Annotated in this window: 48 protein-coding genes, 1 tRNA gene and 1 riboswitch (1 of these 50 cut by a window edge); of the genes, 29 read left to right on the forward strand and 20 right to left on the reverse strand. The window is 62.6% G+C overall.

Annotation, left to right across the window (positions count from 1 at the left end; genetic code table 11):
- Nucleotides 1–180: 180 nt before the first annotated feature.
- Nucleotides 181–924 carry a lipoyl(octanoyl) transferase LipB gene (gene lipB / locus AC0L25_RS02510; RefSeq protein WP_473594059.1) on the reverse strand — a complete coding sequence of 248 codons (744 nt, stop codon included), beginning with the start codon at nucleotides 922–924 and terminating at the stop codon, nucleotides 181–183.
- Nucleotides 925–1,103: 179 nt separating this feature from the next.
- On the opposite strand from lipB, the gene AC0L25_RS02515 reads away from it, so the two are divergent.
- A tRNA-Leu gene (locus AC0L25_RS02515) sits at nucleotides 1,104–1,188 on the forward strand.
- Nucleotides 1,189–1,479: 291 nt separating this feature from the next.
- Here the strand turns inward: AC0L25_RS02515 and AC0L25_RS02520 are convergent.
- Nucleotides 1,480–2,409 (reverse strand): dihydrodipicolinate synthase family protein, encoded by a 930-nt coding sequence (locus AC0L25_RS02520; protein ID WP_473594060.1) that lies wholly within the window; start codon nucleotides 2,407–2,409, stop codon nucleotides 1,480–1,482.
- A gap of 320 nt (nucleotides 2,410–2,729) precedes the next feature.
- On the opposite strand from AC0L25_RS02520, the gene AC0L25_RS02525 reads away from it, so the two are divergent.
- Both AC0L25_RS02525 and AC0L25_RS02530 read left to right on the forward strand, forming a co-directional pair.
- A complete protein-coding gene (locus AC0L25_RS02525) occupies nucleotides 2,730–3,587 on the forward strand; it encodes a phosphatase PAP2 family protein (protein WP_473594061.1) in 858 nt (285 codons plus the stop codon).
- Nucleotides 3,588–3,820: 233 nt separating this feature from the next.
- Complete coding sequence (locus AC0L25_RS02530) at nucleotides 3,821–5,542, forward strand: GH32 C-terminal domain-containing protein (protein ID WP_473594062.1); 1,722 nt, start codon at nucleotides 3,821–3,823, stop codon at nucleotides 5,540–5,542.
- 22 nt (nucleotides 5,543–5,564) lie between these two features.
- On the opposite strand, the gene AC0L25_RS02535 is transcribed toward AC0L25_RS02530, so the two are convergent.
- Both AC0L25_RS02535 and AC0L25_RS02540 read right to left on the reverse strand, forming a co-directional pair.
- The gene (locus AC0L25_RS02535; RefSeq protein ID WP_473594063.1) at nucleotides 5,565–6,335 is read right to left on the reverse strand and encodes an HAD-IIB family hydrolase; all 771 of its coding nucleotides are present in this window, start codon (nucleotides 6,333–6,335) and stop codon (nucleotides 5,565–5,567) included.
- Nucleotides 6,317–7,654 (reverse strand): glycosyltransferase, encoded by a 1,338-nt coding sequence (locus tag AC0L25_RS02540; protein WP_473594064.1) that lies wholly within the window; start codon nucleotides 7,652–7,654, stop codon nucleotides 6,317–6,319. Before AC0L25_RS02540 ends, AC0L25_RS02535 begins: the two co-directional genes overlap by 19 nt.
- 551 nt (nucleotides 7,655–8,205) lie before the next feature.
- On the opposite strand from AC0L25_RS02540, the gene mgtE reads away from it, so the two are divergent.
- Together mgtE and AC0L25_RS02550 are read left to right on the forward strand one after the other, a co-directional pair.
- A complete protein-coding gene (gene mgtE / locus AC0L25_RS02545) occupies nucleotides 8,206–9,624 on the forward strand; it encodes a magnesium transporter (RefSeq protein ID WP_473594065.1) in 1,419 nt (472 codons plus the stop codon).
- A gap of 138 nt (nucleotides 9,625–9,762) precedes the next feature.
- Complete coding sequence (locus AC0L25_RS02550) at nucleotides 9,763–10,149, forward strand: MerR family transcriptional regulator (RefSeq protein WP_254021982.1); 387 nt, start codon at nucleotides 9,763–9,765, stop codon at nucleotides 10,147–10,149.
- A 154-nt stretch (nucleotides 10,150–10,303) separates the two neighbouring features.
- On the opposite strand, the gene AC0L25_RS02555 is transcribed toward AC0L25_RS02550, so the two are convergent.
- From AC0L25_RS02555 to AC0L25_RS02565, 3 genes are all read right to left on the reverse strand, one after another.
- Nucleotides 10,304–10,795 carry a methyltransferase family protein gene (locus tag AC0L25_RS02555; protein WP_473594066.1) on the reverse strand — a complete coding sequence of 164 codons (492 nt, stop codon included), beginning with the start codon at nucleotides 10,793–10,795 and terminating at the stop codon, nucleotides 10,304–10,306.
- Nucleotides 10,792–11,784: an acetyltransferase domain-containing protein gene (locus AC0L25_RS02560; RefSeq protein WP_473594067.1), complete on the reverse strand. Its 993-nt coding sequence runs from the start codon at nucleotides 11,782–11,784 to the stop codon at nucleotides 10,792–10,794. The genes AC0L25_RS02555 and AC0L25_RS02560 overlap by 4 nt, the downstream gene beginning before the upstream one ends.
- An 83-nt stretch (nucleotides 11,785–11,867) precedes the next feature.
- Nucleotides 11,868–13,049 carry an aromatic ring-hydroxylating oxygenase subunit alpha gene (locus tag AC0L25_RS02565; RefSeq protein ID WP_473594068.1) on the reverse strand — a complete coding sequence of 394 codons (1,182 nt, stop codon included), beginning with the start codon at nucleotides 13,047–13,049 and terminating at the stop codon, nucleotides 11,868–11,870.
- Nucleotides 13,050–13,189: 140 nt separating this feature from the next.
- Nucleotides 13,190–13,385, forward strand: a riboswitch (cobalamin riboswitch).
- Nucleotides 13,386–13,422: 37 nt separating this feature from the next.
- On the opposite strand from AC0L25_RS02565, the gene AC0L25_RS02570 reads away from it, so the two are divergent.
- From AC0L25_RS02570 to cobO, 4 genes are read left to right on the forward strand one after another with little or no spacing between them, the layout of a single operon-like run.
- Nucleotides 13,423–13,602, forward strand: coding sequence for a CbtB domain-containing protein (locus tag AC0L25_RS02570; protein ID WP_095494621.1), 180 nt, complete (start codon nucleotides 13,423–13,425; stop codon nucleotides 13,600–13,602).
- A 15-nt stretch (nucleotides 13,603–13,617) separates the two neighbouring features.
- Nucleotides 13,618–14,394, forward strand: a complete 777-nt coding sequence (locus AC0L25_RS02575; RefSeq protein WP_473594069.1) for a CbtA family protein — start codon at nucleotides 13,618–13,620, stop codon at nucleotides 14,392–14,394.
- Nucleotides 14,395–14,416: 22 nt separating this feature from the next.
- Nucleotides 14,417–14,914: a bifunctional adenosylcobinamide kinase/adenosylcobinamide-phosphate guanylyltransferase gene (cobU, locus tag AC0L25_RS02580; protein WP_473594122.1), complete on the forward strand. Its 498-nt coding sequence runs from the start codon at nucleotides 14,417–14,419 to the stop codon at nucleotides 14,912–14,914.
- Between the two features lies 1 nt (nucleotide 14,915).
- The gene (gene cobO, locus AC0L25_RS02585) at nucleotides 14,916–15,533 is read left to right on the forward strand and encodes a cob(I)yrinic acid a,c-diamide adenosyltransferase (RefSeq protein WP_473594070.1); all 618 of its coding nucleotides are present in this window, start codon (nucleotides 14,916–14,918) and stop codon (nucleotides 15,531–15,533) included.
- A 144-nt stretch (nucleotides 15,534–15,677) separates the two neighbouring features.
- Here cobO and AC0L25_RS02590 read toward each other — a convergent pair whose 3' ends face one another.
- Nucleotides 15,678–16,910: an IS4 family transposase gene (locus tag AC0L25_RS02590; protein WP_473594071.1), complete on the reverse strand. Its 1,233-nt coding sequence runs from the start codon at nucleotides 16,908–16,910 to the stop codon at nucleotides 15,678–15,680.
- Nucleotides 16,911–17,402: 492 nt separating this feature from the next.
- A complete protein-coding gene (gene cbiB, locus AC0L25_RS02595) occupies nucleotides 17,403–18,371 on the reverse strand; it encodes an adenosylcobinamide-phosphate synthase CbiB (protein ID WP_473594072.1) in 969 nt (322 codons plus the stop codon).
- Here cbiB and cobD point away from each other — a divergent pair.
- Both cobD and AC0L25_RS02605 read left to right on the forward strand, forming a co-directional pair.
- Nucleotides 18,370–19,410, forward strand: coding sequence for a threonine-phosphate decarboxylase CobD (gene cobD, locus AC0L25_RS02600; RefSeq protein ID WP_473594073.1), 1,041 nt, complete (start codon nucleotides 18,370–18,372; stop codon nucleotides 19,408–19,410). The two genes, cbiB and cobD, sit on opposite strands and share 2 nt — an antisense overlap.
- Nucleotides 19,411–19,525: 115 nt before the next feature.
- Nucleotides 19,526–20,035: a tyrosine phosphatase family protein gene (locus AC0L25_RS02605; protein WP_473594074.1), complete on the forward strand. Its 510-nt coding sequence runs from the start codon at nucleotides 19,526–19,528 to the stop codon at nucleotides 20,033–20,035.
- A 56-nt stretch (nucleotides 20,036–20,091) separates the two neighbouring features.
- Here the strand turns inward: AC0L25_RS02605 and AC0L25_RS02610 are convergent, their stop codons facing one another.
- Complete coding sequence (locus AC0L25_RS02610) at nucleotides 20,092–20,895, reverse strand: creatininase family protein (protein ID WP_473594075.1); 804 nt, start codon at nucleotides 20,893–20,895, stop codon at nucleotides 20,092–20,094.
- A gap of 213 nt (nucleotides 20,896–21,108) precedes the next feature.
- A complete protein-coding gene (locus tag AC0L25_RS02615) occupies nucleotides 21,109–21,492 on the reverse strand; it encodes a RidA family protein (RefSeq protein ID WP_473594076.1) in 384 nt (127 codons plus the stop codon).
- Nucleotides 21,493–21,846: 354 nt separating this feature from the next.
- Between AC0L25_RS02615 and AC0L25_RS02620 the strand changes: the two genes are divergently transcribed.
- The 7 genes from AC0L25_RS02620 to AC0L25_RS02650 all read left to right on the forward strand — a co-directional run bounded on the left by AC0L25_RS02620 (nucleotide 21,847) and on the right by AC0L25_RS02650 (nucleotide 28,582).
- Complete coding sequence (locus AC0L25_RS02620) at nucleotides 21,847–22,851, forward strand: ABC transporter substrate-binding protein (RefSeq protein ID WP_473594077.1); 1,005 nt, start codon at nucleotides 21,847–21,849, stop codon at nucleotides 22,849–22,851.
- 9 nt (nucleotides 22,852–22,860) lie between these two features.
- On the forward strand, nucleotides 22,861–23,691 hold the full coding sequence (locus tag AC0L25_RS02625) for an ABC transporter ATP-binding protein (RefSeq protein ID WP_473594078.1): 831 nt from the start codon (nucleotides 22,861–22,863) through the stop codon (nucleotides 23,689–23,691).
- Nucleotides 23,678–24,529 carry an ABC transporter permease gene (locus AC0L25_RS02630; protein WP_473594079.1) on the forward strand — a complete coding sequence of 284 codons (852 nt, stop codon included), beginning with the start codon at nucleotides 23,678–23,680 and terminating at the stop codon, nucleotides 24,527–24,529. Before AC0L25_RS02625 ends, AC0L25_RS02630 begins: the two co-directional genes overlap by 14 nt.
- Before the next feature lie 186 nt (nucleotides 24,530–24,715).
- Nucleotides 24,716–26,017 carry a cytosine deaminase gene (locus AC0L25_RS02635; RefSeq protein ID WP_473594080.1) on the forward strand — a complete coding sequence of 434 codons (1,302 nt, stop codon included), beginning with the start codon at nucleotides 24,716–24,718 and terminating at the stop codon, nucleotides 26,015–26,017.
- On the forward strand, nucleotides 26,014–27,414 hold the full coding sequence (locus tag AC0L25_RS02640; protein ID WP_473594081.1) for an FAD-binding oxidoreductase: 1,401 nt from the start codon (nucleotides 26,014–26,016) through the stop codon (nucleotides 27,412–27,414). Before AC0L25_RS02635 ends, AC0L25_RS02640 begins: the two co-directional genes overlap by 4 nt.
- Nucleotides 27,414–27,995 carry an NAD(P)H-dependent oxidoreductase gene (locus AC0L25_RS02645; RefSeq protein WP_473594082.1) on the forward strand — a complete coding sequence of 194 codons (582 nt, stop codon included), beginning with the start codon at nucleotides 27,414–27,416 and terminating at the stop codon, nucleotides 27,993–27,995. Before AC0L25_RS02640 ends, AC0L25_RS02645 begins: the two co-directional genes overlap by 1 nt.
- Complete coding sequence (locus tag AC0L25_RS02650; RefSeq protein WP_473594083.1) at nucleotides 27,995–28,582, forward strand: NAD(P)H-dependent oxidoreductase; 588 nt, start codon at nucleotides 27,995–27,997, stop codon at nucleotides 28,580–28,582. The genes AC0L25_RS02645 and AC0L25_RS02650 overlap by 1 nt, the downstream gene beginning before the upstream one ends.
- A gap of 1 nt (nucleotide 28,583) precedes the next feature.
- Here AC0L25_RS02650 and AC0L25_RS02655 read toward each other — a convergent pair whose 3' ends face one another.
- The 5 genes from AC0L25_RS02655 to AC0L25_RS02675 are packed head-to-tail and all read right to left on the reverse strand — an operon-like array spanning nucleotide 28,584 to nucleotide 36,180.
- Entirely contained in the window at nucleotides 28,584–31,043 is a 2,460-nt protein-coding gene (locus AC0L25_RS02655; protein ID WP_473594084.1) for a GcvT family protein, read from the reverse strand.
- Entirely contained in the window at nucleotides 31,040–32,221 is a 1,182-nt protein-coding gene (locus AC0L25_RS02660; protein WP_473594085.1) for a pyridoxal phosphate-dependent aminotransferase, read from the reverse strand. Before AC0L25_RS02660 ends, AC0L25_RS02655 begins: the two co-directional genes overlap by 4 nt.
- The gene (locus tag AC0L25_RS02665) at nucleotides 32,221–33,120 is read right to left on the reverse strand and encodes a homocysteine S-methyltransferase family protein (RefSeq protein ID WP_473594086.1); all 900 of its coding nucleotides are present in this window, start codon (nucleotides 33,118–33,120) and stop codon (nucleotides 32,221–32,223) included. The genes AC0L25_RS02660 and AC0L25_RS02665 overlap by 1 nt, the downstream gene beginning before the upstream one ends.
- Entirely contained in the window at nucleotides 33,117–35,570 is a 2,454-nt protein-coding gene (locus tag AC0L25_RS02670; RefSeq protein WP_473594087.1) for a GcvT family protein, read from the reverse strand. Before AC0L25_RS02670 ends, AC0L25_RS02665 begins: the two co-directional genes overlap by 4 nt.
- A 16-nt stretch (nucleotides 35,571–35,586) precedes the next feature.
- Entirely contained in the window at nucleotides 35,587–36,180 is a 594-nt protein-coding gene (locus AC0L25_RS02675; protein ID WP_473594088.1) for a helix-turn-helix domain-containing protein, read from the reverse strand.
- A 283-nt stretch (nucleotides 36,181–36,463) separates the two neighbouring features.
- Between AC0L25_RS02675 and AC0L25_RS02680 the strand changes: the two genes are divergently transcribed.
- Nucleotides 36,464–37,168, forward strand: a complete 705-nt coding sequence (locus tag AC0L25_RS02680) for a nitroreductase (protein ID WP_473594089.1) — start codon at nucleotides 36,464–36,466, stop codon at nucleotides 37,166–37,168.
- Nucleotides 37,169–37,190: 22 nt separating this feature from the next.
- On the opposite strand, the gene AC0L25_RS02685 is transcribed toward AC0L25_RS02680, so the two are convergent.
- The 4 genes from AC0L25_RS02685 to AC0L25_RS02700 all read right to left on the reverse strand — a co-directional run bounded on the left by AC0L25_RS02685 (nucleotide 37,191) and on the right by AC0L25_RS02700 (nucleotide 42,435).
- On the reverse strand, nucleotides 37,191–37,793 hold the full coding sequence (locus AC0L25_RS02685; protein WP_473594090.1) for a sarcosine oxidase subunit gamma: 603 nt from the start codon (nucleotides 37,791–37,793) through the stop codon (nucleotides 37,191–37,193).
- A complete protein-coding gene (locus tag AC0L25_RS02690) occupies nucleotides 37,786–40,794 on the reverse strand; it encodes a sarcosine oxidase subunit alpha (RefSeq protein ID WP_473594091.1) in 3,009 nt (1,002 codons plus the stop codon). Before AC0L25_RS02690 ends, AC0L25_RS02685 begins: the two co-directional genes overlap by 8 nt.
- Nucleotides 40,791–41,087, reverse strand: coding sequence for a sarcosine oxidase subunit delta (locus tag AC0L25_RS02695; RefSeq protein WP_473594092.1), 297 nt, complete (start codon nucleotides 41,085–41,087; stop codon nucleotides 40,791–40,793). The genes AC0L25_RS02690 and AC0L25_RS02695 overlap by 4 nt, the downstream gene beginning before the upstream one ends.
- Before the next feature lie 88 nt (nucleotides 41,088–41,175).
- Nucleotides 41,176–42,435, reverse strand: coding sequence for a sarcosine oxidase subunit beta (locus tag AC0L25_RS02700; protein ID WP_473594093.1), 1,260 nt, complete (start codon nucleotides 42,433–42,435; stop codon nucleotides 41,176–41,178).
- Nucleotides 42,436–42,653: 218 nt separating this feature from the next.
- On the opposite strand from AC0L25_RS02700, the gene AC0L25_RS02705 reads away from it, so the two are divergent.
- From AC0L25_RS02705 to AC0L25_RS02750, 10 genes are all read left to right on the forward strand, one after another.
- Nucleotides 42,654–45,143, forward strand: a complete 2,490-nt coding sequence (locus AC0L25_RS02705) for a mechanosensitive ion channel domain-containing protein (protein WP_473594094.1) — start codon at nucleotides 42,654–42,656, stop codon at nucleotides 45,141–45,143.
- A 165-nt stretch (nucleotides 45,144–45,308) separates the two neighbouring features.
- A complete protein-coding gene (locus tag AC0L25_RS02710; protein WP_023798910.1) occupies nucleotides 45,309–45,572 on the forward strand; it encodes a hypothetical protein in 264 nt (87 codons plus the stop codon).
- Nucleotides 45,573–45,836: 264 nt separating this feature from the next.
- Nucleotides 45,837–47,270 carry a UbiA family prenyltransferase gene (locus tag AC0L25_RS02715; protein ID WP_473594095.1) on the forward strand — a complete coding sequence of 478 codons (1,434 nt, stop codon included), beginning with the start codon at nucleotides 45,837–45,839 and terminating at the stop codon, nucleotides 47,268–47,270.
- Nucleotides 47,271–47,272: 2 nt separating this feature from the next.
- The gene (locus AC0L25_RS02720) at nucleotides 47,273–48,625 is read left to right on the forward strand and encodes an FAD-binding oxidoreductase (protein WP_473594096.1); all 1,353 of its coding nucleotides are present in this window, start codon (nucleotides 47,273–47,275) and stop codon (nucleotides 48,623–48,625) included.
- A gap of 120 nt (nucleotides 48,626–48,745) precedes the next feature.
- Nucleotides 48,746–49,195 carry an EamA family transporter gene (locus tag AC0L25_RS02725; protein ID WP_473594097.1) on the forward strand — a complete coding sequence of 150 codons (450 nt, stop codon included), beginning with the start codon at nucleotides 48,746–48,748 and terminating at the stop codon, nucleotides 49,193–49,195.
- Complete coding sequence (locus tag AC0L25_RS02730) at nucleotides 49,192–50,199, forward strand: NAD-dependent epimerase/dehydratase family protein (protein WP_473594098.1); 1,008 nt, start codon at nucleotides 49,192–49,194, stop codon at nucleotides 50,197–50,199. The genes AC0L25_RS02725 and AC0L25_RS02730 overlap by 4 nt, the downstream gene beginning before the upstream one ends.
- A gap of 23 nt (nucleotides 50,200–50,222) precedes the next feature.
- Nucleotides 50,223–51,695 carry an aspartate aminotransferase family protein gene (locus AC0L25_RS02735; protein WP_473594099.1) on the forward strand — a complete coding sequence of 491 codons (1,473 nt, stop codon included), beginning with the start codon at nucleotides 50,223–50,225 and terminating at the stop codon, nucleotides 51,693–51,695.
- Nucleotides 51,696–51,716: 21 nt separating this feature from the next.
- Nucleotides 51,717–52,946, forward strand: coding sequence for a hypothetical protein (locus AC0L25_RS02740; RefSeq protein ID WP_473594100.1), 1,230 nt, complete (start codon nucleotides 51,717–51,719; stop codon nucleotides 52,944–52,946).
- A gap of 235 nt (nucleotides 52,947–53,181) precedes the next feature.
- Complete coding sequence (locus AC0L25_RS02745) at nucleotides 53,182–55,743, forward strand: GcvT family protein (protein ID WP_473594101.1); 2,562 nt, start codon at nucleotides 53,182–53,184, stop codon at nucleotides 55,741–55,743.
- A gap of 228 nt (nucleotides 55,744–55,971) precedes the next feature.
- Nucleotides 55,972–56,766: the 5' portion of a DUF1194 domain-containing protein gene (locus AC0L25_RS02750; RefSeq protein WP_473594102.1), read on the forward strand. It continues 54 nt past the right edge of the window; only the first 795 of its 849 coding nucleotides appear in the window; the start codon lies at nucleotides 55,972–55,974; its stop codon lies beyond the right edge, outside the window.

Consider the following 56,766-nt stretch of genomic DNA (forward strand, 5'->3'; position numbering starts at 1 on the left):
CGAACATACTGACAACAGGAGAGCGTTATGACCGGTCTTGTTCAGGATGTCGTGTCACTGGTGTGCATGAGCACGTTTCTCATTTCCATGGCGATCTGGATCGGCGCGATGTGAGGCAGCGCGCCTCACTCTTCAAGGGTGGAGGGGCAGCCTCGGAGCTCGGTGGTTCGGCGCCGCTTGTCAGCCAGCCCTGCGAGCCGTTTCGACAAGCAGAGGCGCCGCGGGTCCGAAGATGTCTTCGAAGGCGGATTTCAGCGCGAGATCGAGGTCGGCCATCCCCAGGGGAAGGCCGAGGTCGACGAGGCTGGTGACGCCGTGATCATGTACACCGCACGGCACGATGCCGCTGAAGTGGCTGAGATCCGGCTCGACATTGATGGCGATGCCGTGAAAGCTCACCCAACGCCTTAGCCTGATGCCGATAGCGGCGATCTTGTCCTCGGCCGGCGATCCGTCGGGCAGGGCGGGGCGATCCGGCCGAACCACCCAGACGCCGACGCGGTCCTCGCGCCGTTCGCCGCGCACGTTGAAGGCGGCGAGCGTGCCGATGATCCATTGTTCGAGCGCCGCGACGAAGGCGCGGACATCCTCGCGCCGCCGCTTCAGGTCGAGCATCACATAAGCGACGCGCTGGCCTGGCCCATGATAGGTGTATTCGCCGCCGCGCCCGGCCGCGAACACCGGGAAACGGTCCGGCTCGATCAGGTCCTCGATGCGGGCGCTGGTGCCGGCGGTGTAGAGCGGCGGGTGCTCGACCAGCCAGACCATCTCGCCGGCGGCGCCGCTTCGGATCGCTTCGGCACGCGCCTCCATCACGGCAAGCGCATCCGGATAGGCGGTGAGGCCGGGTTCGATCCGCCATTCGACCGGCGCCGAACCGGGCAGGGGCAGGAACGACGTGGCGATCTGGCTGCGTTCTGTCATGGCGTGTCTCGTGTCGCCTCACATATGGCGGCAATCGGCTGAAACGTCCAGTTGCGAGCGCGTTCCAACCTTTGCAGGGTTATGGCGAATGCCGGGCAATTATTGCGCGACGCGCCCTTGTTTCACCGGAAACGATTTGCTACACGCCGCGAGCCGGTTCGTTCCGGCTCCTACCACGTGCGGTCGTGGCGGAATTGGTAGACGCGCAGCGTTGAGGTCGCTGTGGGGCAACCCGTGGAAGTTCGAGTCTTCTCGACCGCACCAGCTTTATCCAATAAGCTGTTATTTTTATTGTGCGATTTTCTGTTTCCCTGCAGTTCTTCCCAAGACTGTTTATGCAACTGAAACACTGCGCGAATCCGCGGATGGTTTGGGCGCGGGATGCCGCGCCCCAACCGCGTGGTTTGACCGGTAATCACATGCCAGCTGCTTCAAAGGCCGAACCGTGCCGCGAAGCGGACCATTGGGAACCCTCGGCAAAAACGCGCTTTTCACGCAAGCGCTCGCGCGGCTCTCTATTGATGTGATTGCGCGGCAAATAGCCCGCTGGTTGCGTTATCCTGAGGCTTGTTTGCGGACACGGTTTTCCAGCCGCGAAAGCAAATAGTCGATCTCTTGTCTGGCCGCCACCGACAACGCACCGCCCGGTTTGCGCTGGGCGTCGGACGCGATGGCACCGCGCTTCATCATCACATATTTGCGTACCGCAAGTCCTACTCCTGGTTGCTGCTCATAGCGCAGATAGGGCAGGTGGGCGTCGAAAAGATCGTGCGCCTTGTCGCGCTCGCCGGCGGTAGACAGTTTCACCACGTCGACCAGCATATCGGGGAAGGCATAGCCGGTCATCGCGCCGTCGGCGCCGCGCTCCATCTCGAAGTCGAGGAAGAGGCCGCCATTACCGGTGAGGATGGACAGCGGCCGCAGCGAGCCGTCCTTCTGGAAGCCGCGCAGCGCGCTGATCTTCTCCAGGCCCGGCCAGTCCTCGTGCTTGAGCATGAAGCAGGCCGGGTTGTCGGTGACGATGCGCCGGATGACGGCCGGCGTCATGACGACCGAGAGGGTCAGCGGATAATCCTGAAGGACGAAAGGAACATCCTCGCCGATCGCTTCGGATGCGTTGCGGAAATAGGTGACGATCTGGTCGTCGGTGCGCAGCGCCGGCGGCGGCGCGATCATCACGCCCTGCGCGCCAACCTCCATCGAGGCGCGCGCAAGGCTGCGCATGGCGGCGAAGCCAGGGGCAGAGACGCCGACGATGACCGGCAGCCTGGTGCGCGCCACGATACGTTTGACGATCTCGAGCGATTCGGCGGCGTCGAGCTTCGGGGCCTCACCCATGATGCCGAGGATTGTCATCCCATCGACGCCGCAGCGCTCGTAGAAATCGACCATCGAATCAAGTGATTCCAAGTCGATCTTGCCATCGACCTCGAACGGTGTCGGGGCAATGGTGTAGACACCTTTGGTGTCAGGACCGATGGCCATGAGATCCTCCTAAATTCAGCTTTCAGTCATTACGCAGAACCGACGGTCCGATCCACCCGGCAGTGGGTCCGGACGGGCGGGGCGCGCGAAGTAACTGCATGGTAAGCTTGCTTCGCTATCACATTGATAATGCCACCGATGGCGTATTTGCATCTTGGTAAATTAGTATGTCATTAACTATAGGGGTAAGGGACTACAGTCCATCGACAAGATGGTCGTTGCGCGTTGCCTTGTTTATGGGAACTTACGTGGCAGGCGCGTCTGCACTAAGTCCGCAGTCTTTCTTTCACCTAATCCTGGTTTATGCCCAGAAGTTCACCGTGGGTATTCCGATCTTGTTTATGGGCGGTGTCTGTTCTGCCGCGCTTATTTACGGCCGAGGAGAGCCAACTCGCTACGCCATAGATTTGGTTCGAGCGCGCTGGCGTGGCTGTTTGCTGGTGCTGCTGTTCTTCTTCGCCAGCTTGACCGCGTACTCTACCTACAAGATGGCCATCCCGTCCGTCGTTCCATTCTATGCGGACAACTGGTTAGCCGATCTGGATGAATGGCTGCACCGGACTGCGCCATGGGAACTCACGCACAGGCTCGACAGCAATACGTGGTCGATCGTCGTCTTCAACAGCTATGAGGTGATTTGGTTTTTCCAATGGTTCGGCACCATGCTTTTCGTGTCTCTCTGGTCGGACAAGATTGGCCGCATCCGCTACCTCTGGGCAGCAGCGCTGACGTTGTCCATCCTCGGCACCATCTTGGCCTCGGCGCTGGCGTCGGTCGGGCCGATCTATTACCACCAGTTTGTTGGCGAGGACCGCTTCAGCGGACTCAACGCCGCCCTGGACGGTCTCGACTATAGCCACATGGTGCGCGAGCCCGCTGCATATCTTCTGACGGCTTACCAGAGCGGCCGGCCAGACCTTGGCGGCGGCATCTCGGCCATGCCAAGCATGCACGTCGCCTTTGCCACACTGAATGCGTATCTGCTTTCTTCGCTAAATCGCTGGCTCGGTGTTCTCGGTTGGGCCTTCGCAGCGTTGATAATGTACGGTTCGGTATATACCGGATGGCACTATGCCGTTGACGGCTACGTCTCCATCATCGTGGTGTCGGTGATCTGGTGGGTGACCGGACGCCAGCCAGCGCAAATTGAGACACAGTTTGCGATACGCCAACCATAGAAGGTTAGGTATGCGACGCCTGACAATGTCGGCCACGGGCAACAGCGCTGGTTAATTTATTGGCCGCGCCAGCAATTGCAGACACCCCACAGCGAGAAGATCTTGGCCGATTCCGGGGACGGCTTTGCTAAAGTGAAGATCCAGCTTTAATCTTCTGCAACGCATTTCCAGGTCGAAAACCGGGTTTGATACTCTATCTGTCCGGGAACGCCGCACGGAACGGAGCCATCTTCATGAGTGACAGCCAGGTCAAGGTAAGGATTGCCGGAGGGGACACCATTCGAAGCCTGCATGCCGACCTGCCAGTCAACGCCACGTTTCATATCTGGCTTAAAGCGACCAAGCCGGACGTTCCGGGATCGCTGTCTTTTTCCAATGTGCGTGGCAAGTTCGGCGAAGTGAGCGTTACGAACGCCGAAGAGTATGAATTCAGAATTTTTCACGTCTTCGGCGGCGGCAGTGTCGAACTCGACTACGACACCGATCAAACCTCGGTATCGGTTGCCTACTGGTTCGCATTGGCCGACGTGCTGGAGACAGGCATTACAGTTCTCCACACCAATCCCGGAAATGCGCCACCGAACATCCCTGACAGCTATCATTTTCGCCCGCCGTTCGGCTGGATGAACGATCCAAACGGATTCGGTCGCTTTGGAGGTCGCCCACATCTCTTTTACCAGCATTATTCCCATGGACTTCGGTGGAATACGATGCATTGGGGCCACGCCGTATCTTCCGACTATTTGCGGTGGCGTCACATGCCCATCTTCCTGTTCCCGTCGGAAGATATTACCGCAAGGCCCGACAAACGGGGCGGTGCGTATTCCGGCTCAGCCATCCCGCTTGCCGATGGCCCGGGCATTCGCGTCTTTTTTACCGAGCAGGTACAGGACCGTATCCCGGAACAGCAGATTCAACTCACTGCCACTTCCAGCGACCTCATCACGGCGGGAAATGCCGACGTCATCCTGCCCTACCGCCCGCTTGACGAGGGATTGACCACCGATTTTCGCGACCCATACGTCTTCAAGGGACCGGATGGCCGTTGGAAAATGCTGCTGGGCAGCCAGAGCGATGAGGGCGGCGTTGTCCTGCTCTATGAAACGCATGACCATACGGCCGCCACCGGCTGGACATATATCGGCAAGCTTCTGGTCGAAAAACACTATCGGACGACAGCGATCGAATGTCCCTGTCTGCTGCCGCTCGACGGGCCGGCGACCGATCCCGCGACGCGCTGGGTTCTAATTCTCGGGCTGATGAACAGTGAGGACCGGTCCACCCGGCGCAAGAACCTGACAATGGCCATTGTTGGCTGGTTCGATGGTCAAACCTTTGCCAAGGAATTCGAACAGGAACTGGACTTCGGGACAGATAACTACGCCTTCCAGGCCTTCGTCGACGGTGATGCCATCGTCGGTATAGGATGGCTTGCCAACTGGGCCGATACCGGACCGGCGATCGATTTCCCCACAGCCATGACGTTGCCTCGCAACATCCATCTGTCTGCAGGCGAGTTGCATACCCCGCCCATCGGAGCAGCCGAGAGCCTGCGGAGCCATATTCTGGACCGGACACGCCTCGCAGCCGGAGAGCAGGTAAGCTTTATCAACGGCGCCGTCGAAATCCTGTTCGAGTTGGAAAAGCCGGGTGCCCATTTCCGCCTGAACCTGCAACATCCAACTGTCCGCCTCGAGGTCGTCGTCGACGACGAGGGACTTGCCATTCGTCATGAAGACGGCGGCGCGGCGGTATCTCCTCACTATATCGCCAAGGGAGCCCGTCCAAAACGGCTGCGGATATTCCTTGACTATGGATCCATCGAGATTTTCGCGGATCGCGGTCGTTGGGCTGGCACGAAGCGGATCAGCGGTTTTGAGCCGGTACAATCGGCACGTCTCATCGCCGAAGCGGGTGCTGTTCTACACGCGACGGTATGGGCGCTCAAACCGTGACAAGGAGATCAATATTTCCGGCTCAGGATCGGGCGTCCGCAAACACCGACCAATGAGCGAGGCCTTCGATGACGCCAAGGGCGAACTGTTTCTTCGCGCTGTAAATCAGCGGGTTGTCCCGCGCCATGTCAAGCAGTTCGGGAAGGGCATTGGCAACGACAATCCCACGCGCACCCGGCAGGTCGAACATACTGCGATCGTTGTTGGTATCGCCGGCGACCACCACCTCATCCACGCCGAGGCCGAGTTCATTGCAGAGCCAGGCCAGCGCCTGCCCCTTGTCTGCTGAACGCGGCAGGATGTCGAGATCGCGCCCACTCGAATAAATCATCGTCACCGACAGGCCGGCCTCGGCCAGAGCGCGCTCGATGCTGGCAAGGGCTTCCGGACTTGCATCGTGCAGGTACCAACTCGATTTGAAGGCGTGTTGATAGCCGTCGGGTTGGCGGACGGTGTCTTCCAGCGATCCGAGCACCGCATCGACCTTTTCAAGCGACCAGCCTTCCGAAAACCTCTCGGTAAAGTGCCCGAGACGAGAGGTGTGCCGCGGGCCGGCGAGCATCGTACCGACACCGCCGATCACGTAGTCCGGCGCCGGCAGGCCGACTTCGTCGACGAAGTTCAAAATGTCGTCGGCCAGACGACCGCTGTTGTAGACGAGAACCGGGCGGTGCTCGGGGTCGAGTGCTTCCCATTTGGAACGAAAGCGTGACGTCGCCGGCGGATCGCCTGCCAGGGTCCCGTCGAGATCGCTCGATAAAAGCGCGATTGGTTTCAATCGCCGTCGTTCCACGGCTCGTCCCAGTCATGGTCGTCGACCGCCTTCAGCACCGGACGTCCTTCGACAAGGCTGACAAGCTGCTGCGCGATGCCTGTCCAGGTGAACAGGCTGCGCGCCTTGTGCGCACCCATGCGACCCAGTCGCCCGTAGAGGCGCTGGTGCTTCATAGGCTTGACGATCGTGATGCCAAGATCTTCCTTGTCGAACGGATCACCGAACAGCGCGTGCCGGCCATAGCTGATCCCGCGATAGAGGCCGCCATGGATCGTAACCACGGTCGGCGTCCCGCAGGCCATTGCCTCGATCGCGGTCATGCCGAACGGCTCGTAGCGGCTCGACAGGACGAACATGTCCGCCGCCCGATAGGTGTCGGCCAGATCCTCGTCGGCGACATAGCCTGAGAAGACGACACGATCCTGCAAGCCGAGCTGTTCAACCTGTTCCTTGAGCTGGTTCAGGATCTTCTGCTCCTGCTCGTCCATGTTCTCGCCGCCGACAGCAAGTCTCAGGACCGCATCCGGCACTCGCGGCGCCACCACGGAAAATGCATCGATCAGCAGGTCGTAGCCCTTGTTGGTGGCGAGCCGGCCGAGCGCCAGGATCGTTCGCCCTTCGAAGCCGAGCCGATGGCGGATCAACCGGCGAGACGCCTCGCTGACGGGGAAGAACCGGTTGTCGTCGTAACCGGGCGGGATCATGTGCACGCGGTCGCGCTCGAGACTGTAGTCCTCGACCAGCATGTCCACCTGCGGCGGCGTTGTTGCAATCACCATGGCGCAGCTTCGATAGATGATCGTCTCGTGCTTGATGCGCTCGGTGAAATTGAACTCGGCCTCGAATGTATCGGCTTTATCAGGATAGTCCGTCTTCATCTGGCGCTGCTTCCATATGCCGAGCGAATGCGGCGTATGGATGTGCGGGATATTGAGCGCTTCCGACAGTCGCTGCCCCGCCACGCCAGCATCCCAGTAGTGACTGTTGATAAAGTCGTAGGAGAGGTTTTCCCGTCGAATCAGGCGCAGCGCGTTCTCACACCACTCGAGAAGGTGGCGGTGGAGGTATTCCTTCGGAATAAAATCGGGTCCGCCACAGGCGACACGCAGGACACGAACCCCGTCTGCCACCTCATCGGCAGGAGGCTGGTCTTCAAATCGCCGCGTCCAGATATCGACGGCATAACCCAACTGGGCCAGCTTTTTGGCAAGTTCCAGGACGTAGACCACCTGTCCGCCGGTGTCGGCCGCGCCGAGTGGTGGGTTGGCTGCTACGTAGCCGTGGGTTGAAACGAGTGCAATTCGAGGTATCGCCGCATCCGAGTTGACGTCCGGCATCTGTATCCTTCTCTACGATTCTACACGCCCGCAGTCGAAAGCGTGCGCCAATTCACAACTATAAGGATTCCACCACCCATCCGCAAATGCGAGCACGCGCTCAGGTCAAGGCAATTGACGTGGTGGTAAGGCAAACCGGTTCTGTCGCATATTTCGGTCACCGAGTTGCCCGGAATCGACGTTCGATGGTTATTCGAGGATTTACGGGGTCCAACGGCCGCCATTTCGATCAGTCTGTCATCCCTTGCGCCCGTTGATGTCTGGCCTCGGGGCTGAGCCTACGTGTCCTTGAGGAGAGGGCCGAGTGCGGCATCAACGTCTGTCCGGCGATCGGGTTGCACCAGCCTTCGCTCCGCGGCGCGGAACGGCGCATTTCGTTTGATATTCCCGCGCGTTGCGTCATAGAGCGGCGGACTCTCAGGTCTAGACGTGCCGCCACCCTATCTTTGTGTTTAGGCATCGGATTTTGCCAAAACCGGTTTCCACTTTTGGGCTCGATGCTCTAGACCTGACAGGCACCTTTTCCGGAATTCTGATGGCGGGAGGCGCTGGTGGAAGGCCAGGACGAACAGACGACCGGCGCCAGGGCCGCTGAGGACAGCCACGCCGACATCTATGGCGAGGACGGCGCCATTCTGTCGTCGTTCCTTGCCGCGATCGGGGCAGCGATCGCCGATCGCGACACGCTGACGCTGAAGCGTGAAGTGGACGACCTGCACCAATCGGAACTCGGCGACCTGCTCGAGGCGCTTCATCCCGAACAGCGCCGCGCGCTGGTCGAATTGTTGGGCGCCGACTTCGACTTTTCCGCGCTGACCGAGGTCGACGAGGCGATCCGCCGCGACATCGTCGACAGTCTGCCCAACGCGCAGATTGCCCAGGGCGTGCAGGACCTCGATTCCGACGACGCGGTCTACATTCTCGAGGATCTCGAAAAGGAAGATCAGGACGAGATCCTGTCGCAACTGCCGTTCACCGAGCGGATCAGGCTGCGCCGCTCGCTCGACTATCCCGAAGAGACCGCCGGCCGTCGCATGCAGACGGAGTTCGTCGCGGTGCCGCCGTTCTGGACGATCGGCCAGACCATCGACTACATGCGCGAGGACCAGAACCTTCCCGACCGCTTCAGCCAGATTTTCGTCATCGATCCAAGCTTCAAGCTGCTCGGCGCCATCGATCTCGACCAGATCCTGCGCACGAAGCGCTCGATCAAGGTCGAAGAGGTCATGCATGAGACCAGGCACGCCATTCCGGCCACGATGGACCAGGAAGAGGCGGCGCGCGAATTCGAACAATACGACCTTCTCTCCGCCGCTGTCGTCGACGAGAACGAGCGGCTGGTCGGCGTGCTGACCATCGACGACGTGGTCGACGTCATCCAGCAGGAAGCAGAGGAGGATCTGCTGCGCATGGGCGGTGTCGGCGACGAAGAACTGTCCGACAGCATCCTTTCGACCTCGCGCTCGCGCGTTCCGTGGCTGCTCGTCAATCTTTTGACGGCGTTCCTGGCGGCCTCGGTGATCGGCCTGTTCGACCGCACGATCGAGCACATCGTGGCGCTGGCTGTGCTGATGCCGATCGTCGCCGGCATGGGCGGCAATGCCGGCTCGCAGACCATGACGGTCACGGTGCGGGCGCTGGCGACGAGGGACCTCGACATCTACAATGCCGGCCGCATCATCCGTCGCGAGATGGGGGTGGGCTCCATCAACGGCATCATCTTCGCCATCCTGATCGGCATCGTCGCGGCGGCCTGGTTCCGCGATCCCAACCTGGGCGGCATCATCGCAGCGGCGATGATCATCAACATGTTCGTGGCCGCACTTGCCGGCATCCTGATCCCGCTGCTGCTCCACCGGTTGAAGATCGACCCGGCCGTGGCTTCGGCGGTTTTCGTCACGACGGTCACCGACGTCGTCGGCTTCTTTGCCTTTCTCGGCCTCGCCACATGGTGGTTCGGCGTGCACTGAGCGACACCCTCTCAATTGACTTTTACGTAAATGCCATGCGAGATTTTGGAACTGCCTATCGGCCGATTCTGAGACGCGTCTGGGCGATTGCGAGGCCGCATGGTTGGAACTCGCAGCGTGGCCGGACATGGAGTGATGATGCGGGAATATTATTCGATCACTGAACTGACCCGCGAATTCGATGTTTCGACGCGGACGCTGCGCTTCTACGAGGACGAGGGGCTGGTGCAGCCGGTACGTCGCGGTCGTACGCGGCTGTTTCGCCCGTCGGACCGGCATCTCATCCGCCAGATCATGCGCGGCAAGAGGCTCGGCTTTTCGATCAACGAAATCCGCGAAATCATCCAGATGTACAAGGAGCCACCCGGGGAGATCGGTCAGCTCAATCTGATGATCAAGCGCATCGAGGAAAAGCGCGAGGATCTGCGCCAGAAGCGCCGCGACCTCGAAGAGACCTTGGCCGAGCTCGACCAGGCCGAAGAATCCTGTGTCGAGCGGCTGGTGGAGCTCGGCGTCAACACCTGAACGGCCTTTTGATAGTTCTACTCTGGCGGCCAGCTATCGTGGTTTTCTGCGCTTCCGGTGCTCACGTACTCAAATGTACGCTCCGCTCCGGTTCTCGAAAAACACACTATCTGACTCGCCAGAGCGAATTCTGAAAAAGGCCTTGCCGCACGCCTCAAATCCAGCGCCGCACCCTTTTCGCGTAATCCCGGTATTTCTTGCCGAATTTCGCCGTCAGAACTCTTTCCTCGCCCTCGATCGCCATTTTCTGCGTTGCGAAGGCGGCGATGATCGCCAGCGGCAGGAACCATACGATCCCCGAGATAAGGGCCACGCCGATCAGCAACAGCGTGTTGGCCAGATATATCGGGTTGCGGCTGACGGCGAAGGGACCTGATGTGACCAGATGGTCCGGCACGGCGTTTGGGTGGAGCGTCGTCTTTGCCCGGATCATGGTGCGGATCGCCGTGAACCAGAGCGCGACGACGCCGAACAATGCCACCCAGCCGGCCGCGAACAGGATGTCGCCGAGAAGGCCGCCGATCCATGGCAGCGGATAGAGCAAGCCAAGCGCGATGCTGACGGCAATGGCCGCGACATAGATCAGCGGCGGCCACGGTATAACCCCCGGTTTCGGCTGCCCCGGTTTCAGTTGATGGTCGGTCATTGTGCTCCTCCCTCCATCAATGTGCTGTCGGCTTTGGCAGTGCAGGCGCCGGCGAGCTCGTCGAGATGCGCCTTCCATTCCGCAGCCTGGTCGTTGCGGTAGAGCCGATCAAGCGTGGCCTCGCCCTCGAGTGTATCGAGCATGCACACACAATAGCTGGAGCAGAACTCCGTGTCGCGCGATTGCTCGCACGCTGTCTGGCATTCTTTCAGGAAGGTGGCCTGCCTGGTCTCGACCGGTGCCGGCACCACTTGCGAAAGCAGCCAGACCGAGCCGATCAGCACCGGCTGGTGGATTAGGTAGAAGGCGAGGCTGTGCCGGCCGATAAAGACCAGGGGATTGGTCCAGCGGCCGGGCGTCAGGCCCGCCAGCCGGGTCAGCATGCCGGAGGCGAAGGCGAGTTTTCCCGCCGCGATGCCTGTAAGCACGGCGCCGAACCATGGAAACAGCGGGACATAATCGTTGGAGCGTGGATTGGTTGCCGACAGGCCGACCCACCACAGGGCCGGATGGTCGAAGATCTCGGACCTGAGGTAGAGCGGCGCGGTGATGACGAAAGCCGCGACAACAAGCGTCAGCAGCGCCGGCAGCCGCAGAAAAGCCAGGCCGAGCAGGCTGGCGAGCGCGATCTCGTGCAGGATACCGAAGAAGATAAAACTGTCCGGCGTGGCAAACCTTGTGGCAGCCGATATGGCGAGCGCCGCCCCGGCGACCATGGCGAAGCGTTTCCAGAAGCCGTTCCAGCGGATCAGTTTGCCATGGGCGAGGAACAGGCTGACGCCGACCAGGAACAGGAAGGTCGAAGCGATACAGCGCGCGTAGAATTTCCACCAGCCGAAGGCGGTCAGGCCGGGATCGGTGTAGCCGAAGAATTCGAGATCCCAGGTGAAATGGTAGCTCGACATGGCAAGCAAAGCGATGCCGCGGGCGACGTCGATGGCGATGATGCGCTTGGATCGGTCCTGAACGGTCGGCGTAGAAATGCTCATGGTCTCGCAATCTGATTCAGCACTGCAAGACGACTATCATGGTTGGCCCGGACAAAAGAAGGCGGGCCAAACCCCTTTGATGTTCAGGGCTCGGGTGAAAGCGTTGCATGCCGCTCGCGTACCCAGTTGTGGAAGCGAAGCAATTCATATTCCTCGGGCATCAGCACGCCGGCCTTGTGGCGCATCGAGCGCACGCCTTTCTGGTTGATTTCGCAGATATCGGCGTCTTCCTCCAGCACCTGGCTGCCGAAAGCGACGATGTTGTCGATATCCGCCGTCGGATCGGCGAGCGCTTCGGGCAAAAAAAGCCATTCGGCGGTCAGTTCGGTCTGCTCCGGTCCAAGCGGCACCAGCCGCACTGTCCTGACATAGTCGACATGGCCGACGATGAACATCGACGGCAGGTTGGTGGCATAGGTCTGCCCGGCGGTACGCTGGGCTGAAGTCAGGTCGGGAAAGACCGGGCCGTGGACGCGCCCGTCGCGCGACCATGTCTCGGCTCCGGCCCGCAGGCCGCCGGAAAACTCCGGGGCATCATTGTCGGCGTGACGGGCCCATTCGGGGTCGTCGTGCCGCCCCATCAGGCCGCGGCCATAGATCGGCACCAGCCTGGACAGGTCCTTGTGGACACCTGGGCAATGCAGGCACTCGTTGAAGTTCTCCCAGAAGATCTTCCAGTTGCAGTTCATCACCTTGCGCAGCGCATGGCCGGTGACCAGTGTTTCCAGCGGCCAATTGGCGAGATTGCCGGATGCCGGATCGAAGGATGTTTCGGCCGAACCGGCGGCATCTTCCCTGAGATTGACGAAGACAAAACCGCGCCACACCGACAGCGCCACGCGGTAAAGTGGATGATCGGCTTTGTTGAAACCTTCAGGCAGCGATTTCGACGGCACGCGCACGAGATCGCCGCGCAGTGAATAGGACCAGGCGTGATAGGGGCAGGTGATGAGCCGCGCCTTCAGCCGTCCTTCGCTCTCCTGGCAAAGCTGCGAGCCGCGGTGCCGGCAGGTGTTGTGGAAGGCGCGAAGCACGCCGGTCTCGTCGCGCAGCACGACGATCTCCTGCGTGCCGACACGGAACGTCCTGAACGCCAGCGGCTGGGCGAGGTCGGCCTCGCGGCAGACGAGCAGCCAGCTTCGATACCAGATGGCGTCGAGATCGCGCTGATATGCCTCGATATCCCAGTAGGCCGATGACGGCAGCGTCGGTTCAAGTCGCGTCAAACCGTTATAGGAATCGCGCTTGCTCGGGCTGGGTTGCATGACCGACTTCCTGTGGTGCGCCAGCCGACACCCGGCCGCGAAAATTGTCAATCGCGGGACCGGCCGGCTGATCTGCCGATACGACGCATTCGCGCTGGTAGCTGGCGGAATTTGGTTTGCCGGGCGCGACGATTCTGCCTATAGTCGCACCCGTCGTCGGTTCCGTTTTGGAATCAAGAGGGAATGCGGTGAGGGCAAACTTTGCCCAATGCCGTGGCTGCCCCCGCAACTGTGTGCGGTTAGTCCTCTCCATATGCCACTGAAGAGTTTCTTCGGGAAGGTGGGGAAGGACGCTGATCCGCGAGCCAGGAGACCTGCCGGCGACAGGAGAACTGACTTCTATGCCCTCGGGTGGAGGGCGAAAGGACAAGACATGAATACCGCTTCCGTCTCGCTCGGCGCTTCCGTCTCCTCGCAGTCGCGCTTCGTGCAGCTGGCGCTTGCTGCATTTCTCGGCATTTTCGTGATGGGCTTTGTCGGCTTCTCGCATATCGATGCGGTCCACAATGCCGCTCACGACTATCGCCATTCGATGGCGTTCCCCTGCCACTGACGAGGGGCTGACATCATGACACTGTTTCGCAACGTCGTGTTCATCGCGGCGATCGCAGGGCTTGTGGCAGGCGTCGTTCTCGCCTGCATGCAGGCCTATGCCACCGTGCCGCTCATCCTCAAGGCGGAAGTCTACGAACAGGCCGGCGGTGGTCACACGCATGACCATTCCGCAGCGCCGGCTGCGAACGACGGGCATACCAATGCCATGACCAGCGCGGCGCCAGCAGAGGCTGAAGCTGCCGCTCCGGAAGACGAAGGCTGGGCCCCGGCCGATGGCTTCGAGCGCTTCGCCTTCAACGTTGTTGCCAATGTCGTCACCGGCATCGGCTTTGCGCTGATCCTGGTCGCCGCTTCGGAGTTCGCCGGCGGCATCGGCAATTGGCGTCAGGGCGTGTTCTGGGGCCTTGCCGGCTTTGCGGTGTTCACGCTCGCTCCGAATCTTGGCCTGCCGCCCGAACTGCCGGCAATGCCGGCGGCCGATCTCACCCAGCGCCAGATCTGGTGGATGGCGACGGTGGTGGCGACGGCGGCCGGTCTCGGCCTGCTTGCCTTCCGCAAGTCGCTGCCGCTGGCGCTGCTTGCCGTGGTGTTGATCGTGGCGCCGCATATCGTCGGCGCGCCGCTGCCCGACAGTTTCGAATCGCCGATCCCGGAAGGCCTGCACCACCAGTTCGTGGTGGCGGTGACGCTGACCAATCTGGTGTTCTGGCTGGTGCTCGGCGCCGTCGTCGGCGTGGTGCGTGGCCGCTTGACCGGCACCGCGACCAGCCTGCGCGACAGCTTTGCCTGATCGCGTTGCTTCCGGCGGGACGCTGACCCTAGTCATCGGCGGTGCGCGCTCCGGCAAGAGCGCGCATGCCGAAAGATTGGTGACGGCCTGTCCGGCGCCGTGGACCTACATCGCCACGGCGCAAGCCTATGACGACGAGATGCGCGAGCGTATCGCGCTGCACCGGTCGCGGCGCGCCGAGGGCTGGACGACCATCGATACGCCGCTCGATCTCGTCGGCGCGATCGAGACGCTGCCTGACGACCGGCCTGTCCTGATCGATTGCCTGACGCTGTGGCTGACCAACCATATGCTGGCTGAACGCGACGTCGAGGCTGAATGCCGAGGGCTGGTGGATGTGTTGTCGCGGCCGCGCGGGCCATGGTTCGTGGTTTCCAACGAGGTTGGCCAGGGCATCGTGCCCGACAATGCGCTCGCCCGCCGGTTTCGCGATGCCGCCGGCCGGCTCAACCAGCAAGTCGCGGCAGTGTCGGATAAGGTGCTGCTGATGGTGGCGGGGCTGCCGCTCAAGGTGAAGTGACATGGCTGATACTATCGATCCCAAGGACGAGGAACGCCACCGCGCCAAGATGGCCAAACGCAAGGCGGTGCAGGACGCCGAGGTCGCGGCAAAGACGATCGAGAAGGGGCTGCTGATCGTTAACACCGGGCCCGGCAAGGGCAAGACCACTGCCGCCTTCGGGCTGGCGCTGAGGATGCTCGGTTACGGCAAGCGCGTCGGCGTCGTCCAGTTCATCAAGGGCAAATGGCACACCGGCGAGAAGGACGCTTTTGCCGCTTTCGGCGATCGGGTCGTCTGGCACACGATGGGCGAGGGGTTCACCTGGGAGACGCAGGATCTGAAGCGCGATATCGCCGCCGCCGAGGCCGCCTGGGCCAAGGCGCTCGAGCTGATGGCCGATCCGTCAATCAGCCTTCTGGTGCTCGACGAGCTGAACATCGCGCTGCGCCACGACTATCTCGATCTCGACAAGGTGGTAGCGGCGCTGAAAGGGCGCCGCGAAAACCTGCATGTCGTCGTCACCGGCCGCAACGCCAAACCGGCGCTGGTCGATGCGGCCGATCTGGTCACCGAGATGGGCGTGACCAAGCATCACTTTTCCGCCGGCGTGAAGGCACAGCAAGGCATAGAGTTCTAAGAGATTTTGCCCGCGCGCCGGGGTAGCGCAATGGCTTCAGACAAAGATGACCTCCAACTCATGTTGGAATGACCAATTGTCGATGTCGGCGCCGCCCCTCATTGCCCTGCCGGGCATTTCTCCCCGTATAGTGACCTATCGGATTCACACATCATGAACATCGAGCGTGGCTCCGTACTTGATGGCGTGGAACTCTGCGAGGCCGATGCGCATGACCTTGGGGCCTGGCTTGCCGTAGTAGCCGGTCCAGCCGCCGAGGCGAGCGATGACCCAGGCTGCGAAGGCCAGAGATCCTTTGGGATGGGGATTGCGTTGTCGCTCTGTTTTGCCTTCGAGCTTGGCAGAGACGGCTTCGAGAATGGGACGGTCGTCGGGATCGAAAGCATCGCTGAGCCTCTGATCGGTGTTGCCGTCGCGGGCCTGCACGAGTTGCTTGATGGTGACGGCGGCGATCGTGGCGGCGGCGGCGAAGTTGATCATGGCGTGCGGGTCGCCGATGTCGGCTGCCTCGATGTCGAAGCCTGCCGTCTTGAGGGTGCGGAAGAACTCCTCGATGACCCAGCGCGAGCGGTAGAGGTCGACGACACGGCGTGCCTGGGTCACGGTGGCGACACTGTGGGTGGTCAGCAAGCGCCAATGCACCGGTTCGCTGCCGTCTTTCGGCTTCGACACCTCGCGAACATCGACCAGTGTCAAACCGAGCGTCTCGGGCAACGCCGGATCGGCTCCGTTGAGTGGGCGCCGCACCGTCACCGGCGCGTAACGCACCGCCAGTTCGGCATCCCGTGCGCGTCGTCCGGGCGCGGCGGGGATGGTCACTGCAAAGCGGCTTTGCTCAGGCTGGGCGTCAATGAAGGCGAACAGCAAGCCTGGCTCTTCTTGCGCGGCCTCGATCCGCCGGTTCTGGCAGGCCCGCACGATCAGGTCGACATTGTGCGGACGTTCGGCGAAGAGTTCATAAAAGTCGCTCTCGCGATCCGACACCATGGTGATGCTGGCCGCCCTTTCCAGAACCGCGCCAGCTTGCTTGGTTGCATCGATCCAGCGCTGCGATTCCTTGTTGACCGTCGCCCGCTTGCGCCGCGGCGCCAGTTCTCCTGCGCCGCGGTTCCAGACCTGCATCGAGACCAGGCCCAGCAGCGCACCCGTGCCGGCCTCTACCGCCAGCACAGGGTGCAGCAGCAGACCTGCTGCATTGCCATTGCCGACCGGACCGTAACCTGCCCGCGCCCGCCGAGAACCCAGCACCAATTCCGAGCTGTCTTGCACGGCAACCACATGGCGACCGGCCGCGCGCCGCCCGGTCTGTTCGCCGGCATGCCGCGACATCTCCGCAGCGCTCACCGAGCGATTGCGCAGAAATCGCGTGAACTGCATCTCGCCTGCCCGACTACCGCCGAGCCGGCGGATACACGATCCAGGCCGCGCAACCAGCGCTGCATGCAAGCAGGCCCCCCTTTTTCCAGGCGGCGATCGCCAAATCGCCCAGCCCGTACTCGATGCAGGTCATTCAAACCTCCTTCGTCTTTCCGGCCGAAATAGAATCGAGCTTCGCCGAAAAGCGCAACCGAGATGTGTGAATGCGATAGGTATAGTGACGGGGAGAAGGGGCTTGTCGCGACCCTCGGCACCCTTCTGCAACGCAGGAGATTGGCGAAATCCTTTGCGAAGGCGTTCTTCTCCCCGTCACTATACGGGGAGAAGTGCCCGGCAGGGCGATGAGGGGCAGCGCAAACCTGGAGCGATTGGCCACGTCGTGGCGCGAAATCAATTGCTTTGTGACGGCAGTTATGCTAGGAATTTATTCATGGGGCAGGCTCGCGCCAGCGACCTGCCTTTGAGTTTAGCCGATCTCGACCCGACTAAACGTCACGCAACGATGACGATCACTGACAGCAAGCCGAACAGCGCGATCAACAGAAAGTCGGCGACACGGTAAAGTCTTAGCGCTCGCCGGATGTCGGCGCTTTCGGCATCGCGGTGGCCACCTTCGCCCATCAACGCATCGTCGACCATGACGCCGTCATAGGAACGCGGTCCGGCAAGTGCCAGGCCGAGCGCGCCGGCCATCGCCGCCTCCGGCCAGCCCGCATTGGGCGAGCGGTGCTTCTTCGCGTCGCGCCGCACGGTGCGCCAGGCATTGCCGGGATCGGCGCCTTTGACGAGGAAGGCGGCCAGCACGATGAGCAGTGCGGTCAGCCGCGACGCCGGCAGGTTGATCAGATCGTCGAAGCGCGCCGCCGCCCGGCCGAAGGCCTCGTGGCGCGGCGTGCGGTGGCCGATCATCGAATCGGCGGTGTTGGCGGCCTTGTAAGCGACACCGCCGGCCAACCCGCCGACGCCGATCCAGAAGACGGGGGCAACGACGCCGTCGGAAAAATTCTCGGCCAGGCTTTCGATCGCCGCGCGGCAGACGCCGGCTCTGTCGAGCTTTTTCGAATCGCGGCCGACGATCCGTGAGACGGCAGAACGGCCGATGTTGAGTCCACCATTGTCGAGCCCGTCGGCCACCGCCTCGACATGTTCGGTCAGGCTCTTCTGCGACAGCAGCGACGTCGCCAGGATTGCCGTGAGGATCAAACCGGCTGGAATGCCCGAAAGCATGGTTTCAACCGCGAAGGCGATGGTGACCGGCAGCAGCACGATGATCAGCAGCGCATGAACACCGCGCCGGCGACGTAGGGCGTCGGAATCAGTATCGCGGTTGAGCCTGCGATCGAGAAAGGATATCAGCCTGCCGAACCAGGTGACGGGATGGCCGATGGCGCCAAGCAGCCAGCCCGGGTAGCCGACAGCGAATTCAACAAGCAGTGACAGGAAAGCGATCAGGATCGACATGAAGTCTCTTGATGGAGCGGCGGCAATGGTGGATCACGGCGGAAGCCTTGGCCGGGCGAGGACGCTTTTTCCGCATGCGCCGCAGCCCTTCGTCGACCTCTCGACCGGTATCAATCCGCACTCCTATCCGTTTTTCAATCTGCCCGCCACCACCCTGTCCAGATTGCCCGAAGCTGCGCGGGTCCGTGATCTGGCCGACATCGCGGCAAGCGCCTATGGCGCGCCGTCGGCGGCGAATGTGACGGCAGCGCCGGGCACGCAGATCCTGTTGCCGCGTGTCGCCTCGCTGGCGAGCCCCGGCAAGGCGCTGGTGCTCGGACCGACCTATGCCGAACATCAGCGGGCGGCGGCAATCGCTGGCCATGCTGTGATGGAGGTCGACGATTTCGATGCCCTGGCAGGAGCCGACCTTGCCATCGTCGTCAACCCCAACAATCCGGACGGGCGCATCATCGAACGCAAGAAGCTGCTTGAGCTTGGCGAAAAATTGCGCGCCAAAGGCGGGTTGCTGGTCGTCGACGAGGCGTTCATGGATGTCGGCCCGCGCGCGGAAAGCCTGACCGCCGATGTCGAGCAAGGCGGCATCGTCGTGCTGCGTTCCTTCGGCAAGTTCTTTGGCCTCGCTGGCCTGCGGCTCGGCTTTGCATTGGCCGATGCGCTGACGGTCGAACGGCTCGAGGCGCAGTTCGGGCCATGGGCGGTCGCCGGCCCGGCGCTCGAATACGGGATCCGCGCGCTTGCCGACAGCGGCTGGCAGGCCGAGACGCGACGCCGTTTGGCCGAGGAGGCGGCGCGGCTCGATGCGCTGTTCGGCCGCTTCGGCGTCCCTGTCGCCGGCGGCACCACCCTGTTTCGCTATATCAGGCTGGCAGGCGCCGCCGGCCTGTTTTCGGTGCTTGGCGAGCGCGGCATCCTGCTTCGCCATTTTTCCGGCCGGCCGCATGTGCTGCGCGCCGGGCTGCCGGGCCCGGACGAGGAATGGCAGCGGCTCGAATCGGCTCTTGCCGACTGGGCGCAACAGCGCGACGATGACCCCTAAAGCGCGTCGTAATTGAACGGATTCATGCGACGCGCTTAAAGTTTTTGTTTTTATGCATATCGTTATCGCAAAACCGCTACGCATTTTTGCGCGACATGTATTAGGAGATCAAGCAATGATCCATGTCTGTTCGCTGTCGAAGGTCGAGGAAACGGTCTTGAGAACCGGCGCCGAGCGGCTGCTTTCGCTGCTGGCCGCCGGCACCGAGGTGACGCGGCCGGCGTCGATCGCCAGGGAAAACCATCTGCATCTGGTCATGCACGACATTGCCGTCGCACAAGAGGGCATGACCATGCCGGGCGAGGAGCATGTTCGCAACCTGCTCGATTTCGCGCGCCGATGGGATCGTGCAAGGCCGCTGGTCGTACATTGCTATGCCGGCATCAGCCGTTCGACCGCCTCGGCCTACATCATCGCGGCGGCATTGGCGCCGAAGCGCTGCGAGGTCGAGTTGGCGCAGAAGCTGCGTGCGCTGTCGCCGACGGCAACGCCCAATCCGCGGCTGATTGCGGTCGCCGACGCGCTGCTTGATCGTAACGGCCGCATGACCCGTGCGATCCAAGCGATCGGACGCGGCGCCGATGCCTTCGAAGGCACGCCTTTCGAGCTGAAGCTCGACGGCTAGAGTTTGACCATGATCTTTTCCGAAAACCGGATTCCACTTTCGGGATCATGGTCTGACTACGCCAGCCAGTCGGCCAGCTTTGCCTTGCGCACGTCCTTCAACAGGCTGATGAAACCGTCGGCCTGATGGTTGGCGGTAAGCCTGCCCTTTTCGGCCGTTGCAATGCTGGCATCGCCGACCACGCCGTTCGGGTTGAGATCGGTGGCGATCCAGGCAAAGGCGTGCGTTCCGGTGTGGCGCAGCAGCGAAAACTCCTTTTCGGCGCGGGCGACGTTGGACACGAAATTGTCGGCCTTTGCCATGTCGACGAGATCCGGCCGGAAATGCAGCATCAGCGAGGTCTCGACATCGCCGCCATGGATGCCTTGGCGATCCTCAAGCTCGGTATACATGCCGGCCGGCCGGCCAAAGCGCTGCCAACTCGTCTTCACCGCCAGCATCTTTGCACGCACGCGCAATTCTCGCGTCATGATGCCCATGATCTCTTCGTTGCCGCCATGCGAGTTGACGACGATCAGTTTCCTTAACCCGGCCCGCGCGATAGATAGGCCAAGCTCGGTCCACGCCTCGATCAAGGTCGCCGCCGGCAAAGTGAGGGTTCCCGGCGCATGCAGGTGCTCGTTCGACTTGCCCACCGCCTGGACCGGCAGGATGCGGATGTCGAGATCGCCGGGCAGGCGAGCGATTACCGTTTCGAGCATGCCGTTCATGATCGAGGTGTCGGTCGAAACCGGCAGATGCGGCCCGTGCTGTTCGATCGCCGCCACCGGCAGAACGGCGATCGTCGCCTCAGGATCGATGGTGGCATATTCGGTGGTCCGGTAGTCGCCCCACCACACGCGTCTTTTTGTTCCGGCCATTTTGAACCTCGAAGAGAGACTGGCGGCGTCGGCGCTGCCCCTCACCCTTACCCTCTCCCCGTATAGAGACGGAGAGAGGGGGTCGCCGGCGTTGGAGCGCTTCCCTTCTCCCCGTCACTATACGGGGAGAAGGTGCCGGCAGGCGGATGAGGGGCAGCACCAGCCCTTGTCGTGTAACTGGAGATCAACGGCCTGTCGATTCCAGCCGGCTCCTCACCCTGCCGCGATGACCTCGATCTCGACCTTGAAATCAGGTCGCGCGAACCCGGACACGATCATCAGCGTCGAAGCCGGCGCCGGGCTGGTGAACAGCCGGTCGCGAACGTCCATATAGGGCTTGAGGAAGGCGCGGTCGGTGACATAGGCGTTGATGCGGACGATGTCGGAAAGTCCAAGCCCGGCGTCGCCGAGAATCGCGGCGATATTCCCGAAACAGAGTTCGGCCTGTGCGCCAGCATCCTCCGGGATCTGATCGTCCGGAGTGATGGCGACTTGGCCAGAACACAGCACCAGCCGTTTGCCGGGCGGTACCTCGACGCCATGGCTATAGCGGGCGAAGGGCGGCTTGATCGACTTCGGCGTCAGGAATTTGAACATGGAAATCTCCACTCTGATGTGAGCCTATCGCATCGCCCGAAAATCGGGATCGATTTTCGGAAGCACGATGCGAAGACGCAAAATCTTAGAGCGTACTTTGTGCGTCCAAGTGGACGCACGTCGCTCTAAAGCCGGATTGGCGGCCCCTTCAAGATGCAGTGCATGTTATCAGGGCGATTGTGGACAGGCGTTCAAAAAATAGGCACGATGCCTCCGGTACAGCATGACCGTCCGGCCTTCGCGCACCACCATTGCGCAGGCGGGCGGTCCGGGCGATGGCATGTGTCTTGCTTCTTGAATCGATGGTGTCGAGCCCGGTGCGTGGCGCGCCGGAGCCAACAGAGGGTGGTGTGGATGGACGGAAAATTTAAGATTTCGGTGGGCGCGATCGTGCTGCTTGCCGCAAGCACGCTAAGCGCGGCAGCAAATGAAAAAGTCACCTTCGGCACCAACTGGCTCGCCCAGGCCGAGCACGGTGGCTATTATCAGGCGGCCGCTGATGGCACCTATGCGGCTTGCGGGCTCGACGTGACGATCATGCAAGGTGGCCCGCAGGTCAGCGGTCGACCGCTGCTGCTCGCCGGCAAGATCGACTTCTACATGGGCGGCAACATGCTGCAGGCCTTCGACGCCGTTCAGCAGGACATTCCGCTTCGCGTGGTCGCCGCCTCCTTCCAGAAAGAGCCGCAGGTGATCATGAGCCATCCGGGTCAGGGGCTCGACAAATGGGAGGATTTGAAGAACGCGGACCAGTACATTATTGGCGACGAAGGTGCACAGAGCTTCTTCCAATGGATGATCACGGAGTTCGGCTTCGATCCGGCCAAGCGCGTGCCTTACACCTTCAACCCCGCACCTTTCATCGCCAATCCGAAATCGATCCAGCAAGGCTACGTGACTTCGGAGCCTTATGCCGTCGCCAAGGAAGGCGGCTTCCAGCCCAATCTGTTCCTGCTCGCCGACTACGGCTTCGACACCTATGCGACGACGATCGAGACCATGCAGGCCACGATCGACAAGCGCCCGGAGGTGGTTCAGTGCTTCGTCGATGGCTCGGCCAAGGGCTGGTACAATTATCTCTACGGCGACAACGCTGCCGCCAACGCTGCGATCAAGAAGGATAACCCCGACATCAGCGACGAGCAGATCGCGTTTTCGATCGAGCAGATGAAGAAATTCGGCATCGTCGATTCCGGCGACACGGAAAAACTCGGCATCGGCGCGATGACCGACGCGCGCATTCAGAGCTTCTACGACAAGATGGTCAAGGCCAAGGTCGTGCCGGCCGGCGTCGACATCAAAAAGTCCTACACGCTGGCCTTCGTCAACAAGGGCGTCGGGATCGACCTGAAGAAATAGCACCCAGGCATGATGCAGGAAAAAGTGGCGCAAGCGCCGGCAAGCGCATCGGGGAAAGGTCCGATGCTGCTGGCGCTGCGTGGCGTCGGTAAGGTCTTTTCCAACGGCGTGACAGCGCTCAGCGATGTCGACCTGACGATCCGGGAAGGCGACTTCCTCAGCCTTCTCGGCCCGTCCGGCTGCGGCAAGTCGACGGCGTTGCGCCTCATTGCGGGTCTGGCCACGCCGACCTCCGGCGTGCTCGACTGGCGCGGCAGCAGCTCTGTCGACCGCTCGAATATCGGCTTCGTCTTCCAAGAGCCGACGCTGCTGCCCTGGGCCGATGTCTTCGACAATGTCTGGCTGCCGCTGCGGCTGAAGGGCGTGCCGCGGGCCAAGGCTGCGCCTGTCGTGATGGAGATGCTTGCGCGGGTCCACCTGACCGGGTTCGAGAATGCCGTGCCGCGCGAGCTGTCCGGCGGCATGAAGATGCGCGTCTCGATCGCCCGCGCCATGGTGACCAAGCCGCGTATTCTGCTGATGGACGAGCCGTTCGCGGCACTGGACGAGATCACCCGCTTCAAGCTCAACAACGATCTTCTGGAACTGTGGCAGGACGAGCGTTTTACCGTCGTCTTCGTCACCCACAGCGTCTTCGAAAGCGTCTTCCTCTCCAACCGCGTCGTCGTCATGGCCGCGCGACCGGGCCGGGTGTTCAGGGAACTCGCCATCGATGCGCTCTATCCGCGCAACGAAGCCTTCCGCACTTCGCCCGACTATGCCGCGCTCTGCCGCCAGGCGTCCGATGTGCTGATCGGCGCCATTAACTCAACTGCCGGACCGCATCATGACGGCCATTGAAGAACACGCGCTGACGCTCGACCCCGAGGAGGCGCGTCGCGTGCGCCAGGAACGGCTCGAGCGAATCGGCCGGTGGCTGCTGCCGCTGGCGATCATGATCCTGGCCATCTGGCTGTGGGACCGCATCTGCGTCTGGAACGACATCCCGAAATATATCCTGCCGCGCCCCGGTGTGGTGTTGCAAACGCTGTTCGACGATGCCGGGCTGCTGTTCTCCTCGCTGCTGGTGACGCTCAAGATCACCTTCCTCAGCCTGCTTCTGGCCGTCGTCGGCGGTGTCGGGCTGGCGGTGCTGTTCGCGCAATCGAAGTGGGTAGAGATGTCGTTCTTCCCGTTTGCCATCGTGCTGCAGGTGACGCCGATCGTCGCGATCTTCCCGCTGATCAACATCTATGTCGACAACCAGACGACGAAGCTTTTGCTTTGTGCCTGGATCGTCGCCTTCTTCCCGATCCTGTCCAACACCACGCTCGGCCTCAATTCGGTCGACCGCAATCTGCGCGACATGTTCAGGCTTAACGGCGCGACCCGCTGGCAGCAATTGCGCTACCTGCGGCTGCCGGCAGCGATGCCGTATTTTCTCGGCGGGCTGAAGATCGCCGGCGGCCTGTCGCTGATCGGCGCGGTGGTGGCGGAGTTCGTCGCCGGGGCCCAGGGACAGTCATCGGGGCTGGCCTCGCGCATCATCGAGGCCGGCTACCGGCTCAACGCACCGCGATTGTTCGCGGCGCTGATCCTGATCTCGTTCACCGGCATTCTGATCTTCCTGGTGCTGTCGCTGATCTCGCATCTCATTTTGCGGCGCTGGCACGAGAGCGCGCTGAAGCAGGAGCGGTAGTGTGATTGAAAGGTTGGCGCAAATCACCCCCCTCTGTCCTGCCGGACATCTCCCCCTCAAGGGGGGAGATTGGATGTCATTTCGGATTTCGCCAATTACTGACGAGACAAGACGTGTGCCACGGGTGAAGCTGCCGATCTCCCCCCTTGAGGGGGAGATGTCCGGCAGGACAGAGGGGGGTGCGGCTTGATACCAGCCTCTGGTTCTTATCATCTTGTCAACGTCCGTGTTCATCAGTCGCTGACGCCCGGCTTATCCTTGGCCTATGACAGCGACGGTTTCGCGCTCGCCGACATCGCTGTCGCCGATAGCAAAATCTCCAGTATTACCGCGCATCGCCAGTCCAAGGCGCCAGCAGACGCCGTCGAGCTCGGCGGCCGTATCGTCATGCCGTGCTTCGTCGACTGCCACACGCATATCGACAAAGGCCATATCTGGCCTCGAAAACCCAATCCCGACGGCACCTTCATGGGCGCGCTGAACGCCACCGGCGCCGACCGTGCCGCCCGCTGGAGCGCCGCGGACGTCGCTCGCCGCATGGATTTTTCGCTGCGCTCAGCCTACGCGCACGGCACCAGGGCGCTGCGCACCCATCTCGACAGCGTCGCGCCGCAGGAGGAGATCTCCTGGCCGGTGTTCGAGACGGTACGGGAGAAATGGCGTGGCCGCATCGAGCTGCAGGCGGCCTGCCTGCTTGGCATCGAAGGCGTGCGCGACAAGAAATGGTTCGAGAGACTGGCCAAGCGCGTGGCCGCGGCCAACGGCGTGCTCGGCGTCGTCACCTATATGCTGCCTGACCTGGAAGAGCTTCTCGACCAGGTGTTCGCGCAGGCGATCAAGCATGGCCTCGACCTCGATTTCCACGCCGACGAGACTGACGATATCTCGGCGATCTCGCTGAAGAAGATTGCCGAGGCGGCCCTGTGGAATGGTTTTGAGGGAAACATCCTCGTCGGGCACTGCTGCTCGCTGGCACGCCAGCCCGATCTCGATGTGCTCGACACACTGGACAAGGTGGCGAAGGCGGGGCTCGCCGTGGTGTCGCTGCCAATGTGCAATCTCTATCTGCAGGACCGGCGCGGCGACAAGACCTCGCCGCGCTGGCGCGGCGTGACGCTGCTGCACGAGATGAAGGCGCGCGGCATCTCGGTCGCCGTTGCCTCCGACAACACCCGCGATCCGTTCTACGCCTATGGCGATCTCGACATGCTGGAGGTCTACCGCATGGCGACGCGCATCCTGCATTTCGATCACCCGGTCGGCGACTGGCCGCAAGCGGTGACCGCAACGCCGGCCAAGGTGATGCGGCTCGATGGCTTCGGCACGCTTGCCGCCGGCGGAGCCGCCGATTTCGTCGTCTTCAAGGGGCGGAGTTGGACGGAATTGCTGTCGCGGCCCGAATCGGATCGCATCGTGGTGCGCGACGGCCGCGCCATCGAGCGCCAATTGCCCGATTATGCCGAACTCGATGATCTGATGGTGGGATGATGGACCTGGCTGCGCTCAAACGCGATCTCGACGGTCTGAAGATCGACGACCATCCGGCGATCGTCCAGCAGAAGAGCCGCGACTTCTACTGGTACAGCCCGGTGCTCAAGCAACAGCTTGACCATGTCACCGGCGACCTGATCGTGACGCCGAAGACGGAAGACGAAGTGATCCGTGTGCTTGCCGCCTGCCACCGGCATGGCGTGCCGGTGACGCCGCGCGGCAGCGGCACCGGCAATTACGGGCAGGCGATGCCTTTGTCCGGCGGCGTCGTGCTCAATCTCGCCGAGATGAATGCAGTCAAGACGATCGCGCCCGGCCGCGTCGTGACCGGACCGGGTGCCGTCCTCGCCGACATCGACAGGGCGACGCGCGCCCATTCCGGGCAGGAGCTGCGGATGTCGCCATCGACCTATAACACTGCGTCGATCGGCGGTTTCGTCGCCGGTGGATCGGGCGGCGTCGGCTCGATCCGCTGGGGTGGGCTGCGCGACCTCGGCAATGTCATCCGGCTCAGGACCGTGACGATGGAAGCGGAGCCTCGCATCATGGATCTTACCGGCGAGGAGGTGCTGAAGGTGATGCATGCCTACGGCACCAACGGCATCATCACCGAGGTCGAGATGCCGCTGACCGCATCTTACGACTGGATCGACGTCATCGTCGGCTTCGACGATTTCATGGATGCTGCCGGCTTCGGCAACGATCTCGCCATTCAGGATGGTATCTTGGCGAAGCTGATCACGCCGATCGCCGCGCCCATTCCTTACGATTATTTCAAGCGGCACCAGCGGTTTTTCAGGCGCGAGCAAAGCATCGTCGTCTGCATGATTGCGCCGCATGCAATGGACGCCTTTCTCGCCCGCACGGCGCGCAGCAGGGGCGAGATCGTCTTCCGCGCCGACAAGGAGGCCGATCTCAAGGGCCTGCCGCCGGCCTATGAGCTGACCTGGAACCACACGACGCTGCGCGCCATCAGGGTCGACCCGACGATTACCTATCTGCAGACCCGCTATCCCTCGCCGGATCACCTGGCTTACATCAAGGCGATGATCGATCGCTTCGGCGACGAGGTGCCGGTTCATGTCGAGTTCATCCGCTTCGACGGCGCGATCGGCGTGGCCGGACTGCCGCTGGTCCGCTTCACCACGGCCGAGCGGCTCGACGAGATCATCCGCATCCACGAGGACAATGGCTGCTGGGTCTTCAATCCGCACCGCTACACGCTGGAAGAGGGCGGCATGAAGCAGACGGACGAGGTGCAGCTCGCCTTCAAGCGCGAGACCGATCCGCAAGGGCTGCTCAATCCGGGCAAGATGATCGCCTGGGAAAACCCGGACTATGACTATCGTTCAGGCAAGTCGTTCCTGTTCAAGGGGTTGCAGAAGGCGGGGTGATGAAAATCCTCGTTCTCTACGCCCATCCGGTCGAGACCAGCTTCAATGCCGGTTTGCACAAGGTGATCGTCGAGCGGCTGACGGCCGCCGGGCACGCGGTCGACGACTGCGACCTCTATGGCGAGAATTTTGATCCGCGTCTGACGCGGGCCGAGCGGCTCGGTTATCACGACCAACGCGGCGCAGACGAGCCGGCAGCGCTCTATGTCGAGCGCCTGCTGCGGGCAGAGGCGCTGGTGCTGTCGTTTCCGGTGTGGAACTACGGCTATCCGGCGATTCTGAAAGGCTTTTTCGACCGCGTCTTCCTGCCCGGCGTCTCGTTCAAGCTGGTCAATGGCAAGGTGCAGCCGTCGCTCCACAACATCCGCAAGCTGGCGGCGGTCACCACCTATGGCGGCAGTCGGCTCCACGCCATGCTGATGGGGGACCCGCCGCGCAAGCTGGTCAAGCGTGTGTTGCGCGCCGCGGTCAAGCCAGGTGCCTCCGTGTCCTATCTCGCGCATTATTCGATGAACCTGTCGACCGATGAAACGCGGAAGAGATTCACGGCGAAAGTCGCCGCCAGTATGGATGCATTCTGATGCGGGTCCTGGTGGTTTATTGCCATCCGGTCCCGGGAAGCTTTTGTGCCGCGATCCGGGATAGTGCCATCGAGGTGCTGAAGGCGAGGGGCTGGGAGGTGCGGTTGCTCGACCTCTATGCGGAAAATTTCGATCCGGTCATGGGCTGCGGCGAGCGACGCTCCTACAATGAGCACGCCCCGCAAGATCCGGCGCTCAAACCGCACATCGACCACCTCAAATGGGCCCAGGCAATCCTCTTCATCTATCCGACATGGTGGTACGGCCTGCCGGCGATGCTGAAGGGCTGGCTCGACCGGGTCTGGGCGACCGACGTCGCCTTCCGGCTGCCGGTGGGCAAGGGTCGGATCCAGTCGCTGATGAGGCATGTGACGAAGATCGGGGTAATCACGACCTGCGGCGCACCGACCTGGTGGAGCGTCGTCGTCGGCCAGCCGGGACGAAAGACAATCCTGCGCGGCATGCGGGCACTCTGCGCCACCCGCTGCAGGACGTTCTTTCTGGCGCACTACCTGATGGACGCGTCGACGCCAAAAACGAGGGCGGCATTTCTGGAGAAAGCGCGAAAGAAGCTGGAGCGGTTTTGAGCTACATCCTTACCCGTTCCGCCTTCGGATCATACATCGGCTTCAGCGACACTTCCGCGGCGAAGCGCTCGCCGGCGATTTCGATCGCGTAGGACGACGACAGCACATCCGCCTCGCTCTCGCCCTTGCAAGGTACGTAGCCGAGCCCCACAGCGCCGCCGAGATGATGGCCGTAATTGCCCGAGGTGATCGGGCCGACAATCTTGCCGTCGCGCACGATCGCTTCATTGTGGAAGAGCAGGGGTTGCGTGTCTTTCAGGCGGAACTGCACCAGGCGCCGGTCCAATCCGGTTTCTTTTTTTCTCAGCACGGCATCACGGCCAACGAAATCGCCCTTGCCAGTCTTCACTACGAATCCAAGGCCAGCCTCCAGCACATTGTCCTCGTCGGTGATGTCGTGGCCGAAATGCCGGAACGCCTTCTCGATGCGGCAGGAATCCAGCGTGTGCAGACCGCAAAGCTTCAGGCGGACATCGGCGCCGGCCTCCGCGATCGCCTCGAAGACGTGTGCTGCCTGGTCGGTCGAGACATAAAGCTCCCAGCCGAGCTCGCCGACATAGGTGACACGGTGGGCGCGAGCCAACCCCATGCCGATTTCAATCTCCTGAAACGTCCCGAACGGATTGGTTTCGTTGGAAAAATCGTTCGGACTCAGCTTTTGAATCAGCTTCCTCGCATCCGGACCCATCAGGCAGAGCACGGCTTCGGCAGCGGTCACATCGGTGATGACGACGAACTCGTCGGCAAGATGCTTGCGCAGCCACGCGAGATCACGCTGCAGCGTCGCGCCTGGCACGACGAGGAAGTAGGCCGTTTCAGACAGCCGTGAGACGGTGAGGTCGCTCTCGATGCCGCCGCGCTGGTTGAGCATCTGGGTGTAGACGATCTTGCCCGGCGTCACGTCCATGTCGTTGGCGCAAAGCCTCTGTAGGAAGGCACAGGCCTCACGGCCTTCGACACGGATCTTGCCGAACGAGGTCATGTCGAACAGGCCGACGCCGTTTCGGACGGCCTGATGTTCCTCGCGCTGGTTGTCGAACCAGTTCTGCCGCTTCCAGGAATAGCGGTATTCGCGCTCCTGGCCGTCACGCGCGAACCAGTTGGCGCGCTCCCAGCCGGCGACCTCACCAAACACGGCGCCGCGCGCCTTCAGATGCTCGTGCAGTGGCGAGCGCCTGACATTGCGTGAGGTCGCCATCTGGCGATACGGGAAATGGTCGGCGTAGAGCAGGCCGAGCGTTTCGGAGACGCGCTCCTTGAGATAGCGCCGGTTCTTCTGGAACGGCTGGGCGCGGCGGATGTCGACTTCCCAGAGGTCGAAGGGCGCTTCGCCGTCGTTGATCCACTGCGCCAGGGCCATGCCGGCGCCGCCAGAGGAGACGATGCCGATCGAATTGTAGCCGGTCGCCATCCAGTAGCCGGAAAGTTCCGGCGCCTCGCCAAGATAGTAGCGGTCGTCAGGGGTAAAACTCTCGGGACCGTTGAAGAAGGTGTGGATGCCGGCGCTGGCCAGCATCGGCATGCGGTTGACGCCCATTTCGAGGATCGGCTCGAAATGCTCGAAATCCTCGGGCAACTGGTCGAAGCAGAAATCTTCACGGATGCCGTCCATGCCCCAGGGCTTGGCCACCGGCTCGAAGGCGCCGAGCATCATCTTGCCTGCGTCCTCCTTGTAGTAGGCGCATTCGTCCGGCACGCGCAGCACCGGCAGGCGTGTCAGGCCGGGGATCGGCTCGGTGACGAGATAAAAATGCTCGCAGGCATGCAGCGGGATGGTGACACCATTCTGCGAGCCAAGTTCGCGCGCCCACATGCCGGCGCAGTTGACGACGACATCGGCTTCGATCACGCCTTGCTCGTCGCCTTGCGTCCAGGACACGCCGGTGACGCGGCCATCCCTGGTATGGACCTTGGTGACCTTCACGTTCTCGACGATCGTCGCACCGCGCTGGCGCGCGCCCTTGGCCAGCGCCATGGCGATGTTGGCCGGATCGCATTGGCCGTCGAGTGGCAGATGCACGGCGCCAACCACATCGGAAATGTTGAGATGCGGGTACATCTCCTTGACTTCATCAGGCGAAATCTCGCGCACGTCGACATCGAAGGCGCGGGCGAGAGACGCCTGCCTATAGATCTCGTGCTTGCGCTCCTCGGTCAGCGCCACGGTGATCGAGCCGACCTGGCGCATGCCGGTGCCGACATCGGTCTCGGCTTCCAGCTTGACGTAGAGGTCGGCCGAATATTTCGCCAGCCGGGTCATGTTCTGCGAGCCGCGCAACTGGCCGATCAGGCCGGCGGCGTGCCATGTCGTGCCCGATGTCAGATGCTTGCGTTCGAGCAGCACGATGTCGGTCCAGCCGAGTTTGGCCAGATGGTAGGCGACCGAGCAGCCGGAGACGCCGCCGCCGATGATGACGGCCCTTGCTTTCGTAGGGATAGTTTTCGGGGGCAGGGCGCTCATGCGGCCTCGCGGCGATAGGTGGAAGCGAAGCGACGCAGGCGGAGGGCTGCTTCCAAAAGTATCGCCTCGGGCTGGCAGAGGCTGAAGCGAATATGGCCGGCGGCCGCCTCGCCGAAGCTCGAGCCGGGCATCACGCCGACCTTTTCCTTGTCAAGAAACGCCCAGGCGAATTTCTCGTCGTCCGGCTCGATGGCTGATATGTCGAGCATGACATACATGCCGCCCTCCGAACCGCGCACGGTGACGTTGTTCATGCCGCGCATGGCATCGAGGACGACGGTGCGCCTTGCAGCATAGCGTTCGGCGATCTCCTTGACGCCGTAGCCGTTTTCGAGCGCCTCGGCGCAAGCGAGGCTGATGAAGGCCGGCAGGCCGTAAGTCGTCACCAGATTGAGGCTGGTCAGCAGCGAGATCATCTCTTCGGGTCCGGTCAGCCAGCCCATGCGCCAGCCGGTCATGCCGTGGCTCTTGGACATGGAGTTGATGACCAGCGTGCGTTCCGCCATGCCGGGCAGCGAACGCGGCGAGGTGTGCTCGCCGCCGCCCAGCGTCCAATAGACCTCGTCCGACAGCAGCCAGAGGTCGTGCTCACGGCAGATCTGCGCCAGCTCCTCCAGCCGCTGGCGCGAATAGACGGCACCCGTCGGATTGTTCGGCGTGTTGATGAGGATGGCGCGCGTGTTCGGCCGAAGGACTGCGCGAATGTCGGCGGCGCGCGGCTGGAACCCATCCTCGGCAGGTGTCTCGACCACGGTGAAATCGGCACCCGCTGCACTGAACGTGTTGGGGTAGGTCGCGTAATAGGGCGCGACCACGATGGCATGGTCGCCCTGGTCGAGAACGGCCTGCACCGCCGCGTAAAGTGCAGCCTGCCCGCCCGGCGTGGCGATGACCTGGTCGGGGTTGGTCGCAACGCCAGTGCACGCGGTCGAGGCCGCCGCCATTGCCTTGCGCAGACGCGGAATGCCAGGAAGCGGGGTGTAGTGGTGGTTGCTGGCGCGAACCGCGGTCACGCAGGCTTCGATCGTTTGCGCCGGCGTGTCGAAATCATGGTCGCCGACCGACAGCATGATGATGTCCTCGCCGGCCTCCTTGCGTGTCCAGGCGGCGAAATGGACCTCCCAGCCGTCCTTGCCGGAAGGCACGATGCCGGAAACGCGTGATGAGGGCTTGGGCATTATGCTACTCCCGAAATTTCGTAGCCGGCGTGTTCGAGCCGGTCGCGCAGGGCGGCGATATGGGGCGGTCCGACTTCGCAGCAGCCGCCGACGATGTCGGCGCCAGCCTCGACCCAGCCGACTGCCTGGCCGGCATAGGCATCCGGATCGAGGTCGTGGCGGGCGTGCAGCACCTCCACCGTACCGCCGTGCTTGAGTGCCTCGACCGAGGTGAAGCCATTGGCATAGGCGCCAACCGGGCCGCCTAAGCCGATCAGTTCGGGCAACGCTGCAGCGATCGCTTCGGGCCGGCAGCAATTGATCAGTCTAGCTGCGACCGGCAGGCTGTCGAGAGCGCTCGCTGCCGCCGCTAGGGTTTCGCCGCTGCGCAGTCGTGGTGCGCCGTGATCGGCGAGCGTCCACGACACCCACACCGGCTTGCCGCTTTCCGACGCCGCGGTGACAGCCGCGCGCGCCTCCTCGGCCGACGCCATGGTCTCGCACAGGAACAGATCGACGCCGTCAGCCTGCTCGGCAACGATGCGGCGGTAGATGTCGAGCGTATCCTGGAAGGATATCGTCAGTGCCGGGGCGTAGCTGCCGAACAGGGGAGACAGGCAGCCGGCAATTGCCGCGTCGCCGGCCTGGTCGCGAGCTTGCCTTGCAAGCTCGATGCCGCGCTTCTGCAACGGCTTGAACAGCTCTTCCGCGCCCTCGCGCGCCAGCCGCTCTGGTGTTGCGGAATAGGTGTTGATGGTGATGACACGGGCGCCGGCCCGGATGAACTCCGCATGCAGGTCGCGCACCAGGTCCGGTTCGTCGATCAGCACCCTGGCCGACCATAGCGGGGTGGGTTCGGAGCTGCTGCGGCGCACCAGTTCCTGGCCCATGCCGCCATCGGTGAGAATGACAGTCTTCATGCGCGCAACCTCTCGTTCTTCGGATCCCACAGCGGTTCGTCCTTCTGCACGACCGCCCTGAAGCGCTCGCCGAAGATCTCGACCTCGACCGCGGTTCCCGGCTCAGTGAGGTCGGCACGCAGCATGCCGAGCGCGATCGACTTGTCGATGCGATGACCCCAGCCGCCGGACGTCGTCTCGCCGACAATCCGGCCGTCATGCCACAGCGTCGACATGGAGGGGGCGTCGCAGTCGCCGGGATTTTCGACGACCAGCGTGACAAAGCGCTTCTTCACGCCCTGCTGCTTCTCGTTCTGCAACGCCGCCTTGCCACGGAAATCCGGCTTGTCCCATTTCACAAAGCGCTCCAGCCCGCCCTGCAGGATCGAATAGTCGGTCGACAGGTCGCCTTTCCAGGCGCGATAGCCTTTTTCGAGCCGCAGCGAATCCAGCGCGTACATGCCGAACGGCTTCAGGCCGTGCTTCTGGCCGGCCGCCCAGACAGCGTCGAAGATGGCGGCGGTGTCGTCGACCTTGGTGTGGATTTCCCAGCCGAGTTCGCCGGCGAAGGACACACGCACCAGCCTTGCCCAACGGCCGGCGATTGTTGTCTCCTGGTGCGTCAGCCAGGGCAGAGCAAGGTCTGCGGCGCAGACATCGGCGAGGATTTTTCGCGAGTTGGGTCCGGCTAGGATCTGCGTGGCGTATTCCTCGGTCCGGTCGATCAGCTTGAATGAAGCGTCCTTCGGCATGCGCGATTTCAGCCATTCGAAATCGTGCCACTGCGCCACGGCGGCGGTGATCAGCGTCATCAAATTCTCGTCGTGGCGCACCACCGACATTTCGGTGACGATGCGGCCCTTGTCGTCGGCAAAGTAGATCAGGCCGATGCGGCCGGGTTTCGGCACCAGCCCGGTAACCTGTTGGCTCAGCCATTCGGCGGCACCCGGACCGTCGAGATTGAAGCGGGAAAAACCAGGCAGGTCCAAAATGCCGGCGGCGTCGCGCACGGCGATGCATTCTTCGCGGACGCGATGCTGCCATGGCCCGTCGCGACGGAAGGTCAGCGTCGCAGCTTCCGAAACATCGTCGCCGGCTTGCGCGTACCAGGTGGCGCGCTCCCAGCCATTATAGGCGTCGAAGCAGGCGCCGAGCGCCTTGATGCGATCATGGATCGGCGACAGTTTGCGGTCGCGCCCAGCCGGCCAGGCATGACGCGGGAACTGGATGGCGTATTCGTTGCCATAGATTTCCATGCCCTTGGCGACGCAGTAATCCGGGGCCGAGGCAAAGCTGGTGAAGCGGCGCGGATCGCAGGACCACATGTCCCACTCCGTCTGGCCCTGCGTCACCCATTCGGCCAGCACCTTGCCGGCGCCGCCGCCCTGGGCGATGCCGAAGGTGAAGACGCAAGCCTCGAAGGCGTTCGGCACGCCGGGCATCGGGCCGATCAGCGGATTGCCATCCGGCGCGTAGGGGATCGGGCCATTGATGACCTTGGACAGTCCGGCGGTGCCGAGAATCGGCACGCGGGCGACGGCATCGGCCAGATAGTCCTCCAGCCGGTCGAGATCGTCGGGGAACAGCTGGAACGAAAAATCGTCTGGCATCGGGTCGTGGTGGCCGACCCAATGCGCACGGCAATTGCGCTCATAGGGGCCGAGATTCATGCCGTTCTTTTCCTGGCGCAGATAATAGGAGGTGTCGACATCGCGCAGCAGCGGCAGTTTCTTGCCTTGCTCCTTCGACCATGCGGCCAGTTCGGGGATTTCCTCGAACAGGATATATTGATGGCTCATCACCATCATAGGCACGTCGCGGCCGAACATCCTGCCGACTTCGGCCGCACGGTAGCCGGCGGCGTTGACGACGATCTCGCAGCGGATCTCGCCCTGCGCGGTCTCGACCACCCACTCGTCCTTCTGGCGTCGCAAGCCGGTGACCGGACAGAAGCGAATGATCTTCGCACCCATGTCGCGGGCACCCTTGGCCAGCGCCTGGGTCAGCTGCGCCGGGTCGATGTCGCCGTCGCTCGGATCGTAGAGCGCGCCCTTCAGCTCATGCGTTTCGATGAACGGGTAGCGGCGCTTGATCTCGTCGAGCCCGACCACATCGATGTCCATGCCCTGGTAGAGGCCCATGCCCTTGGCGCGCTGGAACTCCTGCATACGCTCGGTCGTATGGGCCAGCCTGAGCGAGCCGGTGACGTGATAGTTCATGGGATAGCCGACCGCGTCGGCCAGCCCGCGATAGAGCTCCGTCGAATAGCGCTGCATGTTCATCAGCGACCATGACGAGGAGAAGGTCGGCACGTTGCCGGCTGCATGCCAGGTCGAGCCGGAGGTGAGCTCGTTCTTTTCCAGGAGCACGCAATCGGTCCAGCCCGCCTTGGCGAGATGGTAGAGCGAGGAGGCGCCGACGACACCGCCTCCGATGATCACCACGCGTGCCGTGGTCGGCAAACCGGCCATGTTCTTCTCCAAACCTCTAGTAAACAGGTGGCGAAACCACCCAGATGACTACCGCTGGCTCCGCTCCAGGATTGCGCCAGCGGAACGGCTTGCCGTCGAAGCGAAAAGAGTCGCCCTCACCAAGCCGGTGCCAGACGCCTGATATCTCGATGTCGAAGCTGCCGGAAGCGACATATCCGGCTTCTTCCGTCGGCCGGCGCGCCTCGGTCTTCAGCTCAGCACCCGGCGCGAAGACCGAACGCAGCATCTCGAAGCTACCGCCAAGATCGGGCGAAAGAAGCTCCTCCACCAGGCCAGAATCGCTTGTGCCAAGCGTGCGGCGGCTGCCGGCGCGCACGACCACGCCGCGCTCGTTCTCAACGGGCACGTCGTGGCTGAAGAACAGGCTGACAGGCACGCCGAACAATTCCGCGAAGGCTCTGAGATCGCTGAGCGATGGCATCGACAGGCCGCGCTCGACCTGACTGACCCAGCCGACGGAGCGGCCGAGCTTCAGGGCGATCTCGGTAAGCGTCAGACCGCGCGCCCGGCGCAGCGCCCTGATATCGCCGGCCAGCAGCCGTTCGCGGTTTTCCTGCTCCGATCGGACGGCGGTTGAGGGCAAAGCCATGGTGAAAATTTCTCTGGTGAAAAATTAGGGGCAAATTTCATGAGAGGTCAAGTTCGTGAAAAAATCAAAGGATTTTCATGAGGCCACAAGATTTGCTTGCGCCATTTTGGCGGTTCAGGCAAAGGCTCGGCCACGAACGGCGAGTGAGGGCGCCCGGTCGAGGCTTGCGATAGAGCGCCACGCGTGAAATTGGACTGGTAATGGTGCTCTCTCATTTTCTGGACGGCGCATGATCCTTTCCGGAATCGATTCCGGATTTCGGGTCACGCGCAAAGGGACGCCCATGCTGGACAACAGGACTACAACTAAAGATGGTGCAGCGATCGTCGACGAGGCGATCACGTCGCGACGTTCGGTGCGCGCCTTTCTGCCCGATATGGTCGACGACGAGACGATCCGCGCCATTCTCTCGGTTGCCGCGCGTGCACCTTCGGGCACCAACATGCAGCCCTGGCGGGTCTACGTCACCAAGGGTGAGGTCAAGCAGCGGATCACCGACGCCATCCTCAACTCCGGCATCCGCGCCGAAAAGGCCGAGTGGGACGAATATCGCTACTATCCCGACCAGTTCTTCGAACCGTATCTCACCCGGCGGCGGGCCAACGGCTTCGGCCTCTACAGCGTGCTCGGCATCGGCCGGCGCGAAGTAGACAGGATGCGCGCGCAGCACGACCGCAACTTCGTCTTCTTCGACGCGCCGGTCGGCATGATCTTCACCGTCGACCGGCGGCTGAACAAGGGGTCGTGGATCGACTACGGCATGTTCCTGCAGAACATCATGGTGGCGGCGCGGGGCAGGGGCCTGCATACCTGCCCGCAGGCGGCCTTTGCACCTTATCACAAGCAGATCAGGCCGGTGCTCAACATTCCCGAGGAGGAGATCGTCGTCTGCGGCATGGCGCTTGGCCGTGAGGACACATCCAAGCCCGAAAACGAGTTCCGCACCGACCGTGCGCCGTTGGAGGAGTGGGTGACGTTCGCCACGTGAGGCAACGATACGCCGTCTCGGTCTACTGTACCTCGTAACCGACTTCCTCGCTGGCATGGCAGAGCGCCTTCCAGAATGAGCGCGCAAATGAGCGGAATACATAGATGTCGAACTGGTCGGCGCCGGTGCGCTGGATCTGGGCGAAGACGTCATGATGCATGGTCGAGCGGCCGGCACCGACCGGGAAGGCCGGCAGCGCGAAGTCGATGGCGAAGAATTTCGCCAGCACCCATTCGGCCTTCGGTCCGGCGATGCGGATCGCGGTGCGGCCGTGCGACAGGTCGGTCACCGTGCCGATCGCCGGGGTGACGACATTGGCAAAGGCCGATGCCAGGCCTTCTGCCTCATCGACCACAGTGAATTTTCCAGGCGCAAAGCCGAACACCGACCTCACGCCGTCGGTGCTGCCAGCGCCGGCGCCATCGGGCAGCGCAAGGCCGGTAACGGTGCGGATACCGGCGATCAACTCCTTCTCCTGGCCCGGCCAGGCAGCGAGCTGCAGGATCGATCCCGGCCTGGTTTCGGAGAGGATGACCTCGATGCCGTGTTCGAAATCGCCGTGCGAGCCGGTACGCAGTTCCGGCTCAAGCGGTGCCGGCTCAAGCGGTGATTGGCGCTCAACCATGCATGCGGCTCCCATCCGGATCAAAGAAGTGGTTGGAGACGATCTCGACCGGGCCGAACCGGTTGCGCAGGGGATCGGAGATATGGGCGCGCGTACCGCGCCGTGCCTTGCCGTCCTTGACCAAAGCGAGCGCGATGTACTTGCCGAGTGCCGGCGAATAACAGCAAGCGGTGATGTGGCCGATGGAATCGTGCGGGTCGGCTTCGTCAAGCGCCTCGACGATGTGCCCGCCGCCGTTGAGCGGCTGGTTGTCCAGCGAAATCAGGCCGACGAGTTCCAGACGGCCGGGCGCAATCAGGCCCTCGCGATCCATCATCGCCGAGCCGATGAAGGACTTCTTCTTGGACAGCATCCAGTCGAGATGCAGGTCGCGCGCCGTGGTGCGGCCGTCGATCTCGGCGCCAGTGACGTGGCCTTTCTCGATGCGCATCGTGCCCAGCGCCTCAAGCCCGTAAGTCACCAGTCCGAACGGCTTGCCGGCTTCGATCAACGCTTCCCAGACATGGGTGCCGTACCCGGCGCCGGAGTAAACTTCGAAGGCCATTTCGCCTGAGAAGGAAAGCCGGCAGATCATCACCGGCACCCCTGATATCTTGCCGTGCACGATGCCCATGAAAGGCAAGGTGGCGTTGTCTACCGCTGTTCCGGTGACGCAAGCGGCAAGAATGGCTCGCGCCTTTGGCCCGCCGATCGCCGCACCCGCCCATTGGTCGGTCACCGAGGTGACGTGGACCTTCAGCTCCGGCCAGATGACGTCGAGGAAATATTCCAGGTGCTGCATCACCTTGCCGGCATTGGCCGTGGTGGTGGTCATCAAAAAGTCCTGTTCGCCAAGCCGCCATGTCGTGCCGTCGTCGAAGGCGAGGCCGTCCTCGCGCAGCATCAGCCCGTAGCGGGCCTTGCCGACGGCCAGCGTCGAGAACATGTTGGTGTAGACCCGGTCGAGAAATTCCGCCGCGTCCGGACCCTGTACGGCGATCTTGCCCAGTGTCGAGACATCGACGATGCCGGCGCTCTCGCGCGTCGTCCTGGCTTCGCGCACATAGGCCTGCTCGATCGTCTCGCCTGAAAGCCCGTAGATCATCGGGCGATACCAGAGGCCGGCCGAATACATGGTCGCGCCGTTGGCGACGTGCCAGTCATGCATCGGAGTCAGCCGTTCGGGCCTCAGGTCGCCGAAACGCTCGGCGGCCAGCGAGCCGATCGACACGGCCGAAAAAGGCGGACGAAAACGGGTCGTACCGACTTCGGGGATCGGCTTGCCCAACGCTTCGGCCATGATGGCGAGGCCGGCTATGTTAGAGCTCTTGCCCTGGTCGGTCGCCATGCCCAGCGTTGTGTAGCGCTTCAGGTGCTCGACCGAGATGAAGCCTTCGCGATGCGCAAGCCGCACATCCTCCGCGGTCACGTCGTGCTGGAAATCGACGAAGCTTTTTCCATCGGCCCTGATCTCGAACACCGGTGCCGGATCGGGATCGCCTGGGACGGCTTCAACGACCGGCAGGGCGGCTGGCGTGCCCGTTCCACCCGCCGCGGAAAGGCCGGCGGCGCGGCCTTCGACGATTGCCTCGGCGGTGGAAAAGCTGCCGGTGAAGGCGCCGGCGCCAATCCATTGCTGTGTTGGCCATCGCTGCGTCGCCTTCGGTGGCAGGAAGGCCTGCAACGCCTCGTTCCATTCCGCCTTTGCGCCGGCCTGGCTGGCCAGATGGATGGTCGGCGACCAGCCTGCCGACATCAGCAGGCAGTCGGCTTGAATGCTGCGCGTGTCGCCGGCAAGCGCGCCGTTGGCCATGTCGAAGCGCTGCACCTTGATGCCGGACAGCGCCTTGCCGCCTTCGGTGGCGACCACGGCGTGACCGGCAAGGCTCTTGGCCTCCGCTTCATCGGCGAATTCGCGCATCTCGCTCGAAAGCTCCGGCCGCACGTCGATGATGGCGACGATCGCCGCACCGGCTTTCTTCAGTGCAAGGGCGGAGCGATAGGCGCTGTCATTGTTGGTGAACAGCGCGATCCTGTTGCCCGGCAGCACGCCGTACTCGTTGGCGTAGCGCTCGGCGGCATGCGCCAGCATCACACCCGGCCGGTCGTTGCCCGGAAACACCAGCGGCCGCTCGAAGGAGCCGGTGGCCAGCACCACCGACTTGGCGCGGATGGTCCAGTAGCGATGGCGCGGTTCGCCCTTGCCGGGCCTCTCCTTATGATCGGTGACCCGTTCGAGCGCGGCGAGCGTGTTGCCATCGTAGTAGCCCCAGACCGTGGTGCGCGGCAGCAGGCGGACATTGTCATAGCCTTCGAGCTGGCCGGCGGCTCGCGCTGCCCAATCGGCGGCCGGCATGCCGTCGATCGTCTCGCCCGACCAATTGGCCGAGCCGCCGAAATGCGGTTCGAGCTCGCTGAGGATGACACGCGCGCCCTGATCGGCTGCTGCCCTGGCGGCCATCAGTCCGGCCGGACCGGAGCCGACCACCAGCACATCGCAGAAGGCGTTCATCCGCTCATAACGTGCCGTGTCGGCAGCGGTCCCGGCGCGGCCAAGACCGGCGGCGCGGCGGATGAAATGCTCGCAGAACATCCAAAAACGCGTGCTCTTCAGCGGGCCGATCGCGGGTCCCATGAAGGTCTTGTAATAGAAGCCGGCGGACAGAAGCTTGCCGCCGAGCTGGTTGGCGGCGCTGATATCCCAGGCCAGCGATGGAAAGCGGTTCTGGCTGACAGCGGTCAGCCCGTCATAGATCTCGACCATGGTCGCGGCGATGTTCGGCTCGCGAACCTCGCCCCGCAGCACCGTCACCAGGGCGTTCGGTTCCTCGACGCCTGCTGTCAGCACGCCGCGCGGGCGGTGATATTTGAACGAGCGCCCGAACAGGGTGACCCCGTTGGCCAGCAGCGCCGAAGCGAGCGTGTCGCCGACATGGCCGGTGTGGGGCGCGCCGTCGAAGGTGAACCGGATGGTTCGCAGCCGGTCGATCCGGCCACCGGCATCGGTGCGGCGCGGGCTCATGGCTTGCCCTCCGCCTTGTGCCGAGCAGCGACTTTGTGGTCGCCGCGCGCAAAGGCGACGCTGGAGATCTCGTGTGTCAGCGTGTTGCGCACGACCCTGAGATGGGCGCGGCAGCCGCCGGAATGCTGCCAGATCTCGTTGTGGTCACCCGCCGGGTTCAACCTGTTGTAGACATAGGCGTTCCAGGCATCGAGGTTTTGCGAGGCGGGGTGAGGGCGCTCGCGGTTGCCGTCACCTTGGTAGGTGAACTCGATGACGTCGCGCGGGCCGCAATAGGGGCAGGTGATCAGCATGCGATTGTATCTTCTTGTTTGACCATGATTTTGGCCGAAAACCGATTTCCACTTTTTGCTACGCTGACCTTCGGTTCGGGGTCATGGTCTAATGCAGCCGCGGCGTTGCGCCCTGGCCCTTGTCGTCGATCACCAGGCCGCGATGGAAGCGATCCAGCGTGAAGGGCGCGTTGAAGTCGTGCGGTTCGTCTTTGGCGATGGTCCAGGCAAAGCACCAGCCGGAGGCCGGCGTCGCCTTGAAGCCGCCGTAGCACCAGCCGCAGTTGAGATACATGCCCGGCAGCGGACCGATGGTGATGATCGGCGAACCGTCCATTGACATGTCACAGACGCCGCCCCAGGAGCGCAGCATGCGGACGCGGGCGAGACCCGGAAACAGCGCCAGCATCTCGCTCATCACCTCATCGACAACAGGCAAACTGCCGCGCTGTGCGTAGCTGTTGTAGCCGTCGAGATCGCCGCCATAGACAAGGCCGCCCTTGTCCGACTGCGACATGTAGAAATGGCCCATGCCGAAGGTCAGGACGGTATCGATGAACGGCTTCAGCGACTCCGTCACGAAGGCCTGCAGCACATGGCTCTCGATTGGCATCGTATCGATGCCGGCGAGCCGCATGACTTGCCCGGTGCTGCCGGCCACCGCGACCGCCACTTTCCTGGCGCGGATCTCGCCGCGCGACGTCGACACGCCTGATATGCGGTCGCCATCGCGCAGGAAGCCGGTAACTTCGCAATTCTCGATGATGTCGACGCCACGGCGGTCGGCACCGCGCGCATAGCCCCAGGCGACGGCATCGTGGCGGGCGGTGCCGGCGCGCCGCTGCATCAGGCCGCCGACGATTGGGAAGCGCGCTGTGGCGGAGACGTCAATCGCCGGCACCAGGCGCGCGATCTCGGCCGTGGTCATCAGTTCGGCGTCGACCCCGAGATGGCGCATGGCATTGCCGCGGCGGGCAAAATCGTCGAGCTGGGCGGGTGTGTGCGCGAGATTGAGGCAGCCGCGCTGCGAGAACATGACGTTATAGTTGAGGTCGTGCGACAGGTTCTCCCACAGCTTCATCGAATGGTCGTAGAAGCGCGTGTTGGCAGGCAGCAGGTAGTTGGAGCGAACGGCTGTCGTGTTGCGGCCGACATTGCCGGAGCCGAGCCAGCCCTTCTCCAGCACCGCGACATTGGTGATGCCGTGCTCCTTGGCGAGATAATAGGCGGTCGACAGGCCATGGCCGCCGCCGCCGATGACGATCACGTCATAGGACGCCTTCGGGGCCGGCTTGCGCCAGGCCGGTTTCCAGTCCTTGTTGCCGGTCAGCGCGTTTTTGAGAAGCGAGAAGGCCGAATATTCCGCCATTCTTCTTGTTATCCGTTCTGGCTTTTTGTCGTCCGTTGTGGGCGATGCGGCACACTATAGAGCAGGCCGCTGCCGCAAAGCCAATATTGCGCCATTGCTTTTCGACTGGCCGACTCCGAAATCGACGGGCAGAGCGGGACGGCTTGCTCCCCGGTATGAGCGTCTTTATCAAGGACGAGCTTTAGAACGCCTTGCCGCCTGTGAGTCGCCAAACGATCATGCTTTTCCGACTGCTCCGCTTCGTTCTGGTCCTGGCGATCGTTGCCTCGGCGCCGCTGTCGCTTGATGCGGCGGCGCAGGAGCTTGACCAGGCTGCGTCCGGGGTCGTCGCCGACCAGCAGAAAATCCTGCAGGACCTGACAACAAGGACCGACAATCTCGAAAAGAAAATCCAGGAGGATGGTGACGACGACGCCAGCCTTGTCGATATCCGCCTGCAGCTCGAGGAAATGTCGCGAGGTGCGCTGAACAGCGCGCTTGCCTTCCGCCCGCGCCTTTCGGAGATCAACGCAAGGCTCGATCAGCTCGGGGCGCCGCCGGCCGCGGGCCAGCCGCCCGAACCCGAGATCGTGACCAGCGAACGCCAGGCGCTGGCGTCCGAAAAGGCCGAGATCAATGCTGTCATCGCCGCGGCGCAAAATCTGTCGATCCGCATCAGCGGCCTCATCGCCAAGATCGCCAATATGCGCAGCGAGCTGTTTCGCAATCTGCTCACCAAGCGCTACGTCCTGTCCGACGCTCTGAGCCCCGAGGTCATTTCCGATGCCAACGGCGAATTTACCGGCTTCTACAAGGCGGTGTCATCGTGGCTGACCTTCGCCTTCAAGTTCAAGTTCCAGGCCGTGCTGGCCGCGACCTTGACGGCACTTTCCCTGGCGGCGGTACTTTTTGTCGGTGGGCGGCGCCTGTTCGGGCGTGTCTTCGAAGCTGACCCTTCCGTCGAAGATCCCTCCTATCTCAGCCGGCTGTCGGTGGCGTTCTGGTCGACATTGCTGCCGACGCTGGCGGTTGGCGTCTTCCTGGTCTCGACCGTGTTCTTTTTCAACTACTATAACGTGTTACGCGGCGACATTGGCGTTTTCCTGAATGCGCTGGTCGGGGTCATCGCGGTGGTGTTCTGCGTCAACCGGCTGGCCAATGCGGCGCTGGAGCCGCGGCTGCCGAACTGGCGGCTGATACCCGTTGAAACCGGCCCGGCACGCTGGCTGGTGCGGCTGACGACCGCCATGGCGGTGGTGATCGGCGTCAACAATTTCCTGTCGGTCGTCAACGACAAGATGGGCTCGCCGCTGTCGCTGACCATCGCCAGAAGTTTTGTCGCCACCCTTATCGTCGGCGTCATCTTGATCCTGATGGGGCTGCTGAAACCGTTCAAGGCCGCCGACGGAAGCTGGCGTCCCTGGCCGGCGTGGCTGCGCTACACGGCCGTCGCGATCGGCCTTTTCACCATCGCCGCGGCGCTGCTCGGCTATATCGGCCTTGCCATCTTCGTCTCGCTGCAGGTCGTGGTCACCGGCACCATTCTGGTCACCGCCTATATCGGCTTCCTGTCGGCGCGGGCGATCAGCGAGGAAGGTGGCTTTGCCAACACATCGATCGGGCGCTGGCTATCGACCAATTCCAGTTATGAGGAGTCCGCGCTCGACCAGCTCGGCCTGGTTGTCAGCGTCGCCATCAACCTGATGATCGTGCTGGTGTTCCTGCCGCTGATCCTGTTGATGTGGGGCTTCCAGCCCGGCGACATCCAGGCCTGGGGCTACAAGCTGGCGACGGGCCTCACCATCGGCTCGGTGACGATCTCGGTGACCGGCATCCTGACCGGCATCGTTGTCTTCATAATCGGCTATTTCCTGACGCGCTGGTTCCAGGGCTGGCTCGACGGCTCGGTGATGGCGCGCGGCAAAGTCGATACCGGCGTGCGCAACTCGATCCGGCTGGCGGTCGGCTATGCCGGGGTGGCGCTCGCAGCACTCGTCGGCGTCTCGGCGGCGGGCATCGATCTCTCCAATCTGGCGCTTGTCGCCGGCGCCCTATCGCTCGGTATCGGCTTTGGCCTGCAGAATGTCGTCTCCAACTTCGTCTCCGGTCTGATCCTTTTGGCCGAGCGGCCGTTCAAGGTCGGCGACTGGATCGTCGCCGGTGACATCAGCGGCACGGTCAAGAAGATCAGTGTGCGCGCTACCGAGATCGAGACGTTCCAGCGCCAGTCGGTGATCCTGCCCAACTCAAACCTGATTAACAATGCCGTCGGCAACTGGACACACCGCAACAAGCTCGGGCGCATCGACATCAAGGTCGGCGTTGCCTACGGCAGCGACGTCAAGCAGGCTCATGCTGTCCTGTTGGAGATTGCGCGCGGCCATCCGCTGGTGCTGAAAAATCCGGAACCCTTCGTGCTGTTCACCAATTTCGGGCCGGCCGCTCTCGAATTCGAAATCCGTGTGTTCCTGGCCGACGTGATGAACGGCAACATCGTGCAGAACGACATCCGGTTTGCCGTCCTCGATGAGTTCGCCGACCAGCATATCGAAATTCCATCGGCGCCGCGCGCCGTCATCGAGACCAAGAAGCATGAAGCGTGGCCGATCGATGACGATCAGATCGAGGCCGAATTCGCCGAACAGGAACGCGCGGCGGCTGAAGCCGCGGCCGAGACGAAACGCCTGGCTAGATCCGGGCGTAAGGTCCGCAAGCCGGATCCCGATTAGTACATTAAGATTGAGGTGAGGCCGGCTTTCGACACAGCGAAAGCAATTGCGGCATGAATGCGGCATTCAGTTGCCGTTCAGCTTGCATCTCATATAAGCTCACATGCAAAGGGCGAGAATGCCTTGCGAAATGCAACAGAGGCGGTGGAAACACCGATACTGCAAATGTGGAAGTCTCTCGTCGCCGCCATCGCTTTTCTTGCCGTGGGCGGTTCAGCCTTCGCCGCCAGCGCGACCAACAAGGACGCCGAGACCCGCACACTGGTCGTGACCGAAGGCGGTGGCAAGACGGAGCTGGCGCTGGCCGCCGGCGAAACGGCGGAATTCTGCCCGACCGGCTGTTTCGTTACCATGCCGAATGGTGATCTCGAGGCGCTGACCGGTTCGGAAACAATCGAAATTTCGGGCGGGGTCGCCCGTATCAAGTAACCGCGCCAAGCAACGTTGACGACTTGTTTCGTAGGCCGGGCAACTGCCCGGCCTTTTATCGTTTCGGCTCATCGAAACTTAACGATGAAGGGGGAAATACCGTCACGCAAACCTGGCCAGACCGGGCGTTTTAACGTTCGCTGCGCTGTTCCCCGTTATATCGAGCCGAAGACGCCGAAGCACGGCGCGGGTTTTGGATCGGCGCATGATCCCTTCCGAGAAATCGGTTTTCGGGATCATGGGCTTTAGGCAGGGCAACGGAAAATGGACGCGCGGTCGGACAGGAACGCAATCCCGCTTGCGGTCGATCTCGACGGCACGCTGATCGCGACGGACCTGTTGTGGGAAGGCCTGTTCATCCTTCTCAAGAAGAATCCGCTCTATATTTTCCTCGTGCCATTCTGGCTTGCCGGCGGACCGGCGCGGTTGAAGCAAGCCATCGCTCAACGCGTCGACATCGACCCTGCGTCGCTGCCTTACCGCGAGGCGCTGCTTCAGCGCCTTCGCATTGAACATGGCGAGGGCCGCCAGATCGTGCTGGCGACCGGCACGCCGCGCAAATTCGCCGAGGCGATCGCAGGACATCTCGGGATATTCGATCGCGTCCTGGCGACCGACGGCCCCCACAACATGACCTCAGGCAGAAAGCGCGCCTCGCTTGTCGCCGCCTATGGCGATGGCGGCTTCGACTATGCCGGCAACAGCCGGCACGACCTTACGGTATTCGACGCCGCGCGCGCGGCAATCGTCGTCGCGCCCGACCGCCATGCCGCGCGCTGGCAGGCCACGCACGGTGCCGAAATGATGCCGGCTCCGAAGTCGACTTTCAGAACCATCGTCAAGATGTTGCGCGTTCATCAGTGGCTGAAGAACTCGCTGATTGCGGTGCCGATGGTGCTGTCGCACGAATACTTCAACGCCGACATGATCTGGAAATGCCTGCTGGCATTCGTATCGTTCAGCGCAGTCGCTTCCGCCATCTACATCCTCAATGATTTCTTCGATCTCGCGCTCGACCGCAAACACCTGACCAAGCGCAACCGGCCATTCGCCAGCGGCGCGCTGTCGATCCCGTTCGGCCTCGGTTCCATGATGGTGCTGCTGGCAATAGGCGTTGGTGCAGGGCTTCTGCTGCCGATCGAATTCATCGGCGTGCTCGGTGGCTACATAGTCATCACCACCGCCTATTCGCTGTCGTTCAAGCGCATGCTCCTGATCGACGTGCTGACGCTGGCCGGTCTCTACACGATCCGCGTTCTGGCGGGCGCCGCGGCGACCGGCGTCGACGTCTCGTTCTGGCTGCTGGCCTTCTCGATCTTCTTTTTCCTGTCGCTGGCGCTGGTGAAGCGTTTCGTCGAGCTGCGCTCGACCGCCATTCCGGCCGGCGAACGCATTGCCGGCCGCGGCTACCGCACCGAAGACCAGGAGATCGTCGCCCAGGCGGGCATGGCCTCGGCCTTTTCCTCGGCGCTGGTGCTGGCGCTCTATATGGACAGCGGTGCGGTGCGCGAACTCTACCCGCACCCTTGGCTGGTCTGGCCGCTGGCACCGATCGTGCTCTACCTGACCATACGCGTCTGGATTCTCGCCCGCCGCGACAAGATGCATGACGATCCGGTCGTCTTCATCATCCGCGACTGGCGCAGCCAGATCGTCGTGCTCATTGGCGCCGTGTTTCTGGTCGCCGGAGGCTGGTAGGCATGGCGGGGGAGCGGTTCCAGAGCTTTGGTCTTGCCACGCCACCGGCACTCGATGTGATCCCGGCGGATGACGCTGTTGCGCTGCTGAAGAGCGGCAAGGCGACAAGAAACGCTTTGCTCGCCTACGGCAACGGCCGCTCCTATGGCGATTCCTGCCAGAACGAGGCCGGCATGATCGTCGACATGCGGCCGCTGAACCGTATCCGCGCCTTCAATGCCGAGACCGGCGTGATCGAGGCCGAGGCCGGCGTGCTTCTGTCCGACATTATCGCCCATGCAGCGCCATACGGCTTCTTTCCGGCGGTCATTCCGGGTACGCAGTTCGTCACGCTCGGCGGCGCCATCGCCAATGACGTTCACGGCAAGAACCATCACCGGCGCGGCACCTTCGGCTGCCACGTCGAATCCTTCACGTTGCTCAGATCGGATGGACGGACCCATTACTGCTCGGCCACCGACGATGCACGCCTGTTTGCGGCGACAATCGGCGGCATGGGGCTGACCGGACTGATCCTGTCGGCGTCGATCCGGCTGATGCGGGTGCCATCGCTCGACATCGTCGAGACGGCGACGCCGTTCCGCGACGTTGGCGAATTCTTCGAGCTTGCCGAAGCGGCCGACCAGGCCAACGAATACGTCGTCGCGTGGATCGACCAGCTTGCCGGCGGCCACAGGCGCGGGCGCGGGCTGCTGTTCACCGGCAATCACGCCGAGCATGGCTCCCATGCGGCTTTGCGTGCCGGCGGAAATCTTTCGGTGCCGTTCCAGCCGCCGTTCAACGTGCTCAACCGGCCGTTCCTGACTGCCTTCAATGCCGCCTACCGGTGGAAGAAAGGCCGGTCCACCGCGCCGCGCCAGGTCGGCTACCAGAGTTTTTTCTTTCCGCTCGACGGCGTCGGCAACTGGAACCGGCTCTACGGACCGAACGGGCTTTTCCAGCATCAGAGCGTGGTGCCGGAAGAGGCCGCGCGCCGGGCTGTGCCGGCGCTGCTTGCGGCGGCAAAGCGGGCGGGGCAGGGCTCGTTCCTCACGGTTCTGAAGCGCTTCGGCTCGATTCGCTCGCCGGCACTGCTGTCGTTCCCACGACCGGGTTTCACGCTGACGCTTGATTTTCCCAACCGTGGCCGGGCGACGCTGGCGCTGCTGAAGGAGCTCGATCACATCACAGTCGAGGCCGGTGGCGCGGTCAATCCTTACAAGGACGCTCGCATGGGCGTCGACGTTTTCGCCGCTTCGTTTCCGGGATGGCAAAGCCTCGAAGCCATCCGCGACCCCGCCTTCATGTCGAGTTTCTGGGGGCGAACGGCGAAAGAACACGAAGCTCGGCGCGAAACCGCCGAAGCCGCAGAATAGATAAATTAGAATAGTTCGTGGTTATCGGATTGATAAGGCCAATATTTGCTTAAATCGCTTTGTGCTTCACGAAATGTTTGCAGGTTTGTAATAGAACGATTGAAGGGTTGGCGTAAGAACATGAGATACATCGTCTTCATTCTGTTCACGGTCATGACCAATGCCGCTGCGCAGCTCATGCTGAAGCAAGGCATGATGTCGCTCGGTCCGATCTCCTTCGAGGGGACCAATCCGTTGCTGAAGCTATTGCAGATTGTCTTCAGCCCTTGGGTTTTCCTCGGCCTGTGCACCTTTGTCATCTCGATGGCGTCGCACCTCTATGTGCTGTCGAAGGTCGAGCTTAGCTTCGCCTATCCGTTCCTCAGTCTCGCCTATGTCGCGGTTGCGGTCTTCGCCTATTTCATCTTCCGCGAAGACCTCAATGCCTGGCGTGTCGCCGGCATCGCTTTCATCTGCGTCGGCACGGTGCTCATCGCCCAAAGTGGCCGGGACTTGGGCGATCAGGGACACGAGGGCGAGACCGCTTCCGTTTCCCCCGACAAGATTCATACCAGCGGGATCGTTCGATGAGACATGTGATCTTCGGCGGCGACGGTTTCGTCGGCCGCCACCTTGCCCCGAAACTTCTGGCCGACGGCGAGGAGGTGGTTGTCGCCGACATCGCCAGGCGCGACCTGCCGCATTACCGTTCGGTCCGATATGTCAGGTGCGACGTCACCGATCCGGCCTCGGTCGCTTCGGTTGGGCTGAAGGCCGACGACATGGTCTACAATCTGTCGGCGAAAATGCTGTCGCCGATCCAGGTGCGCGCCAAGCGCCACGAATTCTTCTTTCCGGTGAATTTCCACGGCACCGAGCACATCATGCAAGCGATGGACAGTGCCGGCGCGCCAAGGCTCGTCCACTACACCACCGACATGATCTACGGCCACACGGTCACCCAACCGATGACCGAGGAACATCCGGTCGCGCCGCTCGGCGAATATGGCTGGTCGAAGCAGAAGACCGAGGAGCTGGCCGCCGAATGGCGCAAGCGCGGCATGTCGATCTCGCTGTTTCGGCCGCGCCTGATTATCGGCCCCGGCCGTCTCGGCATCCTCGAAAAACTGTTCAAGCTGATCGACTGGAACTTTCCGGTGCCGATGATCGGCTCGGGCAGGAACCCCTATCAGTTCATCTCGGTGTTCGACTGCGCCGAGGCGGCGCGCGCCGCCTGGAAGGCTGGAGTGCCTGATGAGGCCTATAATCTCGGCTCGCTCAACCCGCCGCCGGTCAGGAAACTGCTTGGCGATCTGATCAGGCATGCCGGTTCGAACTCGATCCTGATTCCGACACCGGGCTGGGCGGTCAAGCGCACGCTCGACCTGCTCGACCTCTTGAACATGCCGATCATGGATCCGGAGCAGTATCTGATCGCCGACGAGGATTGCGTGCTCGACGTGTCCAAGGCCGAACGCCAGCTCGGCTGGGTGCCGCAATATCGCGACGAGGACATGCTGATCGCCGCCTACAGCGAATACCGCGCTAGGAAAGACGGTCATGCCGTCGCCGCCAAACATGTGCCCGCCCAATGAAGGGCCACCAGGAGACTCTTGAGATGACCGTCATGACCACGCCAGATCACACGACTGCGCGCGCCACGGTCAGCGCGCCGACGCTTTCGCCCGCCACCACCGCCAAGCCTGATCTGATCAGCGTCGAGCAGGCCAAGGCCATGGACGTCGCGCGCATGACCGACCTGTTCAAGGCGCATCTCAACCCCGGCCAGCTGCATTTCATGAAGCTGCTCGGCTTCCACAAGATCAAGATCGAGCGCGCCGAAGGCATGTTTTACATCGACCAGAATGGCCGCAAGATCCTGGATTTCTTCGGCGGCTTCGGCTCGCTGGCCTTCGGCCACAATCATCCGCGCCTTCTCGATGCGCGCAAAAAGTTCCAGGACGAGAAGCGGCAGGAGATCGCCATCGCCTTCATGTCGCAATATGCGGCGGCCCTGGCGCACAATCTCGCCAAATGCTCGCCCGGCGACCTCGACATGGTGTTTCTGGGATCGTCCGGCTCGGAAGCCATGGAGGCGGCGGTGAAGCTCGCCGAGCGCGCCGCGGGCCCGAAGCGGCCGAAAATCGTCTATGCCGAGAATTCCTTCCACGGCAAGACCAAGGGCGTGCTGGCGATCACCGACGGCGCGCTCTACCGCGCCGACTTCAAGGTCGCCGACAATGTCGTGCGCATTCCGTTCGCCGACATCGAAGCGGTCGAGCGCACGTTCCGCTCCGATCCCGAGGTCGGCGTTATCGTACTGGAAACCATCCAGGGCGGTGGCGGCATCATTCAGGCGCCTGCGGGATACTGGCAGAAGCTGCGTGCGCTGTGCGACCAGTACGGTGTGCTGTGGGTCGCCGATGAAGTGCAGTGCGGCTATGGCCGCTCCGGCCGCTTCTATGCCTTCGAGCATTACGGCGTCGTTCCTGATGTGACGGCGCTGGCAAAGTCGCTCGGCGGCGGCAAGGCGGCGGTCGGCGCGATGATCGCCAGGCGCGAGGTCTACATGAAGGCCTATGGCACGCCGAAGACGGCAATGATCCACGCCATGGCCACCTTCGGCGGCATGGGCGAGGCCTGCGTCACCTCGATCGAGGCGCTCAACGTGCTTTACGACGAGGGGCTGATCGACAACGCCGCCGTGACCGGCGACTACCTCCTGCAACGCCTGCAGGCGCTGAGGGAGAAATATCCGAAGATCATCAAGGACGTCCGCGGCAAAGGCTTGATGGTCGGGCTGGAGTTCCACGACTTTTCGCAGACCCTGCCGATGGTGCTGCGGCCTGTGGTCAGCGTGCTTGACGAGAAGCTGAAGGGATCCTTGTCCGGTTTCGTCGGTGCGCTGCTGCTGCGCGACCACGACGTGCTCGTCGCCTTCACCGAATACAACCGCAACGTCATCCGTCTCGAACCGCCGCTGATCTGCCAGCGCGAACATGTCGACCGTTTTGTCGAGGCGCTCGACAGCCTGTTGTCGCGCGGGATCGTCTCGATCGTGAAGGATTTCGTCAAAAGCCAGGTCCGCTAGCCAGGTCCGCTGAGCGAAACCATGCTGACCAAATCCCCCGTTCCGACAAACCTGCTCGACCGGCTCACAGAGGCCGGTCTGGCATGGGGCGAGGGCACCTATGCGCGTCTTGCCGCACCGGTCGGGGCGACCGCCTTCGCGCTCTACATCTTTTTGACTGCCGCGATGTCGTGGTTCATGCCCGACGCCAATTGGGACATGCTGCCCTATCTCGCGATCGCCGAGGAGGGCGCCTATCCCGATGTGCAGGCGCTGCACGACTACGCCTACGGCACGGTCAAGGCTGGCGTGTCGCCGGGCGAGTACAAGACACTGACTGATGATGGCGGCGGCTTCCGCAGTCATATGGCCGCGAATGCCGTCGACTTTCATTCGTTGCTCGGCATGTACCGGATCAAGTTCCTCTACGCCGAGATCCTTTCGGCGATGAGTTCCGTGATGTCGCCAGTCGAGGCGATGCGCATTGTCTCTGTGTTGTCAGTGCTGCTGTTCGGTGCGATCGCGCTGCTCTGGCTACGGTCCGAAGGCGCGCTGGCGCTGGCGCCGTTCGCCGGCGCGGTGCTGATGATGGCCGAATTCGGCGATGCGGCGCGGGCTGCGACGCCGGATCTGTTGTGCTCGGCGCTGTTCCTCGGCGGGCTTTTTGCGTATGTGCGCGGTCGCGAAGTGGCCACCGCAACCCTGCTCTTCCTCGCCTTCATGGCGCGGCCCGACAACATCGTCCTTCTTGCCATCTTCGCCATACTGCTGGTCGCCTTCAGGCAGAGGGCGTGGGGCGCGCTGGCGGGCTTTACCGCTTCCCTGGTCGCCTATTTCGCCATCTCGCATTGGGCGCAGCATCCCGGCTGGTGGCCGCATCTGTGGTTCTCCAGCATCGAGCAGCATTACAATATGGACGGCTTCGATCCGCCGTTCTCGGCTGTCGCCTATCTCCGGGCTTTTGCCGCCTCCCTGGCCCGCGCCGTCAGCCTGAACAGTTGGGTCGGCGTCTCAGTGCTGGCTCTGGCGGGGTGGTATGCAGCCAGTCGCGCCGGCTTTAAGCTCGACCGCCGCGCCGGCATCCTGTTTGCGGCATTGGTGCTCGGGGTGCTGGCGAAGTTCGCCATCTTCCCGATCCACGACACCCGCATCTATTTTCCCAATCTGATCCCGCCGTTCCTGCTGCTCGCCGGCCCCTTCATGGCGCTGTGGGCGAGCATCAAAGGGTGTCGCCCCGCAGCGTTGCATGTCGTTCCAGGAGAAAAACCATGAGTTCCGTCTCAGGCCTGGCGCGCATCATTTTCGCTTGAGGCCGCTGATCTCAAACTAGTTTCTGCTCATGATCCTAGCGAAAATCGGTTCCGATTTTTCGGGGTCATACGCCGGGGTCGCGCCGCACCTGCAGCGTGTCGCAAACAGGCGGTAGCACGATGGCCGTCGCCTGCATATTGTGCGCCGATCAAGCGGGCGCCTGGCGCCCGCAGCAGCACTTTTGGAGTCGCGGGCAATGGCAGGGTTTCCGGAAAAGGCGAAGGTCGTCATCGTCGGGCTGGGCGGTATTGTCGGCGCGTCGGTCGCCCATCACCTGATCGAGCGCGGCTGGGACGATATCGTCGGCATCGACAAATCAGGCATCCCGACCGATATCGGCTCGACCGCGCACGCCTCCGACTTCTGCTACACCACCAGCCATGATTTCCTGTCCTGCTGGACGACACTCTACTCCATCGATTTCTACGAAAAGATGGGCCATTACGCCCGCATCGGCGGCCTTGAGGTCGCCCGTGTTGGCGACGACGCCCGCATGGAGGAGATCAAGCGCAAGATCGCCTCGGCAAAGGCTTTTGGCACGCGTGCCCGCCTGATCGATCCTGCCGAGATCAAGCAGAAGTTCCCGCTGATCGAAGAAGAGATGGTGCAGGGCGGCCTCTGGGATCCCGATGCCGGTCTCGTCATCCCGCGCTCGCAAACGGTCGCCGGTAAGCTGGTCGACCACGCGGAAGCCTCCGGCAAACTCAAATCCTTCGCCAACACGCCGGCCAGGTCGCTTATCGTCGAGAATGGGCGCATCAAGGGCGTGGTGACCGATCGCGGCACCATCGAAGCCGACTATGTGATTGTTTGCGCGGGTATCTGGGGCCGGTTGATCGCGGAAATGGTGGGCGAGGACCTGCCGGTCATGCCGATCGACCATCCACTCACCTTCTTCGGGCCGTATACCGAGTTCGCCGGCACCGGCAAGGAGATCGGCTGGCCGCTGCTGCGCGACCAGGGCAACTCGGCTTACATGCGCGACACCGGCGATCCCAAGACCGCCGAAGGCGGGCAGATCGAATGGGGCTATTACGAAGAGACCAATCCGCGCCTTTGCCATCCGCGCGACCTTCTGGAGAAGAACCAGGCGCGTCTTTCGCCCTCGCAGCGCGACCTCGACATGGAACAGATCCTGGCGCCGCTCGAGCGCGCCATGGAACTGACGCCGATCCTGGGCGAACTGGGTTATAATGAGAGCCATTCCTTCAACGGGCTTCTGCAGGTGACGGCAGACGGCGGCCCCTCCATGGGCGAGAGCCAGAAGGTGCGGGGCCTCTGGTATGCCATCGCGATCTGGGTCAAGGACGGCCCCGGCATGGGCAAGCTCATCGCCGACTGGATGACGGACGGCCGGACGTCGATCGACCACCACGCCATCGACTATTCGCGCTTCTATCCGCACCAGACTCAAGAGCAGTTCATCTGGGACCGCTGCACCGAAACGGCGATGAAGGTCTACAATCCCGCCGTCCATCCGCGCGAGCCCTTCTCCAAGGCTCGCAACGTGCGCCGCTCGCCTTTCTGGGAGCGCGAGAAGGAACTCGGCGGCTATTTCATGGAGCTCGGCGGCTGGGAGCGCGCCCATGGCTATGCCGCCAACGAGCACCTGCTCGAGAAATATGGCAACCGGGTGCCGGTGCGCGAAAACGAGTGGGATAACCGCCATTTCTGGCGCGTCTCCAATGCCGAGCATCTCGCCATGAGCGAGGATTGCGGCATCGTCAACCTGTCGCATTTCGCCGTGTACGACGTGGAAGGCGCGGATCATGTCGCGCTGATGGAATGGTTGTGCGCGGCCAAGATCGGCGGCGACGGCAATATCGGCAAAGGCATCTATACCCACTTCCTCGACGACGAGGGCATGGTGCGCGCCGACCTGACCGTCATTCGGATGGCCGACCGCTGCCGCGTCATCGACGGCGCCGATGCCGGCCCGCGCGACTTCCACTACATGCGGCGGACGGCCGAAGACAAAGGGTTCGACGTCACCATCACCGATGTGACCGAGAAGTACGTGACCGTCGGCATCTGGGGTCCGAACGCCCGGGCAACATTGAGCAAGGTCGTAGAAGACCCGGCTGGCCTGACGCCAGAGAATTTCTCCTTTGCGGCGATTAAGCCTGTCAGGATCGCCGGCAAGGACGTGACCGCTTTCCGCATCTCCTATGTCGGCGAGCAGGGCTGGGAACTGCACATGCGCTATGAAGACGGCCTGGCCGTATGGGACGCGTTGCGTTCGACCGGCGTGATGGCGTTTGGCGTCGAGACCTATGCCAACAGCCGCCGCATGGAGAAGAGCCTGCGCCTGCAGAACGCAGATCTTCTGACCGAGTACAATCTGCTGGAGGCCGATCTTGCCCGCCCGAAGGTCAAGGAGGCTGATTTCAGCGGCAAGGCAAAGCATCTGGGATATCGCGCCCGCGCGCATCAGCCGGCCATGCTTTGCACGCTTGTCATGACGGATAATGTCGATTCCAAGGGCGTTGCCCGTTATCCCGTCGGCACGATGCCGGTGATGGACCCGCAAACGGGTGAGACGCTGGTCGACGAACTCGGCCGCCGGTCCTTCACGACCTCGATCGCCTACGGCCCGACCATCGGCAAGAATATTGCGCTCGCCTATCTGCCCTGGGCGTATTGCCAGGAGGGCCGCAAGCTGACTGCCGAATATTTCGGCGAGAAATACCCGGTCGAAGTGGCCGCCGTCGGCTACAGACCGCTCTACGATCCGGAGAACCTCAATCCACGCAGCTAAGCGCTGGTTCTCTGCTTCCACAATGGACGGTGAGGGGCGGACTCGCAAAAATGTGAACGCAAAGACTTAAAGCGCGTCGCGTCTGAGGGGAGTCATGCGACGCGCTTTAAGTTCTTGTTTTTATGCATGTCGTTACCCCAAAACCGCTGCGCATTTTTGGGCGACATGTATTAGCCCGGCGCTGGGCTTTTCGCTTTGTGGCGCGACGATTATCGCTTACCTTACGGCATGTCTGCCTTTCCCCACGCAAGACATCTCCTCTCTGCTGCCGCCGCGCTGGCGCTGGTACATTGGCTGACGCCGGAATCCCGCGCCGCCGAGCCCGTCGATATCGAACTGGTGCTGGCGGTCGACGTTTCGCTGTCGATGTCGCCGGCCGAACTCGAGATCCAGCGCAAAGGCTATGTCGCGGCGCTGACGCACGACACGGTACTGCAGGCGATAGCCGAAGGCGCCTATAGCAAGATTGCCGTCACCTATGTCGAATGGGCCGGCACGACCTGGCAGCACGTCATCGTGCCGTGGACGGTGATCGCCAATCGTGCCGACGCCGAGAGGGTGGTCGAACAGCTCTCCGCCCATGCGCCTAACAGCGCACGGCGCACCTCGATTTCCGGTGCCTTGCAATTCGGCAGCGATCTCTTCGCCGAAAGCGGCTTTCAGGGCGTCAAGCGCGTCATCGACATTTCAGGCGATGGCCCCAACAATCAAGGTGCTCCCGTCGACGTGGTTCGTGACGGGTTGATCAAGCAAGGCATCACCATCAATGGCCTGCCGCTGATGACCCGGAGCGGCTTCACCAGCGTCTACGACGTCAACTATCTCGACCGCTACTACACCGACTGCGTCATCGGTGGGCCCGGCGCGTTCATGATCCCGGTCAATGAGTGGACGCAGTTTCCCGAAGCGATCCGCCGCAAGCTGGTGCTCGAGCTTGCCGGGCCTGCGTCACCGCAATGGGCGGCGGAAGAAGCGGCGGATCCGCCGGTGGTGCTGGCGCAAGACAAGCCGGCCACCGACTGC

The sequence above is a fragment of the Mesorhizobium sp. WSM4813 genome, assembly GCF_055811555.1.

What these genes read in the sequence shown, in the direction of transcription:
- AC0L25_RS02630 (WP_473594079.1), top strand. Translation starts at nt 23,678, where the DNA reads ATGACGGCCATTGAAGAACACGCGCTGACGCTCGACCCCGAGGAGGCG.
- AC0L25_RS02520 (WP_473594060.1), bottom strand. Translation starts at nt 2,409, where the DNA reads ATGGCCATCGGTCCTGACACCAAAGGTGTCTACACCATTGCCCCGACA.
- AC0L25_RS02715 (WP_473594095.1), top strand. Translation starts at nt 45,837, where the DNA reads ATGGACGCGCGGTCGGACAGGAACGCAATCCCGCTTGCGGTCGATCTC.
- AC0L25_RS02660 (WP_473594085.1), bottom strand. Translation starts at nt 32,221, where the DNA reads ATGCCCAAGCCCTCATCACGCGTTTCCGGCATCGTGCCTTCCGGCAAG.
- AC0L25_RS02685 (WP_473594090.1), bottom strand. Translation starts at nt 37,793, where the DNA reads ATGGTTGAGCGCCAATCACCGCTTGAGCCGGCACCGCTTGAGCCGGAA.
- AC0L25_RS02565 (WP_473594068.1), bottom strand. Translation starts at nt 13,049, where the DNA reads ATGCAACCCAGCCCGAGCAAGCGCGATTCCTATAACGGTTTGACGCGA.
- AC0L25_RS02615 (WP_473594076.1), bottom strand. Translation starts at nt 21,492, where the DNA reads ATGTTCAAATTCCTGACGCCGAAGTCGATCAAGCCGCCCTTCGCCCGC.
- AC0L25_RS02690 (WP_473594091.1), bottom strand. Translation starts at nt 40,794, where the DNA reads ATGAGCCCGCGCCGCACCGATGCCGGTGGCCGGATCGACCGGCTGCGA.
- AC0L25_RS02560 (WP_473594067.1), bottom strand. Translation starts at nt 11,784, where the DNA reads ATGAGCATTTCTACGCCGACCGTTCAGGACCGATCCAAGCGCATCATC.
- cobO (WP_473594070.1), top strand. Translation starts at nt 14,916, where the DNA reads ATGGCTGATACTATCGATCCCAAGGACGAGGAACGCCACCGCGCCAAG.
- AC0L25_RS02540 (WP_473594064.1), bottom strand. Translation starts at nt 7,654, where the DNA reads ATGCCGGACGTCAACTCGGATGCGGCGATACCTCGAATTGCACTCGTT.
- AC0L25_RS02530 (WP_473594062.1), top strand. Translation starts at nt 3,821, where the DNA reads ATGAGTGACAGCCAGGTCAAGGTAAGGATTGCCGGAGGGGACACCATT.
- AC0L25_RS02745 (WP_473594101.1), top strand. Translation starts at nt 53,182, where the DNA reads ATGGCAGGGTTTCCGGAAAAGGCGAAGGTCGTCATCGTCGGGCTGGGC.
- AC0L25_RS02625 (WP_473594078.1), top strand. Translation starts at nt 22,861, where the DNA reads ATGATGCAGGAAAAAGTGGCGCAAGCGCCGGCAAGCGCATCGGGGAAA.
- AC0L25_RS02550 (WP_254021982.1), top strand. Translation starts at nt 9,763, where the DNA reads ATGCGGGAATATTATTCGATCACTGAACTGACCCGCGAATTCGATGTT.
- AC0L25_RS02720 (WP_473594096.1), top strand. Translation starts at nt 47,273, where the DNA reads ATGGCGGGGGAGCGGTTCCAGAGCTTTGGTCTTGCCACGCCACCGGCA.
- cobD (WP_473594073.1), top strand. Translation starts at nt 18,370, where the DNA reads ATGAAGTCTCTTGATGGAGCGGCGGCAATGGTGGATCACGGCGGAAGC.
- AC0L25_RS02735 (WP_473594099.1), top strand. Translation starts at nt 50,223, where the DNA reads ATGACCGTCATGACCACGCCAGATCACACGACTGCGCGCGCCACGGTC.
- AC0L25_RS02665 (WP_473594086.1), bottom strand. Translation starts at nt 33,120, where the DNA reads ATGAAGACTGTCATTCTCACCGATGGCGGCATGGGCCAGGAACTGGTG.
- AC0L25_RS02645 (WP_473594082.1), top strand. Translation starts at nt 27,414, where the DNA reads ATGAAAATCCTCGTTCTCTACGCCCATCCGGTCGAGACCAGCTTCAAT.
- AC0L25_RS02575 (WP_473594069.1), top strand. Translation starts at nt 13,618, where the DNA reads ATGACACTGTTTCGCAACGTCGTGTTCATCGCGGCGATCGCAGGGCTT.
- AC0L25_RS02620 (WP_473594077.1), top strand. Translation starts at nt 21,847, where the DNA reads ATGGACGGAAAATTTAAGATTTCGGTGGGCGCGATCGTGCTGCTTGCC.
- AC0L25_RS02705 (WP_473594094.1), top strand. Translation starts at nt 42,654, where the DNA reads ATGCTTTTCCGACTGCTCCGCTTCGTTCTGGTCCTGGCGATCGTTGCC.
- AC0L25_RS02605 (WP_473594074.1), top strand. Translation starts at nt 19,526, where the DNA reads ATGATCCATGTCTGTTCGCTGTCGAAGGTCGAGGAAACGGTCTTGAGA.
- AC0L25_RS02730 (WP_473594098.1), top strand. Translation starts at nt 49,192, where the DNA reads ATGAGACATGTGATCTTCGGCGGCGACGGTTTCGTCGGCCGCCACCTT.
- AC0L25_RS02695 (WP_473594092.1), bottom strand. Translation starts at nt 41,087, where the DNA reads ATGCTGATCACCTGCCCCTATTGCGGCCCGCGCGACGTCATCGAGTTC.
- lipB (WP_473594059.1), bottom strand. Translation starts at nt 924, where the DNA reads ATGACAGAACGCAGCCAGATCGCCACGTCGTTCCTGCCCCTGCCCGGT.
- AC0L25_RS02570 (WP_095494621.1), top strand. Translation starts at nt 13,423, where the DNA reads ATGAATACCGCTTCCGTCTCGCTCGGCGCTTCCGTCTCCTCGCAGTCG.
- AC0L25_RS02670 (WP_473594087.1), bottom strand. Translation starts at nt 35,570, where the DNA reads ATGGCCGGTTTGCCGACCACGGCACGCGTGGTGATCATCGGAGGCGGT.
- AC0L25_RS02740 (WP_473594100.1), top strand. Translation starts at nt 51,717, where the DNA reads ATGCTGACCAAATCCCCCGTTCCGACAAACCTGCTCGACCGGCTCACA.
- AC0L25_RS02655 (WP_473594084.1), bottom strand. Translation starts at nt 31,043, where the DNA reads ATGAGCGCCCTGCCCCCGAAAACTATCCCTACGAAAGCAAGGGCCGTC.
- AC0L25_RS02680 (WP_473594089.1), top strand. Translation starts at nt 36,464, where the DNA reads ATGCTGGACAACAGGACTACAACTAAAGATGGTGCAGCGATCGTCGAC.
- AC0L25_RS02700 (WP_473594093.1), bottom strand. Translation starts at nt 42,435, where the DNA reads ATGGCGGAATATTCGGCCTTCTCGCTTCTCAAAAACGCGCTGACCGGC.
- AC0L25_RS02610 (WP_473594075.1), bottom strand. Translation starts at nt 20,895, where the DNA reads ATGGCCGGAACAAAAAGACGCGTGTGGTGGGGCGACTACCGGACCACC.
- AC0L25_RS02640 (WP_473594081.1), top strand. Translation starts at nt 26,014, where the DNA reads ATGATGGACCTGGCTGCGCTCAAACGCGATCTCGACGGTCTGAAGATC.
- AC0L25_RS02590 (WP_473594071.1), bottom strand. Translation starts at nt 16,910, where the DNA reads ATGCAGTTCACGCGATTTCTGCGCAATCGCTCGGTGAGCGCTGCGGAG.
- AC0L25_RS02710 (WP_023798910.1), top strand. Translation starts at nt 45,309, where the DNA reads ATGTGGAAGTCTCTCGTCGCCGCCATCGCTTTTCTTGCCGTGGGCGGT.
- AC0L25_RS02555 (WP_473594066.1), bottom strand. Translation starts at nt 10,795, where the DNA reads ATGACCGACCATCAACTGAAACCGGGGCAGCCGAAACCGGGGGTTATA.
- AC0L25_RS02650 (WP_473594083.1), top strand. Translation starts at nt 27,995, where the DNA reads ATGCGGGTCCTGGTGGTTTATTGCCATCCGGTCCCGGGAAGCTTTTGT.
- AC0L25_RS02725 (WP_473594097.1), top strand. Translation starts at nt 48,746, where the DNA reads ATGAGATACATCGTCTTCATTCTGTTCACGGTCATGACCAATGCCGCT.
- AC0L25_RS02675 (WP_473594088.1), bottom strand. Translation starts at nt 36,180, where the DNA reads ATGGCTTTGCCCTCAACCGCCGTCCGATCGGAGCAGGAAAACCGCGAA.
- cbiB (WP_473594072.1), bottom strand. Translation starts at nt 18,371, where the DNA reads ATGTCGATCCTGATCGCTTTCCTGTCACTGCTTGTTGAATTCGCTGTC.